This is a genomic window from Rhodopseudomonas rhenobacensis, assembly GCF_014203125.1.
Taxonomy (GTDB): domain Bacteria; phylum Pseudomonadota; class Alphaproteobacteria; order Rhizobiales; family Xanthobacteraceae; genus Rhodopseudomonas_A; species Rhodopseudomonas_A rhenobacensis.
On the sequence record NZ_JACHIH010000019.1, the window covers coordinates 1 to 57,671 of the forward strand.

Genomic DNA, 57,671 nt, shown 5'->3' on the forward strand with positions numbered 1-57,671 from the left:
GCCTCCCCCCGTGGGGCCACCCCGCGCCCCCCCGCCCCGCGCGCCCCCCCCCCCCCCCCCCCCCCCCGCCTCGGCATAACGCGGCGCCCCCTCACCCGGCGCGACAAGCTTCGCTTGTCACGCCACCCTCTCCCCGCAAGCGGGGCGAGGGAAGATGCCGCGCCGCTTCGATCAAATTCGCAGCAGCAAAGGTTTCGTCGTTGCGGGATGCCCGTCAGGCCGATGCCGAATTGGCACGACCAAACTCAAACGACCGACATCGTCGCGTGCCTGCGTCAAGCCCTTCACGCCGCCGAGCCGGCGAACGCCAGCACCGACCGCGGCGGGGCGATCATCTCGCCGCCGGCAGGCCAGGGATCGATCACCGGGCGGTCGTCGGTGGTGTTGAGCACCTGGCGCCAGACTTTCCATTCCGGGGTTTTCGGAAATTTGAAGGTGATCGCCGCGGGCGCCGAATTCAGCACGACGAACAGCGGCGCGTAGCCGCGTTCGGCCGGGCTGAGCACGTAAGCCAGAAAGCGGCCGTCGGGAAACGCCCAGTCCTGCTGCGTCATCTCGTCGGCGGTCGGCGTCAGCCACAGCACGCCGTAGGAACCGTCGGCGCGGCGGCCGTCGAGCCACTGGGTGGAGCGGATCTGCGGGAAGTTCATCCGCAGCGTGGTCAACCGGCCGACGAACTCGATCAGATCGTCGTCGGGCCGGCCGAGCCCGTCCCAACCGACCCAGCCGATCTCGTTGTCCTGGCAATAGGCGTTGTTGTTGCCGTGCTGCGAATTGCCGACCTCGTCGCCGGCCAGCAGCAGCGGCACGCCCTGCGCCAGCATCAGGCAGGCGAGCTGGTTCTTGCGCAGCTGCAGCCGCAGCGCCCGCACCGCGGGATCCGGGCTCGGACCTTCGTGGCCACAATTGTTGCTGAGGTTGTCGTTGGAGCCGTCGCGATTGTCTTCGCCGTTGGCCTTGTTGTGTTTGACGCTGTAGCTGTAGAGGTCGGCGAGGGTGAAGCCGTCATGCACCGTGACGTGGTTGATGCTGGCGCGCGGCCGGCGGCCGTCGTGGTTGAACAGGTCGGAGGAGCCGGTCATGCGGCGTGAGATTTCGCCGGTCAGGCTGCCTTCGCCGCCCCAGTAGCGCCGCATCGCGCTGCGGTAGCGGTCGTTCCACTCCGACCATTGCGACGGAAACGCGCCGACCTGGTAGCCGCCCATGCCGAGGTCCCAGGGCTCCGCGATCATCTTCACCGAGGCCAGCACCGGGTCCTGGCGAATCGCGGTGAAGAACCCGGCGTTGCGGTCGTAGCCGCGCGGGCCGCGCGCCAGCGTGGTGGCCAGATCGAAGCGGAAGCCGTCGACGTGGCAGGTCTCGACCCAGTAGCGCAAGCTATCCATCACCATCTGCAGCACGCGGGGATGGGTGAGGTTGACCGAGCTGCCGCAGCCGGTGAAGTCGTCGTAGAACCGCGGGTTGTCCGGCTTCAGCCAGTAGTACGAGGCGTTGTCGATGCCGCGGAACGACAGCGTCGGGCCGAGCTGATTGCCCTCGGCGGTGTGGTTGTAGACCACGTCGAGAATGACTTCGATACCGGCGTCGTGCAGCCGCGCCACCGTGGTGCGGAACGCCTCGAGCGGGTGGTCCTGGGTGTAGCGATGCTCCGCCGCAAAGAACGACAGCGTGTTGTAGCCCCAGTAGTTGGTCAGCTTCTTCTCGACCAGCGTGCGGTCGTCGACCAGGCCGTGGATCGGCAACAGCTCGATGGTGGTGACGCCGAGCCGCTTGAAGTGATCGATCATCGGCTGCGACGACAACGCGCTGTAGCTGCCGCGCAGATGCGGCGGCACGTCGGGATGGGTCTGCGTCAGGCCTTTGACGTGGGCCTCGTAGATGATGGTGTCTTCCCACGGAATCCGCGGCCGGGTGTCGTGGCGGCCGAGATGGAAGGTCTCGTCGACCACCACCGCCTTCGGCATGCCGCGGGCGTTGTCGCGGCGGTCGAACGACAGATCCTCGCGCGGGCTGCCGGGGCGATAGGCGAAATGCGCGTCGCTCCACACCAGCCGGCCGAACAGCCGCTTGGCGTAAGGGTCGAGCAAGAGCTTATGCGCGTTGAAACGGTGGCCGCGCTCCGGCTCATACGGCCCGTGCACACGATAGCCGTACAATTGCCCCGGCGAAATGTCGTTGAGATAGCCGTGCCAGACGTCCTCGGTCTTTTCCGGCAGCGTGATCCGCTCCAGCTCGCGCCGGCCCTGAGTATCGAACAGGCACAATTCCACCTTCTCGGCATTGGCCGAGAACAGCGCGAAATTCGTGCCCCGGCCGTCCCAGCTTGCGCCGAGACGGAAAGGTGCGCCGGCCGAAAGTCGCATCGTCAGTCTTCCGGCGTGAGAAAGATGACGCCGAGCGGCGGCAGCGACAGGCTGAGCTCGGGGATCAGCTGATCCAGCGTGTGCACTTCGCCGGTGTTGCCGACGTTGCTGCCGCCGTAATGCGAGGAGTCCGAATTCAGCACCTCGCGCCATCTGCCGGGGAACGGCACCCGGACGCGATAGTCGTGGTAGACGTTGGGCGAGAAGTTCGCCACCACCAGGCAGCGCGCGCGGGCGTCGTTGCCCTTGCGGATCCAGGCGAACACGTTGCGGTCGGCGTCGTCGGTGATGATCCATTCGAAGCCGTAGCCGTCGCAGTCGAGCTGATGCAGCGCCGGCAGCCGGCGATACAGCCCGTTGAGGTCGCGGATCAGCGTCTGGATGCCTTGGTGGCTCGGCTGTTCGAGCAGATGCCAATCCAGCGAACGGTCGTGATTCCACTCGCGCTCCTGGGCAAATTCGCAGCCCATGAACATCAGCTTCTTGCCGGGATGCGCGAACATGAAGGCGTAATACGCCCGCAGATTGGCGAAGCGCTGCCAGGCGTCGCCCGGCATCCGGCCGATCAGCGAGCGTTTGCCGTGCACGACTTCGTCGTGCGACAGCGGCAGAATGAAGTTCTCCGAGAAGGCGTATTGCAGGCCGAACAGGATCTCGCCGTGGTGATATTTGCGGTAGATCGGATCCTGGCTGATGTAGTCCAGGGTGTCGTGCATCCAGCCCATGTTCCACTTGTAGCCGAAGCCCAGCCCGTCATATTCGACCGGCCGCGACACCTGCGGCCAGGCGGTGGATTCCTCGGCCGCCGTGGTGGCGTTGGGGAATTTCGCATAGACCTCGGTGTTGAAGCGGCGCAGGAAATCGATCGCCTCGAGGTTTTCGCGACCGCCGAACTTGTTCGGGATCCAGCCGCCCGCCGGGCGCGAATAGTCGAGATACAGCATCGACGCCACCGCATCGACCCGCAGCCCGTCGATGGCGTAGCGCTCCAGCCAGAACAGCGCGTTGGAGACCAGGAGGTTGACCACTTCGGTGCGGCCGTAATTGTAGATCAGCGTGCCCCAATCCATGTGCCGGCCCTGCAAGGGGTTGGCGTGTTCATAGAGCGCGGTGCCGTCGAAATTGGCGAGGCCGTGCGGATCGTCGGGGAAATGCCCCGGCACCCAGTCCAGCAGCACGCCGATATTCTCGCGATGGCAGGCGTCGATCAGCGCGACGAAATCTTCCGGCGAGCCGAACCGGCTGGTCGGCGCGAACAGCCCGGTCGGCTGATAGCCCCAGGAGCCGTCGAACGGATGCTCGTTGACCGGCAGAAATTCGACATGGGTGAAGCCGAGATCGCGGACGTAAGCCGGCAGCACCTCGGCGAGCTCGCGATAGCTCAGCCACTGATTGTCGTCCTTGCGGCGCCAGGAGCCGAGATGCACTTCGTAGATCGACATCGGCGCGTCGAGCGCGTTGATGTTGGCGGGCGCCGGGCGGGGATGCGACATCCGCGACGGATCGAGCACGATCGAGGCGGTGGAAGGGCGCAGCTCGGCGGCGAACGCCAGCGGGTCCGACTTCAGCGGCAGCTGCTGGCCGTTTTGGCCGATAATATCGAATTTGTAGTGATCGCCGGCCAGCGCGCGGGGAATGAACAGCTCCCAATAGCCGCTGCCGCGCACCCGCATCGGGTGTCGTCGCGGATTCCAGAAGTTGAAATCGCCGACCACGCTGACGCGCTGCGCATTCGGCGCCAGCACCACGAAGCCGATGCCGTCGACGCCATCCATTGTCATCGGATGGGCGCCGAGCTTGTCGTACAGCCGCTGATGAGTGCCTTCGCCGAGCAGATAGAGATCGAAGTCGGTCAGGATCGGCGGAAACCGATACGGATCGTCGAGATCGACGGTTGTTTCGCCGAACCGGGCGCGCAGCTGATAGCGGCTCGAGCCGTTCGGCAGCAGGCCGACGAACAAGCCGGCGTCGTGCACGCGCTCCAACACTGCGGTGCCGCCATGCTCGTCGACCGCGTCGACCATCGAGGCTTCCGGCAGGAACGCCCGCACCACGGTGCGATCATTCTCCTGATGGGGGCCGAGATAGCGAAACGGGTCGGCGTGGCGGCCTTCCACAATCGCGTATGCCTCCTCGGGCAGATTCGCAATCATGTGACCTCCTGGGAACGCTGGGACAAAATCCGAATGACGCCGGCGAGCGGGACGCGGAGCCAATCGGGACGGTGGGCGAGTTCGTATTCGATTTCGTAGAAGGCTTTTTCTAGCAGGAAGAAATCGAGAATCCCACCCGCCGCCTCAGGATTACCAGGCCACAGCCGGGTATCGGTCATGGATTCGCGGTAGGCGCCGAGAAACGCCGCCGTCGAACGGTTACGCCACGCTTCGAGCGCCGAGGCAAGCTTGCCCTGGTCGTCCGGCGAGCTTTTCAGCGCGCGATCCAGCGCCGCGGTGGCCGAATAGTCGATCGAGCGGATCAACCCGGCGACGTCGCGCGCCGCCGGCGCCTTGCGGCGTCGTTCGGTCTGGGTGCGGCGCGGCTCGCCCTCGAAATCGATAATAAAAACGTCATCCTTGACGATCAGCATCTGGCCGAGATGGAAATCGCCATGGTGGCGGATGTTCAGCCCGCCGCCGTCCTCGTGCAACAGGCCGCGCAGCCGCTCGCGGATCGAATCGCGCTGCCTGGCCAGTTCGTCGACCAGCGGCCGATCGGCTTCTTTCAGCTGATCGCGCCGGCGCTTCACCTCGTCGATGACGCGTTCGGCATAGGCGGTTACGTTGTCGACCCACTCGCGCAGCTGCGCGGCGGTGATCGGATCGGGCGCGAAATCCGCCACTTCGTCGTGGGCGGCAAGTGCCACGTGCATCTCGGCGACGCGTCTGCCGGTCTGCGACATATAACGCAGATACGGCACGGTTTCGTCGCTTTCGCCGGGCTGTTCGGCGGTGGTGAGCAGCCGCTGCTCGTCGACGAAGCGATCGAGATAGGCCTGGGTCACGGTCCAGCCGTCGCCCTGGTTGCCGACGAAGGCGTGCACCACCGCCACTGCGCTGGTGTTGTCGCCCTCGATCAGTTCGACGCTGCCCATCAGCGCCGGGGTGTTGGCGAAGCCGGCGACGTCGGTGAGGAAGCGGCCCATCTCGATCTCGGGATTGATGCCGGTCTCCAGCCGCCGATACAGTTTCACCACATAATCGCCGTCGACCAGCGTGGTGCTGTTGGACTGTTCGGTCTCCACGGCGCGGATGTTCTGCAGCGGCTTGTCCGGCTTCTCGGCGAGCCGCGCGGTCGGACGGAACGCGAGCTGGGCGCCTTGCTCCTCGACCACCAGCGACGCCCGCAGATTCTGCAACAACAGCGTCACGAAGTCGGGATCGGAGGCGACGTCGAGCAGGGTGCCTTCGCGGGCGCCCTGGCGCACCGCGGCAAACGCCCGCGGATTGAAGCGCTCGCGGTCGAAGCGCACCCAGTTGATCTGCATCGGCAGCACGTAGCGCGAGGTCACGCCGCGCTGCGTCGCCTCGAAGAACGCCAGCCACGGCCGGTTGTCGCCCTCGATGCAGAACGGAATCGCGGAGGTCAGCCGCGGATGGATGGCGCGCGGCGAGCGCTCCGGATACCAGCGGGTGCGCGCCAGATGCGCCGGCAGCACGTCACGCTCGAATACGCCGCGGGTGCGGCCGAGCGTCATCCAGGTGGCGCCGAGCGGCACCACCAGGGTCTCGAATTCCGGCACCGCCGAGGTCGTCGGGTGCTGCGAAGCGTCGCGCTCGCACAGCCGGAACCAATAGAAGCCGTAGGGTGCCAGCGTGATCATGTAGGGCAGTTCGCCGATCGCCGGAAACCTCGTGCGTCCCAGCATCTCCTGCGGAATCCGGTCCTTCCACGCCGACAGATCGAGCTCGGTGGCCTGTGCCGAACGCGACAGATTGGCGACGCAGAGAATCACTTCGTCCTCATATTGCCGGACATAGGCCAGCACCGCACGATTCGACGGCCGGATGAAGCTCATGGTGCCGCGGCCGAATGCCAGCGTCGACTTGCGCACCGAGATCAGTCGCTTGGTGGCGCTGAGCAGCGACGACAGGCTGCGCGACTGCGCCTCGACGTTGACCGCCTCGTAGCCGTACACCGGGTCCATGATGGTCGGCGCGTAGAGCCGCGCCGGGTCGGCGCGCGAGAAGCCGCCGTTGCGGTCCGGGGTCCACTGCATCGGCGTGCGCACGCCGTTGCGGTCGCCGAGATAGATGTTGTCGCCCATGCCGATTTCGTCGCCATAATAGATGATCGGCGTGCCGGGAAACGACAGCAGCAGCGAATTCATCAATTCGATCTTGCGGCGGTCGTTGTCCATCAACGGCGCAAGCCGCCGCCTGATGCCGACATTGATCCGCGCCCGCGGGTCGTTGGCGTAGGTCGACCACAGATAATCGCGCTCGACGTCGGTGACCATTTCGAGCGTCAGTTCGTCATGGTTGCGCAGGAACATCGCCCATTGGCAATTCGCCGGAATATCCGGGGTCTGCCGCAGAATGTCGGTGATCGGAAAGCGGTCTTCCTGCGCCAGCGCCATGTAGATTCGCGGCATCAGCGGGAAGTGATAGGCCATGTGGCATTCGTCGCCGGCGCCGAAATATTGCTGGACGTCCTCCGGCCATTGATTGGCTTCGGCGAGCAGCACCTTGCCCTTGGCATAGGCGTCGAGTTCGGCGCGCAACGTCTTGATGACGGCGTGGGTCTCGGGGAGATTCTCATTGTTGGTGCCATCGCGCTCGCACAAATAGGGAATGGCGTCGAGCCGGAAGCCGTCGACGCCGGTGTCGAGCCAGCGCTTCATCACCTGGATCACCGCGGAGACCACCCGCGGATTGTCGAAGTTCAGGTCCGGCTGATGCGAGAAGAAGCGGTGCCAGTAATACTGCTTGGCCTCGGCGTCCCACGACCAGTTGGATTTCTCGGTGTCGGTGAAGATGATCCGGGTGCCGGAATATTTCTGGTCGCTGTCGCTCCAGACGTACCAGTCGCGCGCGCTCGATCCCTTCGGACTGCGGCGGGCGCGCTTGAACCAGTCGTGCTGGTCCGAGGTGTGGTTGATGACGAGCTCGGTGATGACGCGCAGGCCGCGGCGCTTGGCCTCGAAGATGAAGCGGCGGAAGTCCTTCATGGTGCCGTAGTCGGGGCTGACCGCGCCGTAATCGGCGATGTCGTAGCCGTCGTCGCGGCCGGGCGAGGGATAGAACGGCATCAGCCACAGCGCGGTGACGCCGAGCTCCTGCAGATAGTCCAGCTTTTCGGTGAGGCCGGCAAAGTCGCCGATACCATCATTGTTGCTGTCGGCGAACGCCTTGACGTGCAGCTGATAGATGATGGCGTCTTTGTACCACAGCTCGTCGGTCTCGACGGTGGTCTGCGAGCCGTTCGGCTCGATCGAGGGCATGATATTCATTGGCAAGCCCTTCAGGCTAAGCAGCGAAACAGCAGGGCGGGATCACGGTTGGGGTCGATGCGCAGGCGGACGCCACCCCATTCGAGCGGCACGCGCTCGCCGGTGATCAGATTTTCCAGCACGGCGACATTGCTCAGGCCATGACTGGTTTCAATCTGAACGTCCCCCAATGGAAACCAGACTTCGTGATAATCGCGCGACAGCGCGATCGCCACCGCCACCGTATTCGACCCGTCGACCGATTGCTTGACGAAGCCGATCACGTTGCTGTCGTCGATGCCGACGAAGCGCAGATTGCTGGTCTGCAGCAACGCCGCATTGGCGCGCCGCACGCGGTTGATGTCGCGGATATAGGGCTTGAGGTTGCCGGGTTGATCCCAGTCGCGCACCTTGATTTCGTATTTCTCGGAGTTGAGATATTCCTCCTTGCCGGGGATCGGCTCGTGTTCGAGCAGTTCGAAGCCGTTGTAGATGCCGTAGGTGCCGGACAGCGTCGCCGCCAGCGCGAGGCGCGACTTGAACATCCAGGGTTCGCCGCTCTGCAGGTGATAGGGCAGGATGTCCGGGGTGTTGACGAAGAAGTTCGGGCGGTAATACTCCCGCATCGGGTAGGCGGCCAATTCGTTGAGATATTGCTCGATCTCCCACTTCTGGGTGCGCCAGGTGAAATAGGTGTAGGACTGCGTGAAGCCGAGCTTGGCCAGGCCCTGCATCACCTTCGGCCGGGTGAACGCTTCGGCCAGGAAGATGACGTCGGGGTGCTGCAGCTGAACCTCGTGGATCAGCCATTCCCAGAACGGCAACGGCTTGGTGTGCGGATTGTCGACGCGGAAGATCTTGACGCCCTGTTCGGCCCAGAACAGTACCACGTCGCGCAGCGCGTTCCACAGCGAGCCGGCGTCATCGCAGGCAAAATCCGGATTGACGATGTCTTCGTACTTCTTCGGCGGATTTTCTGCGTAGCGCATGGTGCCGTCGGGCCGGCGTCTGAACCAGTCGGGATGCTCGGTCAGCCACGGATGGTCCGGCGAACATTGCACGGCGATGTCGAGCGCGACCTCGATCTCCACCAGCTTGCAGGCGGCGAGAAAGGCGCGGAAATCCGCCAGCGTGCCCAATTCCGGATGGATCGCGTCGTGGCCGCCCTCGGCGCCGCCGATCGCGTAGGGGCTGCCGGGATCGCCGGGCTCGGCGGTCAGCGCGTTGTTGCGGCCCTTGCGGTTGGTCTTGCCGATCGGGTGGATCGGCGTGAAATAGATCACGTCGAAGCCCATCGCGGCGATATCGGGAAGCCGGTTGATGCAGTCGCGGAAGGTGCCGTGCTGGCCCGGCGTGGTGCCCTGGCTGCGCGGCACCATCTCGTACCAGGCGCCGGAGCGCGCCCGCGGCCGGTCGATCATCAGCGGCAGCGGCGGCGAGCGGGTCAGGTCCGGGCGCGCCTGGCTGTCGGCCATGGCGTCGCGCAGCTCCGGGGTGAGCAGCGGCTCGGGCTCGCCGGTCTCCAGATAGGCCTGGCAATGGCGTTGAATGATCGCCGCGGTGTCGCCGCCAGCGCGGGCCTTGGTCAGCATCGCCGCGCCTTCCAGCGCGTCGAGCGTGACGTCCTGGCCGGCCTTCAGCTTCAGTTCGAAGCTGTGCCGCCAGGTGGCGAATTCGTCGGTCCAGGCCTCGATCGCATAGACGTAGCGTCCCACCTGATCCGGCACGAACGAGCCGCCCCAGCGGTCGTTGACGTCATAGCGCAGCGGCGACCGCTGCCAGTCCTGATCCTGCTCGCGGCGCCAGACCACCGCGGCGGCGATCACCTCGTGGCCGTCGCGAAAAATGTCGGCCCAGATCGCGATCGGCTCGCCGACGATGCGTTTGACCGCATAGCGGCCACCGTCAACAATCGGAAAGATCTCTTCGATATGAAAAGTCCCGCCGGCTGCGGCGCTTTGAATGCTTTGTGCTGTTTTGTTCACGGTGATGCCAATATCTAGAATAACCATCCCAATCATGAATTGGAGAACGGGCGGTCAGGTCCTATACAAAGTCTCCATACCGGGCATAGTTCCCGGAACCCACTCTACGCATCGACGTTGTGGACGACTATCCTGTTCTTCAATTTGACAGATTCGCGACGCTCCCCGCGTTGCGTGCAGACAGCGTGTTTTATGGATCTTTTCACTCAAGCGACCGAGCGCGGCATCCAGACCGAATTCTATGACGGGCAGGGCCACCGACGCGTCACCGACGCGGCGGCGCTGCAGATCATTCTCGACGCCATGCCGATGCAGCCCCACCGGCGCTGGCTGCCGGGGCCGGTGGTGATCCGCCGCGGCCAGGAGGCGCACACCGAATTGTCGGACGCTGTGGCATTGCCGGCGCGCTGGCGCATCAGCGACGACGACGCCGTCATCGCCCAGGGCGAGACCGGCGACCGCACGCTGCGCTGGCCGGGGGATCTGCCGCTCGGCAGCTACCGGCTGCAGTTGACCGATGCGACGCAAAGCCAGGACGAAGCGCCGCTGATCGTGGCGCCGCCGACCGGCTATAGCGGCAGCTTCGACCGCTGCTGGATCTTGGCGGTGCAGCTCTACAGCGTGCGATCGGCCCGCAACTGGGGCATGGGCGACTTCACCGATCTGGAGCGGCTGATCGATCTCGCCGCCTCGCTCGGCGCCGGCGGCGTCGGCCTCAACCCGCTGCACGCGCTGTTCGACGATCGCCCGTCGGATTGCAGCCCGTATTCGCCGAACAGCCGGCAGTTTCTCAACGCGCTGTATGTCGACGTCGAGCAATTGCCGGAGTTTTCACGGGGCGATTTTGCCGATTTCGAACCCGCCATGGCGGAATTGGCGCAAGCCGAAACCATCAGCTACGTGGCGGTCGCCGGGCTGAAATGGCGGGCGCTGCGCCAGGCCTTCGACCGCTTTTGCGCCGCGCCGCAGCCGGAGCGCGCCGCGGCGTTCGCCGCATTCCGCGAGGAGCGCGGCGCGTTGCTGTTGCGGTTCGCCTGTTTCGAAGTGTTGCGTCACAAATTTAAAACGCCATGGTGGGAGTGGCCGGCCGAGTGGCGGCAGCCGGACGACGAACGATGTGAAAGCTTGCGCGCGGGCGACGACGGCCGCGAGATCGAATTCATCGAATTCGTGCAATGGTGCGCCGACGAGCAGTTGCGCGGCTGTCGCGACAGCGCCAAGCGGCTCGGCATGAGCATCGGGCTGTATCTCGACGTCGCGGTGGGGGTGCAGAGCGACGGCTTCGACGCCTGGACCGAGCAGGTGGCGATTTCCCGCCAGCTCGGCGTCGGCGCGCCGCCCGACCCGCTGAACACCGCCGGGCAGGACTGGGGGCTCGCCGGATTCAATGCCGCCGGGCTCGAAGCGCGCTGCTTCGAGCCGTTCCGCGCCATGCTGCGCGCCTCGATGCGCTACGCCGGCGCGATTCGCCTCGACCACGTGCTCGGGCTGAAGCGGCTTTATCTGGTGCCGCATGGTTTCCGCGCCGACAACGGCGCCTATGTGCAGATGCCGTTCGAGGCGCTGCTCGCGGTCACCGCGCTGGAGAGCTGCGCGCATCGTTGCGTGGTGATCGGCGAGGACCTCGGCACCGTGCCGGACGGCTTCCGCGACCGGCTCGCGGCATGGGGCATCTGGTCGTACCGGGTGATGATCTTCGAGCGCGACGGCAACGGCTCGTTCCGCGGTCCCGACGCCTATCCGGCCAACGCGCTGGTGACCTTCAACACCCACGATCTGGCGACCTTCGCCGGCTGGCGCGCCTTCGCGGATCTGCAGTTCAAGCGCTCGATCGGCATCGACCCCGGCGAATCCGACGAGGCGCGCTGGCATGCGCTCGGCATGCTCGGCGACATGCTGCGGCACGAGGCGATCGAACGCGACGATTTCTACGCCGTCACCAAATTCCTCACCCGCACGCATTCGCGGCTGCTGGCGATCTCGCTGGAGGACCTGTTGAAAGTCACCGACCAGCCCAATATCCCCGGCACCGTCGATCAGCATCCGAACTGGCGCCGCCGGCTGCCGGTGGCGCTCGAGGACATCGTGGCGGCGATCGACCAGCCGGCGCTGCAAGACGCCACCGCCGGTCGCGGCCAACAACGGTAATCGCATTTGCCCGGACACATCGAAGATTACGGCCTGATCGGCGATTGCGAGACCGCCGCCCTGGTCGGCCGCGACGGCTCGATCGATTGGCTGTGCTGGCCGTCGTTCGATTCCGAGGCCTGCTTTTCCGCGCTGCTCGGCTCCAACAAGCACGGCCGCTGGCAGATCGCGCCGGCCGACCTGGTGATCGCCTGCTCGCGGCGCTACCGCGGCGATTCGCTGATCCTGGAGACCCGGCTCACCACCGCGACCGGCACCGTGACGCTGATCGACTTCATGCCGCCGCGCGGCTCGGCCTCCGACGTGGTGCGGCTGGTGCGCGGCGACCACGGCCGCGTCAAGATGCGGATGGAGCTCGTGATCCGCTTCGGTTTCGGCGCCAATATTCCCTGGGTGAAGCGCACCGACGGCGGCGCCCTGCTGGCGATCTGCGGCCCCGATATGACGGTGCTGCGCACCCCGATCGACACCCATGGCGAAGCCATGACCACGGTGTCGGAGTTCGAGGTCGAAGCCGGCGCGACGGTGCCGTTCGTGCTGACCTATGCGGCGTCGCATCTGGCGGTGCCGGCGGCGATCGACCCCGCGCAGGCGCTCGCCGAAACCGAGCAGTTCTGGGCGGAATGGTCCGGGCGCTGCAGCTATCACGGCGAGCATCGCGACCTGGTGATGCGCTCGCTGATCACGCTGAAGGCGCTGACCTTCGCGCCGAGCGGCGGCATCGTCGCCGCGCCCACCACCTCGCTGCCGGAGAAACTCGGCGGCGCCCGCAATTGGGACTATCGCTATTGCTGGCTGCGCGACGCCACCTTCACGCTGTTGGCGCTGATCAATTCCGGCTACACCGAGGAAGCCTCGGCCTGGCACAATTGGCTGCTGCGCGCGGTGGCAGGCTCCCCGGCCGACCTGCAGATCATGTACGGCATCATGGGGCAGCGCCGGCTGCTGGAATGGCAGGCTGACTGGCTGCCGGGCTATGAGGGCGCCGAGCCGGTGCGGATCGGCAATGCGGCGCACGCGCAGTTGCAGCTCGACGTCTATGGCGAATTGATCGACGCGTTCCATCAGTGGCGGGTGGCCGACATCATGCTCGACGGCGAGTCGTGGTCGCTGGAATGCGCCGTGCTCGAGCATCTTGCGAAGATCTGGAACGAGCCCGACAGCGGCATCTGGGAGCGCCGCGGCGCCGGCCGGCACTACGTGTCCTCCAAGGTGATGACCTGGGTGGCGTTCGACCGCGGCATCAAGAGCGCGGAAATGTTCGGCCTCGACGGGCCGCTGGATACTTGGCGGGCGCTGCGCGACGACATTCATCGCGACGTCTGCACCAACGGCTTCGACAAAGAGCAAAACTGCTTTGTGGAATCCTACGGCGCCAAGGTGCTGGATGCCTCGATCCTGCTGCTGCCGTCGGTCGGTTTCCTGCCGGCGTCGGACCCACGGGTGCAGGGCACGCTCGAGGCGATCGAACAACACCTGATGCGCGACGGCTTCGTGCTGCGCCACGATCCACGCGAAGCCACCGATGAACAGCAGCCGATCGAAGGCGCCTTCCTGGCCTGCAGCCTGTGGCTCGCCGACGCCTATCTGTTGGCCGGCGAGATCGACAAGGCGCGGGCGCTGTTCGACCGCGTCGCCTCGGTCGCCAACGACATCGGACTGCTCGCCGAAGAATATGACTCCGATGCCAAGCGTCAGACCGGCAATTTCCCGCAGGCCTTGACCCACATCGCGCTGATCAACACCGCGCAAAACCTCTCCGCCGCACAACAGCCGGCCGACAAGCCGGTGACGCAGCGGGCGAAGTAAGCCTCAGCTCGCCGCCTGCTGCTTCAAAATGAAATCCACCGCCGCCGCAAAGCCTTCGTCCTCGTTCGACGTGCTGACGTGGCGGGCCTGGCGCTGCACGTCGGCGGTGGCGTTGCCCATCGCTATCGGCAGCCCGCTGGTCTTGAACATCGCCAGATCGTTCTGCATGTCGCCGATGGTGGCGATGGCGTCGGTGGTGATGCCGAGCCGCCGCGCCATCGCGCGGACGAAGCTGCCCTTATCCTGGCCGGGCGGGGTGATGTCGAGGTAGTAGCTCTGCGAGCGCACCGCCAAAGCCTCATGGCCGAGCGCCTGTTGCACGGCTTGTTCGCAGCGCTCCAGCAAATCCGCGTCATCGCTGGCGCCGACGATCTTGCAGGCCTGGTCGAGATACGGCGCAAAATCCTCGATCGCCGTCGGATCGGACTGGATGGTCGACTGCTCATGCGCGACGTAAGCGCCATCGAGCTTGCGGACGAACCAGTGGTCGGTGGTGAACAGCCAGGCGTCGACCGAAAAATCCGCCAGCACCTTGAGCGCGGTCGCGGCGGCGTGTGCGGGAATCCGATGCTGCTCCAGCACGACGAATTGCGGGTCGACGATCGAGGAGCCGTTGAACGGCCCCATCGGCAGATCGAGGTCGAGCGGGTCGACCAGCATCCGCATCCCGACCGGCGGCCGGCTGCTGGTCACGGTGAAGCCGATGCCGGCGCCGCGCAGCCGCGCCACCGCTTTCTGTGCGGCCTCGGTCAATCGCTTGTCCTTGGTCACCAGCGTGCCGTCGACGTCGGAGATCACCAGAGCGATGCGGCTCATTCAACCAGTTTCCTTGTGTGTCCCGGCAGCCGCGCCAGGATGTCGTCGACCATCGCCTCGACCGGACGGTCGATCGCCACCACGATCGGCTGTTCGTCGGCGTGCGGCACTTCCAGCGTGCCGAACTGGCTGTCCAGCAATCCCGGCGGCATGAAGTGATCGTGGCGCAGCGCCAGCCGCGCGCCGATCAGCTGGCGATCGCCGTCGAGATAGACCAGCCGGACGTCGCCGCGGCCATGCAGCAGCACGTCGCGATAGGCGCGTTTCAGCGCCGAGCAGGCGATCACCGCATGGCTGCCGGCGGCGGCGACGCGGTCGATCTCCTCGGCGATGGCGCGCAGCCACGGCCAGCGGTCGTCATCGGTCAAGGGATAACCGGCGCTCATCTTCGCCACATTGGCGGCGGGGTGAAAGCCGTCGGCGTCGGCAAAACGCCAGCCCAGCCGCTGCGCCAGGGCTTCGGCGATGGTGCTCTTGCCGGCGCCGGAGACCCCCATCACAATCAGCACGCTCGGCATCGCGTGCGTCTCATCACCCATCGAACTTCTCCGGCCACGCGGCGCGGTCGATCAGCCAGACCGTTTCGCGCTGCGATTGCGCCCGCGCCGCCGGCAGATCCTCGCCGGCCAGCACGCGCGACAGTACGGCGCGCTTCTCGGCGCCGCCGACCAGAAACAGCATTTCGCGGCACGACGCCAGTGCCGGCAACGTCAGCGTGACGCGCGGCACGAACGGGGCGACATGCGCGGTCTCGACGCCGACCACCCAGCGCTGCCGTTCGCCGAGCGCCGGCGCGTCGGGAAACAGCGAGGCGGTGTGGCCGTCGGGGCCCATGCCCATCAGCACCAGGTCGAACAGCGGCCGCGCCGGCTCAAACTGATCGGCGCCGTAGAACGCCTGCAAGGTGCGTTGATAGGTGAGGGCGGCGTCGTCCGGCGTCGCGAGCTCGGTGGGAATCGCGTGGATATTTCCCGCCGGCGCGCGGCCGTCGAGCAGCATCCGCCGCGCCGTGCCGATGTTGCTCAGCTCGTCGTGCTGCGGCACGAAGCGGTCGTCGCCGATGAACCAATGCACCCGCGGCCAGGGAATCCGCGCGGAAAACTCATCCGCCAGCAATTCGAACAAGCGCTTCGGCCCGGAGCCGCCGGTCAGACAAATTGCGACGCGCTCCGGCTGCGCGTCGATCCGCGCCAGCAGCCGCGTGGCTGCGGCTCTGGCGAGCGACTCGGTATCGGCGACGATGTCGCGGCGGAGGGCCACGCTCAACCCGGCTCGCGCCAGTTGCGGCCGTCGCGGGTCAAGAGCGCCTCGGCGCTGTCCGGGCCGGGGCTTCCGGCGCGATAGACCTGCAGGCCCTTGCCGGCGGCCTTGGCCCAGGCGTCGAGGAACGGCTGCACCACAGCCCAGCCGGCCTCGATGGCGTCGGCGCGCTGGAACAGGATGTTGTCGCCGATCATGCAGTCGTGGATCAGCGTCTCGTAGCCGGTCGACGGCGCGACCTTGAAGTAGTCCTTGTATTCGAAGGTCATCTCGACGCCGTCGATGGCGATGGTCGGACCCGGGATCTTCGAGTTGAACTGCAGCGAAATGCCCTCGACCGGCTCGATGCCGATCACCAGATAGTTCTGCGACAATTCCTGCACCGGGGTGCAGCGGAACATCGCGAACGGCGCCTGCTTGAACTTGATCGCCACCTCGGTGCGCTTGGCGCCCAGCGCCTTGCCGGTGCGCAGATAGAACGGCACGCCGGCCCAGCGCCAGTTGTCGATGGTCAGCTTCAGCGCCGCGTAGGTTTCGGTGGTGCTGTCCGGGTCGACGTCCTTGACGCTGCGATAATCGATCACCTCGGTGTCGCCGACCCGGCCGGAGACGTATTGCCCGCGCACCGAATTCTTCAACGCCTCGGTCTCGCTCTGGATCTGGATCGCGGTCAGCACCTCGGCCTTGGCGGAGCGCACCGCATGGGCGTTGAAATGCGCCGGCGGCTCCATCGCCACCAGCGACAGCAGCTGGAACAGATGATTCGGCACCATGTCGCGCAGCGCGCCGGTGGCGTCGTAGAAGCTGCCGCGATGCGCCACGCCGAGCTTTTCCTCGACGGTGATCTGCACGTGTTCGATATGGTCGCGGTTCCAGATCGGCTCGAACATGCCGTTGGCGAACCGCAGCACCAGAATGTTCTGCACGGTCTCTTTGCCGAGGTAGTGATCGATCCGGTACAGCTCGTGCTCCGGCACGATCTTCAGCAGTTCGGCATTCAGCGCCTTGGCGCTCGCAAGGTCAGTGCCGAACGGCTTTTCGACCACCAGCCGGCGCCAGGCGCCGCCGGGGTCCTCGTGCAAGAGGCCGGTGCGGCCGAGTTCGCGGCTGATCGGCGCGAACGCGTCCGGCGGCGTCGCCAGATAGAACAGCCGGTTGCCGCCGGTGGCGCGGTCGGCCTCGAGCTTCTCCAGCCGCTCGCGCAGCTTGTCGAAGGAGTCCGGATTGCCGGGATCGGCGCTGACCGCGGTGACGCAGTACAACAATCGCTCGGCCACCGCGTCGTCGACCGGCCGGGTTGCAAAGTCGTGCAGGCCCTTCATCAGACTGGCGCGCAGATCGTCGCTCGACATCTCCTTGCGGGTGATGCCGACCACGCAGAATTTTTCCGGCAGCAGATTGGCTTCGGCGAGATTGTACAGCGCCGGGATCACCAGCCGATGGGTGAGGTCGCCGGTGACGCCGAAGATCACGAAGGCGCAGCCCTCGGGCAAGGTGGGATCGGTTTGTGTGGTCACGAGCGCTCGGCCTCCGGCTTCAGGATCTTGGGGCCCGACTGCCGCACCGGGTCGGGGTGCTGCTGCGGCTCCTTGTGACCCCCGAAGCCGGCGCGCATCGCGGAGAGAATCTTTTCGGAGAAAGTATGTTCCTGGCGCGAGCGGAATCGCGCGAACAACGCCGCGGTCAGCACCTCGGCGGGCACTGCCTCGTCGATCGCGGCGTTGATGGTCCAGCGGCCTTCGCCGGAATCCTCGACGAAGCCCGAGTAGTTATCCAGCGTGTGGTTGTCGGCCAGCGCCGAGGCGGTGAGGTCGAGCAGCCAGGACGGGATCACGCTGCCGCGGCGCCAGACTTCGGCGATGTCGGCGATGTCGAGATCGAAGCGATGCTCGCTCGGCAATGCAGCGCCATTGGCGTTCTTCAGAATGTCGAAGCCCTCGGCATAGGCCTGCATCAGGCCGTATTCGATGCCGTTGTGGATCATCTTGACGAAATGCCCGGCGCCGACCGGGCCAGTATGCATGTAGCCCTGTTCGACGCGGGCGTCGCGGCCGTCGCGCCCCGGGGTGCGGGGGATGTCGCCGATGCCGGGCGAAAGCGTCGCGAAGATCGGATCGAGCCGATCGACGACCTTCTTGTCGCCGCCGATCATCATGCAATAGCCGCGGTCGATGCCCCAGACGCCGCCGCTGGTGCCGACGTCGACATAATGGATCTGGCGTTCGCGCAGCGCCTTGGCGCGGCGGATGTCGTCCTGCCAGAACGTGTTGCCGCCGTCGATCACCACGTCGTCGGGATCGAGCAGCTTGTGCAGGGTTTCGATGGTGGTTTCGGTGATGGGACCGGCCGGCAGCATCACCCAGACCGCGCGCGGCTTGTCGAGCTTGGCGACCAGATCTTCCAGCGACGACGCACCCACCGCGCCGTGGCCCGCGAGGGCCGCGACGGCGGCGGGGTCTTTGTCATACACCACGGCATGATGCCCGTTGTTCATGAGGCGGCGGACGATATTTCCACCCATCCGCCCCAGGCCGATCATGCCAAGCTGCATAGAGTCCTCGTTGGTTTGTTGACGCTGTTAGTTGATGGCTTCGGCAATCGCGGCGTCGAGCATTTTCAGCCCGGCGGCGAGATCGCCCTTGAGATGCACGCGCAGCGCGCGCCGCCGACGCTCGGTCAGCACGTTGAAGTCGCCGCGCGCCTGCGCCGCCTTGATCACGCCGAAGCTCGCCTTCTGCTCCGGCACTGCGAGGTCGTGCGCATCGTCGGCGGTGATCTGCAGGAACACGCCCGAGTCCGGGCCGCCCTTGTAGGCTTGCCCGGTGGAGTGCAGGAAGCGCGGGCCGAATTCGGCGCAGGTCGCGACATGCTGGCGATCGCGCACCGCGAGCCGGATGTGCTGCAGCGTGTCGATATGATCGGGATTGCGGGCGATATAGGCCAGCAGCGCCACGTAGTCGCCGGCGCCGGCGCGGGCGAAGTGCGCCTTCAGCCAGGAGGCGAGATCGCCGTCGGCGCCAGCCTTGCGCAGCGTCGCGGCGTTCTTGTCGTCGGTGTAGAGGTCGGCCTCGGCGGTGGAGATCGCAGGCGTTTCCGCCGGCAGCGAGCCGGCCTTCTCGAAGGCTTCGATCAATTCGCGGGTCTTGATCTTGGCGGCTTCGACGTCGGGCTGGTTGAACGGGTTGATGCCGAGCACCGAGCCTGCCACCGCGGTGGCGAGTTCGAAGCGGAAGAATTCCTGGCCGATCTGATCGGCGGATTTCAACACGATCCGCACCACCGGATGGCCGGCCTGTTCGAGCGCTTGGAGTTTGGCGTCGTGCGCGGCGTCGGTTTCGGCCTCGGTGCGCAGATCGATGAAGAAGCGATCATTGCCGTAGGCGGCGGGCTCGCCCAGCGTCTCGCCATCGATCGGGATCAGGCCCTTGCCGTCCTTGCCGGTGGATTCGGCGATCAGCTGTTCGGCCCAGGCGCCGAAATCGGCCACCGCTTTCGACGACAGGATGGTGACCTTGTCGCGGCCGGCGAGCCCGGCGAGACCCAGCGCAAGGCCGAGCTGCACGCCGGGGTTCTGCTGCGGCGGCACGTCGGCTCCGCAGGAGCGCACCATCGCCAACGCGGAGTCGAGAAACTTCGCGACGTCGATGCCGGCGGCGGCGGCCGGCACCAGGCCGAACGGCGACAGCACCGAATAGCGCCCGCCGATGGTCGGATCGCCGTGGAAGATCCGGGCGAAGCCCTGCTGCTTGGCGAGTTTTTCCAGCGACGAGCCGGGATCGGTGACGGCGACGAAATGCGCGGCCGCCTTGTCGGCGCCGAGCATCGCGCTGACCTGCGCGAAGAAATACGCCTTCATCACGTTGGGCTCGGTGGTGCCGCCGGATTTGCTGGAGACGATGAACAGCGTGGAGGTCAGGTTGACGGCGTCGCGGGTGGCGCGGACCTGCGCCGGATCGGTGGAATCCAGCACATGCAGTTTCGGAAAGCCCGACACCTCGCCGAAGGTCTCGGCGAGTACTTCCGGGCCGAGGCTGGAGCCGCCCATGCCGAGCACCACCGCATCGGTGAAGCCCTCGGCCTTCACCCATTGGGCGAAGTCCTGATAGTCGGCGAGCTTGGCCTTTTCGGCGGCGGCGCTATTGAGCCAGCCGACCCATTTGGCTTCGTCGGTGTTGCTCCACACCGCGGCGTCGCCCTCCCACAGCCTGCGGATCTTGCCGGCGGCGCGCCATTCCTCGGTGCTGGCTTCGACCGATTTCGCGAGCGTCGTGCCGAGCGCCAGGGTCTGCGCGTCGATGCGCTGCGACAGCACGGTCTCGCGCTTGAAGGCCACCGCGCCGAGCAGCTTGTCGGCGGCGTCGGCGAACAGCTGCACGCCTTCCTTGACCAACTGTTTGGTGATTTCGTCGAGCGAGATGCCGGCGGCCTCGAGATCGGCCAGCACCTGTTTGGCGTCGTCGAGGTTTTCCTCGAGGCTGTTGGCGCGCGGCACGCCGTGATCGCGGAATGCGTCGAGCGTCGCCGGCGGCACGGTGTTGACGGTGTTCGGCCCGATCAGTTCTTCGACGTAAAGCACGTCGCGATAGGCTTTGTTCTTGGTGCCGGTGGAGGCCCACAACAGCCGCTGCGGCTTGGCGCCGGCGGCCTTCAGCTTGTCCCAGCGCGGGCCGGCATAGAGCTGTTTGTAATGCTGGTACGCCAGCTTGGCGTTGGCGATCGCCACCTTGCCCTTGAGGGCTGCAAGACGCTCTTTCTCGGTCGGGTCGTTGGCCTTGGCGATCTTGTCATCGAGTTGCTTGTCGACCGCGCTGTCGATCCGGCTGACGAAGAAGCTGGCGACGCTGCCGATATGCGACGGGTTGCCGCCGCCGGCGACATAGGCCTCGATGCCGGACAGATAGGCTTCGGCGACGTCGATATAGGCCTGCTGCGCGAACAGCAGCGTGACGTTGACGCTGATGCCCTTGGAGATCAGGTGCTTGATCGCGGGGATGCCCTCGGGCGTCGCCGGCACCTTGACCATCAGATTGCTGCGGTCGACCTGCTTCCACAGCCGCTCCGCTTCGGCGATGGTGGCCTTGGTGTCGAGCGCCAGATAGGGCGAGACTTCCAGGCTGACGTAGCCGTCATTGCCGTCGTATTGGTCGTACACCGGCCGCAGCACGTCGGCGGCGTGCTGGATGTCTTCGACCGCGAGCGCTTCGTAGAGGTCGATCACCGGGCGGTCGCCGCCCTTCAGGGCGCTGCCGATCGCGCCGTCATATTCGTCCGAACTGCCGATCGCCTTTTCGAAGATCGACGGGTTCGAGGTGACGCCTTTCACCCCGTCGACGTCGATCAGCTTCTTGAGGTCGCCGTTGGCGATAAAGCCGCGGGCCAGGAAATCCAGCCAGACGGCTTGGCCGTGTTGTTCGAGCGCTTTGACGGGGGTCATGATGCCTTGATTCTGTTGGATTTTTGCGGAAGCCGCTTCGGTTCCCTTGTTCTGGCGCAGAGCCGAAGTTTGTCAACACAACGTTCGGCAGCCGACCGACCGGCCGCCCCCACTTTACGTCCAAAGCGGCCATCGGTTCCAGCGGGGCAGCTATCCGTAACCTGCGTTTCCGATCACGTGAATGACACGGCGACGGCCGCATCGTGCTGCCGTCGACCCTTGCGGGGCGGCGGCGGTATTCAGCGTCCAGATTGGGTGATCCTAAGCCCGAGGTCGGCGATCGCCTTGATCACGGTGTCGCGAACGCCGGGATCGTATAGCGAGTGACCGGCGCCCTCGACGACCCGGATGTCGGCCTGCGGCCATTTCGCCGCCAGCGCATAGGACGTGGCCGGCGGGCACAGCAGATCGTAGCGGCCCTGCACGATGATGCCGGGAATCCCGGCCAGCCGGCCGGCCTCGTCCAGCAACTGGTTCGGCCGCAAAAAGCAGTCATGGCTGAAATAATGCGCTTCCATGATCGGCGTGGTCGGCAGCGGCCGCGCGCCGGTCAGCGACGGCAGATCGAGCCGCGAGCGGCCGGGCGTGTGCTCCGACAGCATCCGCTCGGTGTCGTGCCAGGCGCGGGCGGCCGGCCCATGGATCGCCGGATCGGGATCGAGGATGCGGCGCCAATAGGCTTGCAGCGGCTGCTCGCGCTCCTGCGGGCTGAGCAGGCTGAGAAAATCTTGGTGCAGGCCGGGATAGAACCGCGGCAGCACCCCGAGGAACGCGGCGTCGAGTTCGGCGCGGCTGCCGAGGAAGGTGGCGCGCAGCACCAATCCGCTGACCCGCTGCGGATAGGCCTGCGCATAGGCCAGCGCCAGCGTCGCGCCCCAGGAGCCGCCGACCACCATCCAGCGTTCGAAGCCGAAGCGCTCGCGGATCATCTCCATATCGGCGATCAAATCGGCCAGCGTGTTGGCCTCGCGGCTGGCTTTCGGCCGGCTGCGGCCGGAGCCGCGCTGATCGAACAGCACCGCGCAGAATTGCTCGGCGTCGAACAGCCGGCGATGATCGGGCTGGCAACCGCCGCCGGGGCCGCCATGCAGATAGACCGCGGGGATGCCGTCGGCGCGGCCGACCGATTCGACGTAGATCTCGTGATCACCGCCGGCTGGCCACCATTGCGACGACAGCGGCGCCGGGCGGTCGGTGGCTTTGACGGGTTGCGCTTCGGCTTCCATCCGCTTTGGTTACAGCCAATGCGACCGCTTTGCGAGACGCTTTTGCGCCGGGGCCGATTGCCCGTTCGAGGGTTGCGGAACGCCTCGGCAATTCTCACCTTTGCAGCAGAGCAACTGGAACCCACTCATGCCGCGCTATTATTTCAACACCCGCATCGGCACCGAACTGATCCTCGATCCCGAAGGCGAGACGCTGCGCAACCCGGATCAGGCCTGGGAAGTCGCCCGCACCACGATCCGCCAGATCCTGAAGGCCGAAGGCAGTCAGCCCAGCCTGCTGCAGGCGAGCCTCGAGGTCACCGACGAGGAGGGCGAGATCGTGCTGGAATTTCCGTTCAGCGAGGCGCTGCTCGACATCCACGAGGCGTCGCCGACGACGCATTGACGCCGCACCCGGTCCGGGGCGTTGCGCCCCGGCCAAATCCGTCTGGGCGGCCTGTGTCTGGCCGCCGGCGCGGCGATCGAGGCCGGCGGCACGCCTTGCGTCGCCGATCGATCCCGTTGCCTGAATCAGTTTGAACCCGGATAAGCCTGCCATGACCTCTGTGTATGATTTTTCCGCCAGGACGCTGGACGGCCAGGAGTTGCCGCTGAAGCAGTTCGAGGGCCAGGTGCTGTTGATCGTCAACACCGCCAGCGCCTGCGGTTTCACGCCGCAATACAAGGGGCTGGAGGAGCTGCAACAGGCCTATGGCGATCGCGGCTTTTCCGTGCTCGGGTTTCCCTGCAACCAGTTCGGCCATCAGGAGCCCGGCGACGCGGCCGCGATCGGGCAATTCTGCCAGAAGAATTACGGCGTCAGCTTTCCGATGTTCGACAAGGTCGAGGTCAACGGCAGCGGCGCCCATCCGCTGTTTCAGTATCTGAAGGCCGAAAAATCCGGCCTATTGGGTGCGGCGATCAAATGGAATTTCACCAAATTCCTGGTCGATCGATCCGGCAGGGTGGTGGCGCGGCACGCGCCGACCACGACGCCGCAATCGCTCACCAAGGACATCGAGGCGCTGCTGTGATGACGAAAGATCAGACCATGACCGACAATCTGCCCGACCGGCTCTCCAACGATCCGAAGAGCCCTTACTACAACGAAGAGATTCTCGCGCTCGACGTCGGCATCCGCTTCAAGGGCGCCGAGAAGACCAACGTCGCGGAGTATTGCGTCAGCGAGGGCTGGATCCGCGTCACCGCCGGCAACGCCAAGGACCGCTTCGGCAATCCGCTCACCATCAAGGTGAGTGGGCCGGTCGAGCCGTATCTGCGCAGCAAGGGCGAGCAGGGCGGCGCTTGACCTCAGCTTGGCTCGCGTATCGATGTTTCAACGCGTGATTGCGAGGAGCTCTTGCGACGAAGCAATCCAGGGCGGCGCGTGAGGCCCCTGGATTGCTTCGCACTTCGGCCGGCGCTCCGCGCCGGCCTCGGCTCGCAATGACGAATTAACCTTTGCTAACCGCGAACGCGGAACGCTGCGGCATCGAGCACGGCGCGAAGCCCGCATCTTGTGCCGCGTCGGCTCGTCCGTCGCGCGATCTAGCGGTGAACGCGAAGAACATCGCGATTCGGCTGATTCGGCCGCGTTTTGTTCCGCCCGCGTTCCAAAGCTTAACGAGGCTTGCCGAAAGCGTCGCATTTCGGGACGGCGCGAGGCTCACGCCTGATCCGACCCAACTCCGAATGATCTCAACAGACGCTCGTGCTCACGCGCGCCCGCCGCGGCGCTTCGACGGCGCTTGGTGCGGCCTGTTAACCGGCGCTTAGTTGCGCGGCGTCGCATGGCGTCGCGCGGGCGTTCGCGCTGTCCAGATGTTGTGCCCGCCGGCGGCATTGGATTTGATATCTAGCCGTGAACGCGAGGCCGCTTGCTGATTTGGCTGATTCGGCCGCGTTTCGTTCCGCTGCCGTTCCAAAGCTTAACAGGGCTTGGTGACGCGTCGCATTTCGGCACGCCGCAATGCGTCGAGAATGATCCCGAACAGCCGCGGCCGGATTCGCAGTGTTGATCCTTCTCACTCCCGCGCGCGAGGGCGCGTTAACCGGCGCTTAGTTGTTCGGCGGCGCGGGTGCGCTGCTGCTGTCCAGATCTAGTGCAAGGAAGCGGCGGCAGATTTGATATCTAGTCCCGAACGCCAAGCAACCTGGTGATTCGGCCGATTCGGGCGCGTTTCGTTCCGCTGCCGTTCCAATGCTTAACAGGGCCGGGCGAAAGCGTCGCATTGCGGGACAACGTCGAGCAAGCCTCAGCGGCGCGGCAACCGCCAGCCCACCACGGTGGCCTCGACCACGCCGTCGGATTGCGCGTTGCGCCATTCGCCGTCGATCATCCGGCAGGCAAACGGAAGCTGATAGGTGCCGCTGTGGTCTTCGCATAGCAGCTCGACCAGTTGGTCGGGCAGGGGATCGCCGTTGCCGTTGAACTCGGCGAGCCGCTTCTCGCGCGTGGCCATGTCATTCCCCCTTGCGACGCCCGGATCATCTGCGCGTCATCGCGCCCGCTGCGACCTCACAGCGAAACTGCAGCGCCGGAATGAGGTTTTTGGATGTTGCCGGTCGCCGCCTGCGCCAGCCGCTTGCGAAACGTCCGGTCGCGTTTCAGATGCCACTCGCGGCTCATCGCCTCGCGGCGCGAGCCGTAGCGCTCGCTGTGCAGCAGCACCCAGCTGCGGCCGCGGGTCGAGCGGGCGCCGCTGCCGGAATTGTGCTGCGCCAGCCTGCGGTCGAGGTCGAGCGTCCAACCGACATAGGTCAGGTAGCGGTCGCCGCTGGCGCAGCCGAGCACATAGACGAAGCAGTCTTCCATGCCCCGGAGTCTTTCACGAAACCACGGGGCGGGCAAATTCGGGCTGATAGTCGTTGACAGCCGGGGCCGGCAGCCGCTTGGCTGCGCCATACACAATTCAGCGAGGCGGCAATGATGGTCCGAATGACGATGGCGCTGCTCACGCTCTGGCTTTCCGTCGGCATGGCGCGCGCCCAGGACGTCCCCGGCATCGAGATCTGCACCGTGGAAAAAACCATGGAGCGGCGCACCAGCTGCCTGCAGAGCAACGTCGACTTCCTGATGAAGACGCTCAGTAAGCTCGGCCGCGATCAGCAGCTGAAGCTGGATGCCGCCAACCGCCAGATCGAGGCGCTGAAGGCGAGCCTGGTCGGATTGCAGAGCACGGTGGACGAATTGAAGGCGGCGCAAACCAAGTCTGCCCCCGCCGAGGCCGCGCCGCAGCCCAAAGATCAGGCCAAGGACCAACCGGCCAAGGATCTTCCGGCCAAGGATCAGCCAGCGAAAGATGCGGCCAAATAGCAGCGCGGCTGCCACGGGTTTGCCGCACCGTTCTACGGCCGGAAAACCGGCCGCAGCCGAGGCGATCGATCAGGCCGAGGCGACCCGGCGCGGGGCGTAGCGCGGCGCCTGGTCGGAGCCGGCCAGCGCGCGCAACGGCGCAACCGCCATCGCCGCATCAGCCGGTTCGATGAACAGGCAATAGTCCGGCAGCTCGACCACCGAGGTGCAAGCCAGCGCCATATGGATGGTGTGGTCGCAGCCAGAACAGCTCCAGGAGTACAGCTCGTAGACGCCGTCGACGTTCTCGACGTCCATCGTCGTGGTCGCGTCGCCGCATCGCATGCAATTCGCCATGGTACTCGTCCTTTATGTCGCGGAACCGTCTGATCAAGGAAACGATTCCCTGAAACGAGCCCTCTTGGAGGTGGTTTGGCTCCCTAAATTTCTGTGACAGCGGTTTAACAGCAGATAGGTGCGCTGCACCATTTCGCAATGCGCTAGATCAATCCCAATGCCGTGTATAGGTAATATTTGGTGGATTGCTGCCCAAAAAATGGGCTGGTGGAATTGATCTGAAAACTACGGAACCACTAAGCGTAGCCAAGCGAATGCGGCATAAATCATTGTAGAGAAACACTATTTATAGGTCTGGCAGGTTCGTTCGGGATTGGCGAGGCCGGCCGAATTGATGAGCGCGTCGCGCATGATTCGAGCGCAACAGTCTCGCCTGCAGTGCAGCAATGCAGCGATTCGGACTTACGATGGGAAGGGGCCGGGGCTGGCTGGGGAACTAGGATTCGAACCTAGACAAACAGAGTCAGAGTCTGTTGTGCTACCGTTACACCATTCCCCAATGGTTTCCGTGGCTTAGGCTGTTTTTCCAAAGCTGAGGAGAAAACCGCGAAGCGCAAGGTGCGTCCTTCTACCCGCTCACTCCCGGGCTTGGCAAGCGCAGAACCGGCGCAAAGCCACAGCGATTTGCATCGCGCGGCAAGAAGGCGCCGCCGCGCGGGCAGGGCGGCGCCGTCGCGGCCCGGCCCGGTCAATAAGTGGCGCGGCCGCCGGAGATGTCGAACACCGCGCCGGTGGAAAACGCGCAGTCCTCCGAGGCCAGCCACGCCACCATCGCCGCCAGCTCTTCCACCAGCACGAAGCGGCCCTTGGGGATCTTCGACAGCATGAAGTCGATCTGCTGCTGCGTCATCTGCTCGAAGATCGCGGTCTTGGCCGCCGCCGGCGTCACCGCGTTGACGGCGATGTCGTAGGCCGCCAATTCCTTGCCGAGCGATTTCGTCAGCGCGATCAGACCGGCTTTCGACGCGGAGTAATGCGCGGCGTTGGGGTTGCCCTCCTTGCCGGCGATCGAGGCGATGTTGATGATGCGGCCGTATTTGTGCCCGATCATCAACGGCACGATCGCCTTGCAGCAGATGAACGGGCCGTCGAGATTGATCCGCAGCACCTTGCGCCATTCGGCGAGATCGGTCTCCCACACCGGCTTGTTGATGCCGGCGATGCCGGCATTGTTGACCAGGATGTCGATCTTGCCGAAGGCTTTCATCGTGGCGTCGCGCGCGGCTTCGACCGCGGCCACATCGGAGACGTCGACTTCGACCGCGGTGACCGGGTCGCCGATTTCCTTGGCGGTCCGCTCAGCGAAGGCGATGTCATGGTCCCAGATCGCGACCCTCGCGCCCGAAGCGACGAAGCGTTCGGTGATGGCGCGGCCAAAGCCCTGCGCGCCGCCGGTGACCACGGCGCAGCGGCCGTTGAGATCGATGCTGTTCATGTCCGACTCTCTCTTTGCCTTCGGTTTCGTGTCCCGGGCGCGATGCGGCATTCTTCATGCCGCTTCGCAGAACCGGGACCGTTACGGATGCCGACTTTGTGACGGCCCCGGCTCTGCGAAGCGATACTGCGTATCGCATCGCGTCCGGGGCACGGTGCGGAGAGCGCGGGCAAATTCACAGCGTCCAGCCGCCGTCGATGATATGCGCGACGCCGGTGGTGAACGAACTCTCGTCGCTGGCGAGATAGACCGCGAGTGCGGCGATCTCCTCGGCCGTGCCGAGCCGGCCCATCGGCTGCCGCGACACGAACAGCTCGCGGCCCTGCGGTCCGGCGGCGGCGGCGCGCTGCAGCATCGACGGCGTCTCGATGGTGCCGGGGCAGATCGCGTTGCAGCGGATTCCTTTAGTGACGAAATCCACCGCCACCGCGCGGGTCAGTGCCGCCACCGCGGCCTTGCTGGCGCCGTAGACGTAGCGGTTCGGCGCCGCCTTGAACACGCCGGCGGCCGACGCGATGTTGACGATGCTGCCGTGGCCGGCCTGCAGCATGCGCGGCAGAAACGCCCGGATGGTGCGGTGCATCGATTTGACGTTGAGGTCGAAAGAAAACTCCCAGTCGTCGTCGGAGCAATCCAGCACGCTGCCGTGATGCACGAAGCCGGCGGCGTTGAGCAGGATGTCGACGGTGCCGATGTGCGACGCGAGAGCGGCGACCGCGGCGCTGTCGCGCACGTCGAGCCGGTGCACTTCGCTGACGCCCTCGACGGCGAGCGTTGCCAGCGCCGCCTCGTCGATGTCGGTGGCGATCACGCTGGCGCCTTCGCGTGCAAAGGCGATCGCGCAGGCCCGGCCAATACCGGCCGCGGCGGCGGTCACCAGCGCGCGCTTGCCCTGCAGGCGGTTGGACATCGCGTTTCTCCCCTCATTGTTGTCCTTCGGTTTAAGCCGCCAGACGCGTGTCAACTTGATCGTTGCTTGACTCGGCGGCGTTCTTCCCTCTCCCCGCGCGCGGGGAGAGGGTGGCTCGAATGCGCGTAGCGCGTTCGAGTCGGGTGAGGGGGCGTCACAGCGAAACGCTGGCGCCCCCTCACCCGGCCGGCTTCGCTGCGCTCGCCGGCCGACCTCTCCCCGCAAGCGGGGAGAGGTGAGCAGTGCGTGGATCGCTTCTCCTAGTGATTATGCCTCGCCACCCCGACCAGGCCGGCGATGTCGTGATAGCGCGTCGCGAGTTCCAGGCAGGCGCCGGTGGCCTGCTGGCCCACGGTCGCGCGATACAGCTCCTGCCACGGCGTCTGGTGCGCCGGATATTTGAAGCCGCCATGCGCCTTCAGCTCGGCGCGGCGTTGCGCCAACTCGTCGTCGGAGATCAGAATATTGGCGCTACCCACATTGAGGTCGATCCGCACCTTGTCGCCGGTCTTCAGGATTGCGAGGCCGCCATCGGCGGCGGCTTCCGGCGTGGCGTTGAGGATCGACGGCGAGCCCGAGGTGCCGGACTGCCTTCCATCGCCGATGCAGGGCAGCGAGTGGATGCCGCGTTTGATCAAGGCGGCCGGCGGCTGCATGTTGACCACCTCGGCGCCGCCCGGATAGCCGATCGGGCCGGTGCCGCGCACGAACAGGATGCAGTGCTCGTCGATGTCGAGCGCTTCGTCGTCGATCCGGGCGTGATAGTCCTCCGGGCCTTCGAACACGATGGCGCGGCCCTCGAAGGCGTTGAGATCGCCCGGCGTCGACAGATAGCGCTCGCGGAATTCCAGCGATATTACGCTGGTCTTCATGATCGCGGACTCGAACAGGTTGCCGCGCAGCACCAGGAAGCCGGCGTCCTGCACCAGCGGGCCGTCGTAAGTCTTGATCACCTCGCCGTCGGGCAAAGCCGCGTTGGCGCAGTTCGCGCCGATGCCGCGGCCATTCACCGTCAGCGCGTCGTTGTGGATCTTGCCGTGCTTGGTCAGTTCGCGCACCACCGAAGGCACGCCGCCGGCGCGATGAAATTCCTCGCCGAGATAGAAGCCCGCCGGCTGCATGTTGACCAGCAGCGGAATCTTATGGCCGACGCTCTGCCAGTCGTCGATCGAAAGCTCCACGCCGATATGGCGCGCCAGCGCATTGAGGTGGATCGGCGCATTGGTGGAGCCGCCGATCGCCGAATTCACCACGATGGCGTTCTCGAAGGCTTGTCGCGTCAGAATGTCCGATGGCTTCAGATCTTCCCAGACCATTTGCACCGCGCGCAGCCCGGTCTGGTAGGCGATCTGGCCGCGCTCGCGATACGGCGCCGGGATCGCGGCGCAGCCGGGCAGCGACATCCCGAGCGCTTCGGCCAGCGCGTTCATCGTCGACGCCGTGCCCATGGTGTTGCAATGTCCGACCGACGGCGCCGAGGAGGCGACGATGTCCATGAACTCCTCGTAGTCGATCTCGCCCGCGGCCATCCGCTCGCGCGACTTCCAGATCACGGTTCCGGAGCCGGTGCGCTCGCCCTCATGCCAGCCGTTCAGCATCGGCCCGCCGGACAACACGATCGCCGGCAGGTTCACCGTCGCCGCCGCCATCAGGCAGGCCGGCGTGGTCTTGTCGCAGCCGGTGGTTAGCACCACGCCGTCGAGCGGGTAGCTGAACAGGATCTCGACCAGCCCGAGATAGGCCAGGTTGCGGTCGAGCGCCGCGGTCGGCCGCTTGCCGGTCTCTTGGATCGGATGCATCGGAAATTCCATCGCGATGCCGCCGGCCTCGCGGATGCCCTCGCGCACCCGCTGCGCCAGTTCCAAATGATGCCTGTTGCACGGCGAAAGATCGTTGCCGGTCTGCGCGATGCCGATGATCGGCTTGCCGGCCTGTAGTTCTTTTCTGGTCAGTCCGTAGTTCAAATAGCGCTCCAGATAGAGCGCGGTCATCGCGGGATTGTGAGGGTCATTGAACCATTCGCTGGAGCGCAGCTTGCGCCTGGTCACCGGCTTGTCCATCGTTTCTCCCGCAGCGCACACATTGATCTTTTGGCGCGCATTTGTTGTTTGCTGGCGAATGTTGGCACGCCGATCTGGACTGCGCAACGCCGGCCGCGCGATGTCCGTCACGTTTTCATGCGGCGACACCGCCGAAAATTTCTGCTAAGACCTCGGTCAACAAACGCGGCGGCGGCAATGACCGCACACAAGCCGACGGTGTCTGGGAGGAATTTGATGGCGTCGGTGCAGATCCACGACGTGCGGAAATCTTTCGGCGGCTTCGAAGTGTTGCACGGCGTCAGCGTCCCGATCGAGGACGGCGCCTTCGTGGTGCTGGTCGGCCCCTCCGGCTGCGGCAAGTCCACCTTACTACGGATGCTGGCCGGGCTGGAGAAGATCACCTCCGGCACTATTTCGATCGGCGACCGCGTGGTCAACGACGTGCAGCCCAAAGAGCGCGACATCGCCATGGTGTTCCAGAACTACGCGCTGTATCCGCATATGACCGTGGCGCAGAATATGGGCTTCTCGCTGAAGCTGCGCGGCGCCGAGCAGGCGATCATCGACGAAAAGGTCAACCGCGCCGCCGACATCTTGGATTTGCGCAAGCTGCTCGATCGCTATCCGCGGCAACTCTCCGGCGGCCAGCGCCAGCGGGTGGCGATGGGCCGGGCGATCGTGCGCGATCCGCAGGTGTTTCTGTTCGACGAGCCGTTGTCCAACCTCGACGCCAAGCTGCGGGTGGCGATGCGCACCGAGATCAAGGAACTGCACCAGCGGCTGAAAACCACCACGGTCTATGTCACCCACGACCAGATCGAGGCGATGACCATGGCCGACAAGATCGTGGTGATGCAGGACGGCATCGTCGAGCAGATGGGCTCGCCGCTCGATCTCTACGACCGCCCCGACAACAAATTCGTCGCCGGGTTCATCGGCTCGCCGGCGATGAATTTCCTCAACGGCGAGCTCAAGGTCAACGGCGGCCAGCCCTGGGTGGAGACCGCGAGCGGCGCCAGGCTGCCGATCGAGGCGGCGCCGGCGTCGGCCAACGGCAAGGCGGTGACCTATGGTATCAGGCCCGAGCACCTGGAATTCGCCGACGACGGCATCGAGGCCGAAGTGGTGGTGGTCGAGCCGACCGGCTCGGAAACCCAGATCGTGGCGCGGGTCGGCACCCAGGAACTGATCGCGGTCTTCCGCGATCGCCGCAGCGTGCAGCCCGGCGATCGCATCTATCTCAAGCCGCGCGCCAGCGCCGCGCATCTGTTCGACGACGCCACCGGCAAGCGACTCTGAACTTGGAGAGAGTGAAATTGCGCTTCAGCACAGCCTTGGTCATTCCGGGATGCAGGCCAGGCGGCGTTAGCCGGCTGGCGTACAGGCCTGGAATCCATACTCCCGGCGGTGGTTATGGATTCCGGGCTCGCTCGCTTTGCTCGCGCCCCGGAATGACGCTTCGTTAAAATCAATTGGTCGATCAACGAACCAATGCCACAGGGAGACGACGCAAGATGACTGGATTTACACCGGATCGCCGAACCTTGCTGAAGGGCAGCGCGTTGACGCTGGCCGCCGCGGCGACCATGTCGGCCGAACAATTGCTGGGCTATGCCAAGGCCTGGGCGCAGGCCGCGCCGTTCAAGCCGGAAGCCGGCGCCAAGATCAACCTGCTGCGCTGGAAGCGCTTCGTCGAAGCCGAAGACGTCGCCTTCATGAAGATCGTCGAGGCGTTCCAGCAGGCCACCGGCTGCACCGTCAGCGTCTCCAACGAATCCTACGACGACATCCAGCCCAAGGCCTCGGTGGCGGCGAACACCGGGCAGGGGCTCGATATGGTGTGGGGGCTGTATTCGCTGCCGCATCTCTTAGGCAACAAGGTCACCGACGTCGCCGACGTCGCGAATTATCTCGGCGGCAAGTACGGCGGCTGGACCGAATCCGCGGAGGCGTATTGCAAAGTCGGCAACAAATGGGTCGGCGTGCCGATCGCCACCACCGGGGCGCTGATCAATTATCGCATCGCCGCCTGCGAGAAGGCCGGCTTCAAGGAATTTCCGAAAGACACTGCGGGCTTCCTGGAGTTGTGCAAGGGCCTGCAGAAGAACGGCACTCCGGCCGGCATGGCGCTCGGCCACGCCTCGGGCGACGCCAACACCTGGCTGTACTGGGCGCTGTGGACGTTCGGCGGCAATCTGGTCGACGCCAACAACAAGGTGGTGATCAACTCGCCGGAAACCGCCGCCTCGCTGGAATACATCAAGCAGCTGTACGGCACCTTCATCCCCGGCACGGTGTCGTGGAACGACAGCTCCAACAACAAGGCGTTCCTCGGCGGGCAGTTGCACCTCACCGTGAACGGCATCTCGATCTACGTCACCGCCAAGCGCGAGGCGCCGGCGATCGCCGAGGACATGAACCACGCCTATATGCCGATCGGCCCCTACGGCAAGCCGAGCGAGATGCATCTGGCGTTCCCGATGCTGATCTTCAACTTCACGAAGTATCCGCAGGCCTGCAAGGCGTTCACCGCCTTCATGCTGGAGGCGCCGCAGTTCAATCCGTGGATCGAGGCGGCGCAGGGCTATCTGTCGCACTTCCTCAACGCCTACGACAATAACCCGATCTGGACCGCGGACCCCAAGACCACGCCGTATCGCGACGTCGCCAAGCGCGCGCGGACTCCGGCCGGGCTCGGCACGCTCGGCGAGAATGCGGCGTCGGCGATCGCCGACTTCATCCTGGTCGACATGTTCGCGAACTACTGCACCGGCCGCGAGGACGTCAAAGGCTCGATCGCCTCGGCGGAACGGCAATTGAAGCGGATCTATCGGAGTTGATGGAGGTCACCTCTCCCCGCAAGCGGGGAGAGGTCGCCGCGCTCTTGCGCGGCGGGTGAGGGGGCGTCTCTCCGAGTCAGACCTCGCGGAGGCGGGGGGGGGGGGGGGCCCCCCGCCCCCCCCCCCCCCCCGCCCGCGCGGGGGGGGGGGGGGGGGGCCGCCCGCCCCCCCCCCCCCCCCCCGGGGGGGGGGGGGGGCGGGGGGGGGGGGGGGGGGGGCGCCCCCCCGTCTCTCCGAGTCAGACCTCGCGGAGGCGCCCCCTCACCCCGACCCTCTCCCCGCAGGCGGGGAGAGGGAGAAAGCCGCGCGGTTTGGAATGACGGTTCAACACGTCATTGCGAGCGCAGCGAAGCAATCCAGGGGCAGCACATGCGGTTCTGGATTGCTTCGTCGCTTCGCTCCTCGCAATGACGGGCAACCGGCACGGCGCAACACAGGCGAGGGCATTGTCTTGATCCACTTCGGAGACATGACGCGATGAGCATCCTGCAATCCTCGCTCCCTGGGCGGCGGCCGATGCCGGTGGCGACCGCCTGGCAGCGGCTCAATAGCAACCGCGGCTGGCTGGCGCTGTGGTTCATGCTGCCGGCGGCGGCGTTCCTGGTCCTGTTTCTGGCCTATCCGTTGTTTCTCGGCGTCTGGATGAGCTTCACCGACGCCCGGATCGGCCGCGACGGGGTGTTTATCGGGCTGGAGAACTATCAGTGGCTGTGGGACGACTCGGTGTTCTGGCTAAGTGTGTTCAACACGCTGCTCTACACGGTCGTGGCCTCGGCCATTAAATTCGCGGTCGGGCTCTATCTCGCGCTGCTACTCAACCGCCATATGCCGTTCAAGGCGATGATCCGCGCCGCGGTGCTGATCCCGTTCATCGTGCCGACCGTACTGTCGGCGATCGCGTTCTGGTGGATCTACGATTCGCAGTTCTCGATCATCTCCTGGTCGCTGACCAAGATGGGGCTGATCCACGAGAACATCAATTTCCTCGGCGATTCCAACTGGGCGCGCGCCAGCGTGATCTTCGCCAATATCTGGCGCGGCGTGCCGTTCGTGGCGATCACGCTGCTCGCCGGGCTGCAGACGGTGTCGCCGTCGCTCTATGAAGCTGCGACGCTCGACGGCGCCACTTCCTGGCAGCGCTTCCGCTACATCACCTATCCGTTGCTGACGCCGATCATCGCCGTGGTGATGACGTTCTCGGTGCTGTTCACCTTCACCGACTTTCAACTGATCTGGGCGCTCACCCGCGGCGGCCCGGTCAACGCCACGCATCTGATGGCGACGCTGAGCTATCAGCGCGGCATTCTGTCGGGCCGGCTCGGCGAGGGTGCGGCGATCGCCACCGCGATGATCCCGTTCCTGATGGCGGCGATCGCGATTTCCTGGTTCGGCATGCAGCGCCGCAAGTGGCAGCAAGGCACAGACAATGACTGAAACCACCGCCAACGATCCGCGCCTCGCCACCGCCGCGACCGCGGCCAAGGACGACGACAGCGACGGCATGAGCTATCTGGAGTCGCTGCCACGGCGGCTGGTCACGCTGTATCTGCCGCTGTTTATCATTCTCGTGGTGCTGCTGTTTCCGTTCTATTGGATGGCGCTGACCTCGATCAAGCCGGACGAGCAGTTGATCGACATGGAGACCTACAACCCGTTCTGGGTGGTCAAGCCGACGCTGAAGCACATTTCGAAGCTGTTGTTCGAAACGCAATATCCGCGCTGGCTGTGGAATACGATGTATGTCGCGGCAGCCGCGACCACGTTGTCGATCATCGCTTCGGTGCTCGCGGCCTACGCTATCGTGCGCTTGCGGTTTCGCGGCGCGCAGACCGTCGGCGCGCTGATCTTCATGGCCTATCTGGTGCCGCCCTCGGTGCTGTTCATTCCGCTGGCCTCGGTGATCCAGGCCTACGGCCTGTTCGACTCGCCGCTGTCGCTGATCCTGGTCTATCCGACGCTGCTGATCCCGTTCTCGACCTGGCTGTTGATGGGATATTTCAAGACCATTCCGTTTGAACTGGAGGAATGCGCGCTGATCGACGGCGCCTCGCGCTGGCAGATCCTGACCCGCATCGTGGTGCCGCTGGCGGTGCCGGGGCTGATCTCGGCCTTCATCTTCTCGTTCACGCTGTGCTGGAACGAGTTCATCTACGCGCTGACCTTCCTGCAATCGACCCAGAACAAGACCGTGCCGGTGGCGATCGTCAACGAATTCGTCGACGGCGATATCTACAAATGGGGCTCGCTGATGGCCGGCGCGCTGGTCGGGTCATTGCCGCTGGTGATCCTTTACGCGTTCTTCGTCGAGCACTACGTGTCGGCGATGACCGGCGCGGTGAAGGAGTAGCTTGCTGCAACCCCTCATTCGTCGCAATGCGATCCGACATCGGCAGCTGTCATTCCGGGGCGCGAGCAGCGATAGCTGTGAGCGAGCCCGGAATCCATAACCACCACAGGGAATATGGATTCCGGGCCTGCACTCCAGCCGGCTGTCGCCGACTGAAGCGCATCCCGGAATGACGAACTCAGAGTCTGAGCCAAAAGAAATCGAAGGTCACGACAGGAGCGACGTCTTGCACATCCTCATTCTCGGCGCCGCCGGCATGGTCGGGCGCAAACTGACCGAGCGGCTACTGCGCGACGGTCATCTCGGCGACCGCGCGATCAGCGGGTTGACGTTGCAGGACGTGGTGGCGGCGCCGAAGCCGCTCGATGCGACGATCCCGGTCACCATCGTCACCTCGGATTTCGCCGATCCGCTGGGGGCCGCGCCGCTGGTGGCGTCGTGCCCCGAGGTGATCTTCCATCTTGCGGCGATCGTGTCCGGCGAGGCCGAGGTCGAATTCGACAAGGGCTACCGCATCAATCTCGACGGCACCCGCTATCTGATCGAGGCGATCCGCGCCATCGGCGACGGCTACCGGCCGCGGCTGGTCTTCACCTCGTCGATCGCGGTGTTCGGCGCGCCGTTCCCCGACAAGATCGGCGACGAGTTCTTTCACACCCCGCTGACCAGCTACGGCACCCAGAAATCGATCTGCGAATTGCTGCTGGCCGACTACAGCCGCAAGGGATTTCTGGACGGCATCGGCATCCGGCTGCCGACGATCTGCGTCCGCCCGGGCACGCCGAACAAGGCGGCGTCCGGGTTCTTCTCCAACATCATCCGCGAGCCGCTGGCCGGGCATGAGGCGGTGCTGCCGGTGTCCGATGACGTGCGGCATTGGCACGCCTCGCCGCGCTCCGCGGTAGGCTTCCTGCTGCACGCCGCCACCATGGATCTGGCGACGATCGGGCCGCGGCGCAATCTGTCGATGCCGGGGCTGTCGGTGACGGTCGGCGAGCAGATCGCCGCGCTGCAAAGGGTGGCGGGGCCGGGCGTCGTGGCGCGGATCAGGCGCGAGCCGGATCCGGCGATCATCGGCATCGTCGCCGGCTGGCCGCGCGACTTTTCCACCGACCGCGCAAAAGCGCTCGGCTTCACCACCGCGGAAAAAACCTTCGACGACATCATCCGGAGTCACATCGAGGACGAACTCGGCGGCGAGTTCGTAAGGTAGAGATTTTTGAGTTGGATTGATGCGCTTCAAGATTCCCAGGCTGTCATTCCGGGGCGGGCGCAGCGTAAGCTGCGCACGAACCCGGAATCCCGCAGCGAGCACAAGCCTTCCCCGAGGCAAGATTCCGGGTTCGCTCGCAAGTGCTCGCGCCCCGGAATGACTCGCCTAAGAGGAAGCGGCTGAACGCTAACCGGCCTTCATCAACCCGAGCCGGCTCGCCCCGATATAGAGCGCCAATGCTGCGGCGTTGGAGACGTTGAGGCTCTTGATCTCGCCCGGCATGTCGAGCCGCGCCAGCGCGCTGCAGGTCTGCCGCGTCAGCTGCCGCAGCCCCTTGCCCTCGGCGCCGAGCACCAGCGCCAGCGGCGCGGTGAGCGGAATCGTCGCGAGGTCGTCGCCGCCCTCGCTGTCGAGGCCCACGGTCTGAAAGCCGCGGTCGTTCAAGTCGGTCAGCGCACGCGCCAGATTCTGCACCGTGACCATCGGCACGAGCTCCAGCGCGCCGGAGGCGGATTTCGCCAGCACGCCGGTGGCTTCCGGGCTGTGCCGGGCGGTGGTGACGATCGCCTTGACGGCAAACGCCGCCGCCGAGCGCAGAATCGCCCCGACATTGTGCGGGTCGGTGATCTGGTCGAGCACCAGCACGATGCCCTGCTGCGGCAGGGTGTCGAGCTCCGGCGGCTCCAGCGGGTCGGCTTCGGCGAGCAGGCCCTGATGCACCGCGTCGGGGCCGAGCCGCTGGTCGATCAGGCTCGGGCGGACGATCTCCGGCGTCACCCGGGTGTCGATGTTCTCGTCCGCGAGCCTGCGGGCGGCGTTCTCGCTGAGCAGCAATTTGCGAATCGTGCGCTGCGGATTGCCCAGCGCCGCCACCACGGTATGCCAGCCATAGAGGATGGCGGGGCCGTCGGGGCGGGAGTCGCGGTCGCGCCAGGGTTGCCCGCCGGCTTCCTTGGGGTTGCGGGCTTTGTTGGGACCACGTCCAAAACGCGGCTTTCGCTCGAAATCAGTCATCCCGGCTTGTCTCACGGGCTCCTCGGCTTGGCAATTCGACCGATGCCGCTCTGGCTCCCCGAAATTCGCCGTCGCATCGGTTGACTTTGGGGGCGGGGTTCGCCCATAACCGCGCCAAGATTGGATGCCCGCTAGCGGGCTTCGCTTTCGTCGCCGATCCGGGCATTGCGATGGCCGGCCGGCACGTCAAGCGGGGGAGTGTCCCGAGTGGCAAAGGGAGCTGACTGTAAATCAGCCGTCTTATGACTTCGAAGGTTCGAGTCCTTCTTCCCCCACCAATCACCTGAAAATCATCGAAGAAATTGCCAAAACAGGGTCCGAAATGGCCCGTTTTCCTGCGTCCGGAAATGACAAACCGAGGTCCGCCTGATCCTTCGTCGGCTTGACCTCGATCATGGTAACGGGTTCCCCGCTTTGTAGGATCAGCCGTCCTCGGAAAAGAGCTTGCCGCCGTCGCAGCCGCCGTTACCGATGGGGGCTCGCCGTATGTTCCGCAGTTTCGTCTTCCGCAATTCCGTCGCGCGCTCGGTTTTGATGCTTTACTGGATCGCCGTCCTGGTGATCCTCGGCACCGCCGCCCAATTCGCGGTCTCGGCTTGGCGGAATGATTTTCGCGCGCGCGAGGTCGTCGATCTCGTGACTCTCGATCGCACGGTTTTCCAATCGACCGCCGAGGTTCGCCTGGAGATCGGCTCGGTGGGCGTCGCGCTGTTGCGTGATGATGATCCCAGCGCCGGCGTCGAACTCGGTCTCGGCGAAATGGTCGACGCCTGGCAGCGGGCGCAGGCCGCGCTCGCCGCCTCCGCGCTGCCCGATCGGGACCGGCTGATCGCCCGGCTGTCCCGCGCGGGAGCGGCGTTCCAGGCGGCGCGGCGCTATGTCGACGCCGAGGCCGCGCTGCCACGCGCGGCCCGCGACGCCACCCGCATCGAGCCATGGCGCATGGCGGTGTATGATCTCGCCGCCGCGATCGACGCCTTGGGCACTTCGGTCGGCCGGCAATTGCGCGCCCACGATCTGGAGCTCGGCGAGCTCGTCGCCATCCGGCAGATGTCTTTCACCATCCGGGACCGCTATTCGCGGCAATGCTCGGCGTTCCGCCCGGCGGTGCAACTCGACACGCCGCTGACGCCGGCCGAGCGCGACCGCTGGCGTGAAGACATCGGCGCCTATGCCGCGCTGTGGACGCAGATGCAGCGCATCGCCCTGCAATTGCCTGAAGCCACCGGATTTGCCCCGCTCGTCGCCGAAGGCCTGAGACGCACCGAGGCGGCGCAGGCCGTCATGACGAGGACACTCGACGGCCTGTCGGGCTCCGGAAGGCCGGCCTTCGACGCCGCGGCCTGGTCGGAGAACTGTGTCTCCGCCTATTCGTCGATTCTCGGGGTCGGCAGCCATGCGCTCGACCTCGAAACCCGGCAGGCCGACAACAGCCGTGCGGAAGCCTTTCGCACCGGCGCTATATCAACCGCCGTCCTGGTGCTGGTCGGCGTGCTCGGCTTCATTTCTCTGACCTTCGTCCGGACCCGGCTGTCGGCCCCGATGCGCAACATCGAGGCCGCGCTCGCCACCCTGCGGGCGGGCGACCTCGACACGCCGATCCAGGTGCCACGATGGAATGACGAACCGAGCGCCATCATCCGGGCGCTCGAGGGATTCCGCCTGGAGGCGCTCGAGGCGCGTCGCATGCGAGTGCGGATCGACCAGACCCGCGACGAAATGGTCCGACACTCGGAAAAGCTCGGCCGGACCAAGTCGCAATTCCTCGCCAACATGAGCCATGAAATCCGCACCCCGCTGCATGGGATTCTCGGAACCGTCCAGCTGCTTGCGCAAAGTCGGGTGAGCAACGAGCAGCGCGCCTGGGTGCAGGCGCTCGATCAGTCCGGTCGGCTGTTGCGCGATATCCTCGACGACATTCTCGACTTCACCCGTTTGGAGAGCGGTCGCATTCGGGTCGACACCGCGCTGTTCTCGCTCAGGGAACGCATCGCCATGGTCGACGCGACGATCCGCTCGTCGATGCAGCGCAAGGGGCTGGATTTCACGGTCGACATCGATCCGGAGCTTCCCGAGATGCTCTGCGGTGACGCGGGCAAGCTCGGCCAGATCCTGCTCAATCTGCTCGGCAACGCGGCGAAATTCACCAAGCAGGGCGGGGTTCGTCTTACTGTCGCCGGCGAGCCCGGGCGACCCGACCTGCTGCACATCACCGTCGCCGATACCGGCATCGGGATTGCGCGCGACGCGCTCGCACACATCTTCGAGCCGTTCTCCCAGGCCGACGGATCGGTCGCCCGGCGGTTCGGCGGCTCGGGGCTCGGCCTTGCGGTCTGCCGGGGACTTCTCGATGCGCTCGGCGGTGAGATCGATCTGCAGACCGAGGTCGGTCACGGCACCAGCTTCACGGTGCTGTTTCCGGTGGCCCTGGGGGAGAACGACGCGGCGCCCGTCGCCGACGGCGTGGATGAACTCGCGGACGAACTGCCCAAGCTTCATGTGCTGGTCGCCGAGGACAATCCGGTCAATGCCCTGATCGTCCGTACCATGCTCGAGCGCGACGGGCATCGGGTCCGCCACGTCGAGACCGGCGGCGACGCGGTCGCGGCGGCCGGCGCGGAGGATTTCGACGTCGTCCTGATGGATCTCGCCATGCCGGGTCTCGACGGCACCAGTGCCTGCCGGCAGATCCGCGCCTGTGGCCATCCCACGCGGGCGGTGGTGCCTGTTCTGGCGGTTTCCGCCGGCGGCGCGTCGCCGGACGACATCGACGCCGGTTTCGACGGCCGGCTCGAAAAGCCGTTTCATCGCGAAGACCTGTTCTGCGCGCTTGCCGGGGCCATCGGCCTGCGATCGTCGCGGCGCGCAACACGGCGAGAGAGCCTGGGTGCGATCGGCGAGCAGGCGCGCGATCTCGGCGTCGACGGCGCCCGCAAGCTGGTCTCGCTTTATCTGTCGTCGCAGCCGCCGCTGCTGGCCGAGACCGTCGCGTCGGTGCGCCATGGCGATCACGACCAGGCGCGCTTACTCGCGCATCGCCTCAGGGGGGCCGCGGCGCATATCGGCGCCGACGATCTGGCCGCGGCCGCCGCGACGCTCGAACGCGCGGTGGCGGAAGACGGCGCCATCGTCACGGCCGCGGAGCGCCTTGCAACCCTCGGTCGAACGCATTTCGCGGCTTTCGCGGTCTATGCGGAGCACGAGCTTGCGTGCGTCGGGAGCAACGCGGTCGCCAAGGATCGCGCCGCAATCGATCGCGCCTATCAGGCGACCTTTTCGGCGAAGACGTAGCCGAGACCGTATTCTGTCACGATGATCTGCGGCTTGCCCGGGTCGGCCTCGATCTTGCGGCGCAGCCGGCCGACCAGCACATCGACCGTGCGATCGTTGGAATCCCACTCGCGGCTGCTCATCACATCGAGCAGATCGTTGCGGCTCATGATGCGCCCCGGGTGGCGGACCAGGGCCGCCAGCAGTTCGAACTCTGCCGAGGTCAGCCGCATCGACTCGCCGGCAGGCGAGGTCAGCCGGTGATTCTCGAGATCGAGACACCAGCCGGCGAACCGTCGCAATCGCTTGCCGCGCCCCGGATCGGTGACCGCGCGGGTCCGGCGCAGCACCGTCTTCACGCGGGCCAGCACTTCGCGCGGAGAAAACGGCTTGGTGACATAGTCGTCGGCACCGAGTTCGAGGCCGATGATGCGGTCGGCCTCTTCGGCGCGGCTGGTGATCAGGATGACCGGCACGTCGCTGTCGGCGCGGATCTCGCGCATCAGGGTGAGGCCGTCGCCATCGGGCAGCCGGATATCGAGCAGGATGAAGTCGATCTTTTCCCGCGCCATCAGCCGCCGCAGCTGGTCGGCCGTTTCGGCGCTGCGGACGGCGAAGCCGGCGTTCTGGAAATAGCTGACGAGGGTCGACTGGATCAGCGGTTCGTCATCGACGATTGCGATCACCACGTCGCTTGATTGCAGGGCGCCCTCGTTTCGCATTTCGCTGTTTTCAATTCGTTCACAATTGAGTTCGGGCCGTTCACGTTTCGCCCGGAGCTGGTTTACACCGCGCCGCTAGTTTTTCCGCACTAGGCAGATCCACAGATATCGACCGGTACGGAAATGGCAAACCCTTTCATCGCAGTCGTCCGATTCATGAAGAAGCCCGTCGCCCTCGGAGCCGCCGGCTTGATCGGCGTGATCGTCGGCGTGGTCGGATGGGGGGCCTTCAACACCGCCATGGAAGCGACCTCTAGTTTAGAGTTCTGTACGTCTTGTCACGAGATGAGAGACAATGTCTTTCAGGAGTACAAGAAGACGATCCATTACTCGAACCCCGCCGGCGTCCGCGCGGTCTGTTCGGACTGCCACGTGCCGAAAGATTGGACCCACAAGATCATTCGCAAGGTCCAGGCTTCCAAGGAGGTCTGGGGCAAGATCACCGGCGTGATTGATACGCCGGAAAAATTCGAGAGCAAGCGCCTCGAACTCGCCAAACACGAGTGGGCGCGCATGAAGGCGTCCGACAGCCGGGAGTGCCGCAACTGCCACTCCTTCGAGGCGATGGATTTCACCCATCAGCGGCCGAAAGCCTCCAAGCAAATGCAGAAGGCCTTCAAGGAAGGCGGCACTTGCATCGACTGTCACAAGGGCATCGCGCATAAGTTGCCGGATATGTCGGGCGGCTTCCGCTCCAAGATGAAGGACCTCAAAGCCGCGGGCCTGAAGGACGGCGGCAAAGCAGAGAAGAGCTTTGCGCTCACCACCTCGCCGGCCTGGGGCGATCTCGACAAGGCCGCCGCCGGCGGTTCGGGTGAAGGACGCATCCTGCCGGCCGCGCCCGTCACCGTGCTGAAGCTCTCGGGCGATCTGGCTCAAGTCCGCATCGATGGTTGGCAGCAGGCCGGCGCCGAGCGGCTGATCGTCGCGCTGCCCGGCAAGCGGATCATGCTCGCGGCGGTCTCTGCGGCGCTTGCTGAGACCGCGCAAGTGAAGTCGACCCGCCACGACGACGAGACCGACCTCGATTGGAAAGAGGCCTCGATCGTGCTGTGGATGCCGAAGGCCAATCTCACCGCCGACCAAAAAGCGCTGTGGGCCTACGGCGCGGAAATGTTCGACGCGTCCTGCGGCGCCTGTCATTCGCCGGCTCCTCCCGGCCATTTCCCGGCAAACCAGTGGGTCGGCATCGTCAACGATATGAAGGCCAACACCTCGCTCGAGGAAGACGAAGTGCGCTTCCTGCAGGCCTACCTTCAGAACCATGCCCAGGACGTGGCGGGCGGTCACTGACCGAAGTGTTGCCGCGTGGCGTGTTCGCCACGCGGCCAGGGGGCTCTCTCCCGGAGATCATTCGATGAAGTTCAAATCCGCCGATCCGTTTCAGTCCGCCGATTGCTTTGCCGAACTCGCCCGCCTGTTCGGCGCGCCGCTCGATGAGGTCGAGATCGCCGCGCTGTTCGAACGCGGACGCTTCGACGCGCTGCAGGCGCTGGACTGCGACCCGCGGCACGCGGTCGATCTGCGCGCCGCCATCGCTGCGGTGAAGTCGGCCGGCGATGCGGCGGCTGCGACGTCGCGGCTCAACAGCGTGTTCTGCCGGCTTTTCCTCGGCCTCGGCCCGACCCCGGAGACGCTGCCGATCGAATCGGCGCATCGCGGCGAGGGCCGACTGTTCCAGGAGCCGGCCGCGGTGATGAGCGAAATGCTGACCGCCCACGGGCTCTGCCTGACCGAAAACTGCGCCGAGCCGCCGGATCACCTCGCCGTCGAACTGTCGCTGCTCGAGCAGTTCATCCGGCTGGAGGCAAGCCTCGTCGATCTCGACGAGCGGCCCGCGATCGCGTCGCTGCGCCGACGCCTCGCCGAATGGACGCCGGGCTTCGCCGAGGCCGTAACCTTGCACGATCCGACCGGCTTCTACGCCGCGCTCGCCCGCATCCTGGTTCGTCTGCTCGATGACGTCGCCCTCGATACTGTTTCCGCCTGAGCCGGAGCTCATCATGACCGCGCTTTCCCGTTTCGCGCGCGACGCGCGGCGCCCCCCGAATTTGTTCGGCCGCACCTGACGGCCCGTTTCACTCCAAGGAGTTGCAAGATGTCCCAGCCTGCCACCCACGCTCTCTCCCGCCGTCGCTTCCTCACCGCGGCAAGTACGCTTGCCGCCTCGTCGGCGTTGTCGCCGCTGTTCGGCATCAACCTCGCGAGCGCTGCGACGCCCGATGGCGAGATTTTGAGTTGTTCGAATTTCGGTGCGTTCTGGGCCAAGGTGCAGGCCGGCCGGGTGGTCGGAGTGAGGCCGTGGGAGGGCGATCCCCACCCGATCGCGACCATCGAGGGCGCCGTCGACCTCGCTTATTCGCCCTCGCGCATCCGCTATCCGATGGTGCGGCGGTCGTGGCTCGAAAAAGGCCCCGGCGCCGAACCCGAGACCCGCGGCCGCGATGACTTCGTCCGGGTGTCCTGGGACAAGGCGCTCGACCTCGTCGCCGCCGAGATCAAGCGCTGCGCCGCGATGGGACCGTGGTCGATCTACACCGGCTCCTATGGCTGGGGCCATTTCGGCCGGCTGTTCAACTCGCAGACCGGCCTGCGCCGGCTCTTCAACCTGATGGGCGGTTCGGTCGGCTCGTCGTCGAACTACTCCAAGGCCGGCCTCGAGGCGATCATGCCCTACGTGCTCGGCCAGATCGACGCCGAGGGCCCGCAGACCTCGCACCAGACCATCCTCGAGAACACCGACCTCATCGTGTTCTGGGCCTGCGATCCGCTCAAGGACAATCACATCTCCACCAACGTGCCGGATCACGGCGAATACGGCTGGTTCGAGGCGATGAAGAAGGCCGGCAAGAAGGCGATCTTCATTGATCCGATTAAGACCGAGGGATGCAAACTCCTCAACGGCGAATGGCTGCCGGTGCGGCCGCATTCCGACGTGGCGCTCGCGCTCGGCATCGCCCATGTGCTGATCACCGAGAACCTCGCCGACAAGAAATTCCTCGCCGACTACACCACCGGCTGGGAGGTCTTTTTCGACTACGTGACCGGCAAGCCTGACGGCACGCCGAAGACGCCGGAATGGGCGGCGGAAAAGACCGAGATCCCGGCCGAGACCATCCGCGAGCTCGCCCGTCGCTTCGCCAAGGGCCGCACCATGCTGGTCTCCGGCTGGACGCCGCAGCGCCAGCAGCACGGCGAGCAGTTCCCGTGGGTCTTCGTCACGCTTGCGGCGATGATCGGCCAGATCGGCTTGCCCGGCGGCGGCTTCAGCCAGCGCTACCATCTCGACAATGCCGGCGCGCCGCAGGCCGATAGCCCGGCGCTGTCGACCACCATGCAGGCCGGCAAACGCAAGGAGACGATGCCCTGGCCGAAGGAGAAGGGCGCCGAGACGATTCCCGTCGCCCGCATCGTCGACATGCTGATGAACCCCGGCAAACCCTACGAGCACAACGGCAAGACCTTCATCTATCCCGACGTCAAGATGACCTATTGGGTGGGCGGCAATCCGCTGCATCACCATCAGGACCGCAACCGTCAGGTCGCGGCCTGGAAGAAGTTCGACACCGTCATCGTGCAGGACTTCCAGTGGACCGCCTCGGCGCGCTTCGCCGATATCGTGCTGCCGGCGGCGACCGGGCTCGAGCGCGAAGACATCGAGGGGCTCGGCGTCGTCACCCGCAAGGCGTACTTCGCCGTGCGCAAGGTGATCGAGCCGCTGTACGAGGCGAAGTCGGACTACGTCATCTTCCAGATGCTCGCCGAGAAGCTCGGCATTGAGCCGGAGTTTTCCGACGGCAAGACCGAACTGGACCGGGTCAAGCAGGTCTATGCCGCGGCCTTGGAGCAGGCCACGGCCAAGAAGATTCCGATGCCGGATTTCGATGCGTTCTGGAAAGCCGGCATCGTCGAATTCGCCACCCCGGAGAAGAACGTGCGGCGGACCAAGTACGCGCAATTCCGCGAGGATCCGCTGCTCAATCCATTGCCGACGCCGTCCGGCAAGATCGAGATCTTCTCCAAGACCATCGCGAAGTTCGGCTATGACGACTGCCCGCCGCACGCCACCTGGCTCGAGCCGGTCGAATGGCTCGGAGCCAAGGAGAAGAAGTACCCGCTGCACGTCAATTCGAACCATCCGGACTACCGGCTGCATTCGCAGTTGAACGGCACCAAGGTGCGGGCGATCTATGCCGCCGCGGGGCGCGAGCCTTGCACGATCAACACCCGCGACGCCGCCGCGCGCGGCATCAAGGCCGGCGATGTGGTGCGCGTGTTCAACGATCGCGGCCAGTGTCTCGCCGGGGCCGTCGTCTCCGACGATATCCGCCCCGGCGTGATCCAGCTGCAGGAAGGCGGCTGGTACGATCCGGTGAAGGCCAACGAGCCGAACGCGCTGTGCAAATACGGCGACGTCAACGTGCTGACGCTCGACATCCCGACCTCACGGCTCGCGATGGCCACCTCGGCGCATACCTGCATGGCCGACGTCGAGCTGTTCAAGGGCGAGCTGCCCAAGGTGTCGGTGTTCGACCAGCCGAAAAACGGTTGATCCCAATCTGTTTCCGGGAGCGGTTTGCCGCTCCCGGCCGCCCGATTGTGGAGGTGAGACCATGTCCATTGCCGGTCATCCCGGTTCGGTCCGGCTGAAGCGCTTGTTGGCTGTCGTGGTGCTCGGCTCGGCCCTTGGCCTCGCGGCCGTGCCTCCGGCCGAGGCGGCGCGGCTGCGGCTCCGGGCGACGATGGAGCGTTACTCCGGCAATCCGGCCTATCTCGCCGTCTATGTGACCGACGCCAAGGGGCACTTCATGGCGACGGTGCAGATCTTCGGCGACAAGGTTCAATACTATCCGCATCTGTCGCATTGGATGCGCGCGGTCGGTCCGCAGAGCGTGGCGCTCGACGGCATCACCGGGGCGTCCGTCGGCTCCGGACGCGGGCTCGACGTCAGCGTTGAAGTCGCCGACGCCCTGATCGGTGCCGGCCTTCAGCTCCGCGTCGATGCGGCGGCGGAGAACATCGCCGACGATCCCGCCGAAATCATCATCCCGCTCGAACCAGCCGCCGCCGGTCGCGATGCGACCGGACGCGGCCTCATCGCGCGGTTTCGCTTCGACATGTAACCCGGGGGATCGCAGATGCCGGCGCGTCGATATCACCTCTGGCTCGGCTGCCTCGCCGGTCCCTTTTTGGTGGTGCTCGCCGTCACCGGCGTCCTGCTTGCGGTCGATGCTCTGCGGGCGCACGCGACCCAACCAGCCGCGGCGCCCGCCGGGCTCAGCGTCGCCGACCTCGCTGCGGGCCTTGCACGCCACGGCACACTCGAACGGCTGGCGGTGACGCCCATGGGCACGATCGTCGCACAATTCGCGACGCCGCGCCGTCGCGCCACGATCGACCCGGCCGATCTCTCGCTTCGCCCGGTCGCCGAGGCGGGCGACACCATCCGGACCGTGACCGAGATCCACCGCACGCTGATGACCGGCGACCCCGGTCGCCTCATCCTGGCGCTCGCCACCTTCGCCGGCCTGCTGCTCGCCGCAACCGGCCTCGCACGGATCTGGCGTGGCGAACGCGGCGGCGGGGCGCTGCGGCGGCTGCATCGCAGCCTCGGCCTGACCTTCGCGCTGCCGTTTGTCGTGTCCGCGGCGACCGGGCTCGGGCTTGCCGCCGCCGCCATGTTTCCCGTCGACGGCGTGCGCCCGGCGTTTCCGTCCGCCTTCGCCGAGGGCGACCGGCTGCCGGTCGGCGCGGTCGCGGCGCTCGCGGCAGTGGCGGTCGGCGATCTCGAAGAACTGGTGCTGCCGCGCGCCGACGATGCCGATGACGGTTATTTTCTGGCGACCGCCGATCGCTTCGCCTGGATCGATCCGGTGAGCGGTCGTGTTGCGGCGGCGAGCGAGCGCCCGGTGATGCATCGGCTGACGGCCGCAATCCTGCGCTTGCACGCCGGGCGCAGCATGACGGCGCTGGCTATCATCTTCGGTCTCGCCGCCGCCGCAGTGGCGTTGCTCGGACTGACCGGCCTCGCTGCCGGCGGGATCGCGATCCGGCGACGACGGCCCGTCGTCAGCGGCGCCGCGGCCAAGGCTGATACTATCATTCTCGTCGGCAGCCAGGGCGGCACCACCTGGGGCTTCGCCGAGCGGCTGGCGGCGCGGCTGACCGAGGCCGGCCACCGCGTCGATCTCGCGGCGATGAACAGCCTTGCCTCGGACTATCCGACAGCCGAGCGGCTCATCGTGCTCACCGCGACCCACGGCGTCGGCGAGCCGCCGGGCTCCGCCGATCGGTTTCTCGCGCGGCTGCCGCAGGCGATCCTGCCACCGGCCTTCGCCGTGCTCGGATTTGGCGACCGCGAGGCCAAAGCCTTCTGCGGCTTTGCCGAAGCGGTCGACGCTGCATTGCTGGCCACGGGCGCCAAGCCGATGCTGCCGCTGGCGCGGATCCATCGCCGCTCCGAACCGGACTATGCCGCCTGGGTCGAGCGGCTGCTTGCCGCGCTCGGTCACGCGCGCGAGGCCGTTGCTCCGACCGATCGTCCGGTGCCGGCGCCGCTGGTCAGAGGATCGCTGACGCGCCGCGTCGTCTCCGGAAAGGCGATGGGCTCGCGGTGGTCGGTGACGCTTTGGGCGCCGGAGCATCGCGACTTGTCCGATCTTGTGGCGGGGCTTGCAGCCCGGATCGCCGCGATCGAAACATCGATGTCCCGCTTCCGCGACGACTCCGAGGTTTCTGCCTTCGACCGGGCGCCGTGCGATGCGTGGCAATCGGTGTCGCGCGATCTGGCTGAAGTCCTTGCCGTCGGTCTCGACATCGGGCGTCGCTCGGGCGGGGCGTTCGACGTCGGGCTCGCCGCCGAGGTAGCAGCCCGTGGTTTCGGCGCGGGATGGAGCGGCAGCGGCGTCGCGCGGGATCGGATCGTTCCAGCGCATGAGACGATCGAGCTCGATCTCGGCGCTCGGCGGATCCGCAAGCGCGCCGCCGTCTCGCTCGATCTCGCCGGCATCGCCAAGGGCTGGGCGGTCGACGAACTGTCCCGTCTCGTCGCCGAGGCCGGCTTTCCGTCGCATCTGGTGGCGCTCGACGGCGAACTTCGCGCCGGCGCCGTGCAGCCCGACGGCCGGCCGTGGGCGATCGGCCTCGAGGCGCCCGCGATCGGCCGCCGTGCCGTGATCGGCCACATCGACCTGATCGAGCGATCGGTCGCGACCTCCGGCAACAATCGCCGCTGCGATGCGAACGGCGGCCACACCATCGATCCGGCGACCGGGCGCTCCGTCGCCGCTGCGCCGGCCTCGGTGAGCGTGCTCGGCTCGACCTGCATCGTGGCCGACGCCTGGGCGACGGCGCTCATGGTGCGCGGCCGTGATGGCCTCGCCGCAGCGCGGGCCGCCGGCGTCGAAGCCCTGTTCGTGGCGCGTGAGCCGCTGGCGATGCCGCCGACGGCGCGTGCTGCGCGGTGGCTCGGCGCGCAGCTCTCAAATCACAGGAGGTGCCGCGACGCACAGCCATGATCGTCGGACCACGACGATCTTCGCGACAATCAGCCGGACGCGCCCGCGGGCATCATCCGGACCAGAGATGAACCACAGGCCTGGCCGGTCGAGCGACCGGCGGGCGACGAAAGGACCAGCAATGTCGATCACACGTAGTACGTTTATCCGCAGTATCATTCCCGGCGCGGTCGGACTGGCGATGTTTCCCCACCTCGCGCGCGGCGCCTCCGGCTCCGGCGGCGTCGTCGACGGCCGCGTGCTTGTGAACACCTCGATCGGCCCGATGTTCTTGGTGAAGAAGGGCGGCAAGGTCGTCGGCGTCGAGCAACTGAAGCAGGACGGCGAACCCTGGAAGCTGCTCGGCGACATGCCGGACCGGCTCTACAACAAGGCGCGCGTCAAGGCGCCGATGATCCGCCGCGAATTCCTGAAAAATCGCGAGAAGAGCGATCGGACCGACCGCGGCAGCCGCGACTTCGTCGAGGTGAGCTGGGACGACGCGTTGAAGATCGTCAGCGAGGAAATGCAGCGGATCAAGACCAAATTCGGCAACGCCTCGCTGCACCGCGGCAAGAGCTCCTGGGCCTCGAACCACGCGCATTTCTATCGCACCGAGGCGCTGCTGCAGCGCTTCCTCAACGGCTTCGGCGGGTCGTCGACCTTCTTCGGCAACTACTCGAACCAAGCCATCTCGGAGATCCTGCCGGCGGTTGCCTGGTCGAGTCCGGCCGCAGCGAGCGACTGGCCGGTGATCCATCAGAACGCCAAACTGATGGTGCTGTGGGGCTGCAATCCGGTGGCCACCACCCGCATCCTGTCCGGCCGCTACGCCACGCACGCCTGGTACGAGGCGAAGAAGCGCGGCATCGAGATCATCGCGATCGACCCGATGAAGTCGGAGACCGTGAAGGAGCTCGGCTGCGAATGGCTGCCGATCCGGCCCAACACCGACGTCGCGCTGGCGCTCGGCCTGATGCACACGCTGCTCACCGAGAACCTCCAAGACAAGGCGTTCATCGAGGGCTACACCAAGGGTTTCAAGGATTTCGAGCCCTATCTCACCGGCGCCAAGGACGGCACGCCGAAGACCGCCGAGTGGGCTTCGGGCATCACCGGCATTCCGGCCGACACGATCCGCGGTCTCGCCCGCAAGATGGCGGGCACCCGCACCACCATTGCCGGAGGCTGGTCGACCCAACGCCAGCATCACGGCGAGCAGGCCCCTTGGGCCTTGGTCGCGCTTGGCGCCATGCTCGGCCAGATGGGACTTCCCGGCGGCGGTGTGAGCTTCGGCCTGCACTATGCCGACGGCGGATATCCGCGGCCCACCATGCCGGTGGTCGGCGGCATCTCGCCCGGTACCAATGCGGTGCCGAATCCGTTCCCGATCGCCTGCCTGTCGGACGCTTACTTGAACCCGGGCAAGACCATCGAGTGCAAAGGGCGCAAGATCACCTATCCGGACATTCGTCTCGTCTATACTTCGGGCGGCAACCAGCTCACCCATCATCAAGACACCAATCGGGTGATCGAAGCCTTCCGCAAGCCGGAGGTGGTGATCGTCCAGGATCCCTGGTGGAGCCCGAGCGCCCGCTTCGCCGATATCGTGCTGCCGGCTTCGAGCGATCTGGAGCGCAACGACCTCGGCCAAACGCTCAACCTGATCACTGCCGCGCATGCGGCCGTCGATCCGCTGTTCAAGTCGCGTACCGACTACGACATCTTGACCGAACTCGCCGACCGGCTCGGCCACCGCCAGGCCTTCACCGAGGGACGCAGCGAGATGGAGTGGGTGCAGTTCTTCTATGACGCGGCCAAGGCGCAGTCGAAGGCGGTGAAGATGCCTGACTTCGACGAGTTCTGGGCCGGCGAGGGGATCGTCGAATTCCCTGCAGGCAAAGGCGAATTCGTGCATCTGGCCGACTTCCGCAACGATCCGCTGCTGCAGCCGCTGTCGACCGCCTCCGGCCTCATCGAGTTCGTCTCTCCTTACGTCGGCAAGCTCGGCTACGATGACTGCCCGGCGCATCCGACCTGGATCGAGCCGGTGGAATGGAAAGGCAGCAAAGGGGCGGACAAGTTCCCGCTGCAGCTGATCTCTCCCCACCCGCCGCTGCGTCTGCATTCGCAGATGTGCAACACCGAGACGCGCAAGAGCTACACCGTCGCCGACCGCGAACCCGTCGTCATCAACGCCGAGGACGCGGCGAAAAGGGGCATCAAGAGCGGCGATATCGTCCGGCTGTTCAACGACCGCGGCCAAACGCTTGCCGGTGCGATCGTTACGCCCGACATCCTCCAAGGCACGATCTGCCTGCACGAGGGCGGTTGGTACGACCCGGCCAAGCCAGGGGAAAAGGGAGCTCTCGACAAATACGGCTCGCCGAACCTGCTGACCCTCGACGTGCCGCTCTCCTCGCGCTTTGCCCAGGCAACGATTTCCGGCACGGCGATTTGCGACGTGGAGAAGTGGAAGGGCGAGGCCCTGCCGGTGACCGCGTTCGACGCCGTCGGCTGATCGGACCATCGCTACCGCGCCCTGGGGAGAACATCCCCAGGGCGTCGCGGCGGCGCTTGGTTAGCCCCGAGCGTAGCGGCATCGACCACGAATTGAGCTTGCGCCTGAGGCTCAGGCGCACGGGCGGCTTCACGATAGTGTCATAGCGCTCAATTACCGATCTCGCGAACTGGAGCGGCGCCGTCGTTTCAGGATGGATCGGGTCGCGCGGCGTCGTCGGCGGTCTTGTCCACGGAATCCGCGGGTTGTGGGATCCAGTCGCCTGTTCAGTTTCGTAGCGGGGAAGCGTGCGTGCAATCGGATCGGCTTGGCCGCAGGCGGTTCGCCTCCGGGGTTTCGCTGGCGATGGGGCTGACGGCGGCGCATTTTTCTCCTGCCTACGTCCAACAGGCTTCGGCGCAGCAACCGCGTCACGAGATCAGGTTCGATATCCCCTCGCAATCCCTCGCCGATGCGCTGGTGGTCTATGCCAGGAGCACCGGCCTGGAAATTCTGGCTGACGACGGCGTCGTCTCGGGCCGTCGGTCCACCGCGGTCAGCGGCGAGTTGAACCCGACGATCGCCTTGCGTCGGATGCTGGCCGAGACCGGGCTCGAGATTCACTATCTCGATCGCGGCGCCGTCACCCTGCTGCCGTCCCGCGGCCCCGGCGGCGAGCCGGGGGAGCGCGCAACAGATCGCTATGCGTCGTTTTCGGCGGCGCTGCAGGTCGCGCTGGTGCGGGCGATGTGCGGATATGACGGCGGCCGCGCCGCGGCCTCCCGCGTCGCCGCGCAGCTCTGGATCGCGCTTGACGGCAGCATCGAGCGGTCCTTGTTGCTCGACAGCACCGGCGATCGTCGGCGCGACGCGGCGATCTTGGCGCAACTCGAAACGCTCACGGTTGGTCAGGCGCGGCCCGCGGATTTGCCGCAGCCTGCGACCGTGATCCTGGCGTCGCGGTCGTCGCAGGACAATGCCGGCTGCAGGCCGGTCAGGCGCGCGGGCGTCGCGCCATGACCGAAACCAGTTGGGGAGCGCTGCGCGATCTGCTGGTCGATCGCTATGATGAGCTGAGGGCGCGGCTGGCGCGGCGGTTGCGTTCGGCGGATCTTGCCAACGACATCTTGCAGGAGACCTGGCTGCGGCTGGCGCGCGGCGGCAGCGCCGGCGTGCTGCGCAGTCCGGAGGCCTATCTGTTTCGAATGGCGCTCAACGTCGCCGCCAACGAGCGGGAGTCGCAGAAACGACGCCTGGCCTATTCGGAGGTCGATCCTCTGATGAAATTCGAAGACGACGAACTCGACCCGGAACGCTTCGCCGCGGCCCGCTCGGAGATTGGCGCATTGGCCCAGGCGCTCGACGAACTGCCGCCACGCCGGCGGGCGATTTTTATGATGGCCCGTATCGACGGGCTGCCGCATCGCGAAATCGGCGAGCGGACCGGCCTTTCGGTGCGCATGGTCGATCGGGAATTGCGCAAGGCACTGGCGCATTGCGGACAGCGGCTCGACCGGAAAGTCGTCAGAATTTTCGGTCCCAGAGAATTAGAAGAGTAGTCATGATCGCTCCTGTGCTGATTCGTAATCCGGGACGTCTCCGCTGATGAATGGAGATCTTGCCGAGACCGCCACCGCTGCGGACGCCGTTTCGCGTGAGGCGCAGGCGTGGGTCTCGCGGCTGACTTCGGGAGAGGCCACCACTGCAGACCTCGCGCAGTTCGAGCGCTGGCGCTCGTCAAGTGCTACGCATCGCCGGGCCTTTCGCGAAGCCAAGCTGTTGTGGAACGTGATGGGTCCGGCGGCCGAACTGTCGCGGGCCCGCTCCGCCGCCGCGGGCATCGCCAGCCATCGATCGCAAACCCTGCTCGGGCGCCGAGCCTTGCTCGGCGGTGCGATGGCGGCTTCGCTGGCCGGCGTCGCGATCGTGGTGGCGCAGCCGCCGCTCGGATTGTGGCCGTCTTTGACCGAAGCGATGTCCGACTATCGCACCGCCAAGGGTGAGATCCGCGAGATCCGCGTTGCCGACGTCGCGCTGGAATTGAACACCCAGACCAGCATCGCGCTGCGTCCGCCATCCGCGGACACCGACCTGATCGAACTGATTGCCGGCGAAGCGGCGGTGGCGACCGAGCGGAATTCGAGGCGCTACGTCTCGGTGCTCGCCGGTGGCGCGCGCGCGACCGCAAGGAATGCCGCGTTCAACGTCCGTCGCACCGCGGCGTCCGGATGCATCAGCTGCAAGACCGGAGAGGTCGTCGTCGCGCATGGCGGAGCCGAGGTGACGCTGCAGTCGCAACAGCAGGTCAGTTATGACGGACAGGGGCTGCAGCCGGTGGTCGCTACCGACCTCGCCGTCGTCACCGCATGGCAGCAGGGCATGCTGGTGTTTCGCAGCGATCCGTTGTCCCGGGTGATCGATGAAGTCAATCGCTACCGGCCGGGACGCATCGTGGTGATGAATGAAGAATTGGGGCGCCGCCAGGTGTTCGCCAATTTCCGCATCGACCGGCTCGACGAGGTGGTGCCGCGGCTGCAGGCGGCGTTCGGGATCCGGGTGCGGTCGCTGCCGGGCGGGATCGTTTTGCTGAGCTGAGTCCATGCGACAGCCGTGTGACATCGGACTACGCTAACGCTGAAATAAATCAACTTCCGACGTGTCAGTCTCGGGCCATCCCGTTGGTCAACTCAGTGAGACGGTGCCGTCGATCGTGGGCACGCGGCCCATGATCACCGCCGACAACTGATGCGTAGAGGTTCCTGATGTCCTTGCCCCTGACCGCTGTTCGCTCTGCAACGCGGTATTCCGCGCGCGGCCTTCGTCGCGCATCGCTGTTGGTGGGCGTCAGTGCCGCGGCGTTGCTGCTCGGCTTCATCGCCGGCGCGGAAGCGCGTAGTCTCGGGGGTGGCGGTTCGGCGACGACAACGGCCGCCACGGCCGCTGCCGCGGCGGCGCAGGCCAGTGCGCAGCAATCGGCGGCGACCGCGTCGCAGGCCATGATGCGTGCGTCGGCGGCGGTGCAGAGCCTGCGTGCGGCGCAGACCGCCGCGCGTGCGGCCGCGATGGCGGCGAGCAGCGCCGTGCCGAATGGTTTGACGCCGGGCGGCCTGGTGATGGCGCCGGGCGCGACGCCGAGCGTGACCGATGGCGGCGCGGGTCTGTGGCAAGGCGCCAACCTGCCGACGCAGGCGGTGTCCGGCGGCCGCACCCAGGTCGAGATCAAGCAGACCGAGGCCAAGGCGATCCTGACCTGGCAGAGCTTCAATGTCGGCCGCGACACCGATCTGTACTTCAACCAGAGCGCCGGCGGCGACAAGGTCGCGAACTGGATCGCGCTCAATCGCGTGCTCGATCCGAGCCTTGCGCCCAGCCGGATTCTCGGTCGCATCGGCGCGGAGGGACAGGTTTATGTCATCAACCGCAACGGCATCATTTTCGACGGCTCGAGTCAGGTCGACGTGCATACGCTGGTGGCGTCGTCGCTGAGTCTCAGCAATGCGCAGTTCATGGCGGGGATCAATAAGCCGCTCAGCATTCCGGATATCTATTCGTCCGGCGCCGACAATTCGATTCCGACATTCGGCGACGCTCCCACCAGCACGACCTTGACCGACGCGCCGGTGGCCTACGCGACGCCGCCGGGCGACGTGGTGGTTCGTGCCGGTGCGCTGATCGAAAGCCAGGTCGGCGGCAAGGCGATGCTGTTCGCGCCGCACGTGGTCAATGCCGGAACCATCTGGACCCCAGGCGGACAGGCGATTCTCGCCGCCGGCGAGAACGTCTGGCTGGCCGATCCGCTGATCACCGACCAGTCCAGCACGTTGCGCGGTCTCGACGTCGCGGCGTCGTCGCCGACCGGATTCCTGCTGCAATACTACGCCCTCTCAGGAGAGGTGATGGGGTGGAACAAGAATCCCGTCATGGCCAATGTGCTCGCGGCGATGGACGCCCGCGCCGCCAGCGTCGGCTACAGCGTCACCAACACCGGCGTGGTCGAAGCCGCCCGCGGCAACATCTCGGTGGTGGCGCGCGAGATCAACCAGAACGGCGCGCTGATCGCCTCGACCGCGCTCAACAACCAGGATGGCTCGATCATCCTGCACGCCTATTCTCAGGGCTTCTTCGGCTATGGCGACGGCCAGCGAATGTTCTCGTGGTCGAGCGGCACCGTGAACCTCGGTTCCGCCAGCGCGACCGTCGTGGGGCCGGATTTGACCGACACCAGCAGCATCGAGCAGACCAACATCGCCACCCGCTATCGCGCCGGCAGCGTCGATCTGCGCGGCGAGCTGATCGACATCGAGGCCGGCGCCACCGTCGTGGTGCCGTCCGGGACGATCACGGCGGTCGCCAGCAGCCTGCCGAAGTTCGGCGCCGTCCCGGCCTCCAGCGAAAAGGTGGTCGACGGCAGCCGGATCTATATCGGCGAAGGCGCGTTGCTCAGCGTCGCCGGCCTGCAGAACGTGTTGCTCAGCATGGAAAGCAATACCGTCACCGCCGAACTACGCATCAACGAATTGCGCGACAGCGTGCTTTATATCGACTCCTGGCTGCGCGGTGCGACGATCTATATCGACAAGCGCGTCAAGGGCACCTTCACCGATGGCCCGATGGCCGGGGTGCAGTGGATCCAGAACAAGGACGGCAGCTATCAGGTCGGCAATTGGGTCGGCACGCCGATCGGCGACGTCTCGGCCTGGATCGGCACCGGCACCACCACGCTGGCGGAGTTGTCCACCACGGGCGGTTCGATCACGCTGAAATCGGGCGGCGATATCATCACCCGCGCCGGTTCGGTGCTGGACGTCGCCGGCGGCTCGGTCCGCTATGCCTCGGGCTACGTCACCACCACGCAATTGCTGGGCGCCGACGGCAGGATCTACAACATCGGCAGCGCGATGCCCGATCAGGTCTATGTCGGCCTCGCCGGCGGGTTCACGCGCGATCATGCGCATTGGGGGATCAAGGAGACCTGGACCAGCATTCTGGGCCGCGGCAGCAAGAGCGTCCGGTTCGAGGAAGGCTACACCGACGGCCGCAACGCCGGCGGCATCGTCATCTACAATGGCGCGGGCCTGGTGATGGAAGGCGAGATCGACGGCCACGTCATCACCGGCGCGCGGCAGGCCACCGGCAGCAGCGTTGCGACCGCGGGTTCGCTGCAGCTCGGCGGCGGCAGCGATCCGGAGCGCAGCTGGCTGAGTTCCAACATCATTGTCAGTAACGATCCCGCCCGGCTGGCCGCCGGCTTCACCGTCGCCTCGGCGTTGTCGACCGCCTTCTTCGACACCTCCGTCGAACAGCCCTACCGCGCCAAGACGACCTATCTGGACGCCGACATGCTCAGCGAGTCGGGCATCGGCACGTTCAACCTGTTCTATAACAAGACCTTCGAGGTCGCGACGGGCACCGCGCTGGAATTGGCGCCGGGCGCCACGCTGAACATCTTTCAGAATTTGAGCCCGTCGGCCACCACGCAGACCAACGTGTCGATCGACGGCAGCATCCGCGTTGCCGGCGGCACCATCAAGGTCACATCCAATAACGGCATCTCGATTGGCGCCCATGCCACGCTGGATGTCAGCGGCCTGTGGTTCAACGAATTCACCAGCGGCACGGCGGCGGAGGCGCCGAAGGTCAACGGCGGCAGCATCACGCTCGATGTCAACGAAAACGCCACCAAGGTGGGAATCGTCGGGGGTGTCGAGATCGCCGCGACAGCGGTGCTGGATGTCTCCGGCGGCGGCTGGCTGCGCCAGGTCGGCGGCAAGCCGAAGCTGAA

General features: G+C 65.9%; 41 protein-coding genes and 2 tRNA genes (1 of these 43 running past the window's edge). 23 read left to right on the forward strand and 20 right to left on the reverse strand.

Annotated features, from left to right (window positions below):
• Positions 1-284: 284 nt before the first annotated feature.
• From glgX to HNR60_RS14860, 4 genes are read right to left on the reverse strand one after another with little or no spacing between them, the layout of a single operon-like run.
• Complete coding sequence (glgX, locus tag HNR60_RS14845; RefSeq protein ID WP_184258795.1) at positions 285-2,363, reverse strand: glycogen debranching protein GlgX; 2,079 nt, start codon at positions 2,361-2,363, stop codon at positions 285-287.
• A gap of 2 nt (positions 2,364-2,365) precedes the next feature.
• Positions 2,366-4,516, reverse strand: a complete 2,151-nt coding sequence (gene glgB, locus HNR60_RS14850) for a 1,4-alpha-glucan branching protein GlgB (RefSeq protein WP_184258797.1) — start codon at positions 4,514-4,516, stop codon at positions 2,366-2,368.
• Positions 4,513-7,812, reverse strand: coding sequence for a maltose alpha-D-glucosyltransferase (gene treS / locus HNR60_RS14855; protein WP_184258799.1), 3,300 nt, complete (start codon positions 7,810-7,812; stop codon positions 4,513-4,515). Before treS ends, glgB begins: the two co-directional genes overlap by 4 nt.
• Positions 7,813-7,823: 11 nt before the next feature.
• Positions 7,824-9,803, reverse strand: a complete 1,980-nt coding sequence (locus HNR60_RS14860) for an alpha-1,4-glucan--maltose-1-phosphate maltosyltransferase (protein WP_210313568.1) — start codon at positions 9,801-9,803, stop codon at positions 7,824-7,826.
• Positions 9,804-9,968: 165 nt separating this feature from the next.
• On the opposite strand from HNR60_RS14860, the gene malQ reads away from it, so the two are divergent.
• Both malQ and HNR60_RS14870 read left to right on the forward strand, forming a co-directional pair.
• Positions 9,969-11,924 (forward strand): 4-alpha-glucanotransferase, encoded by a 1,956-nt coding sequence (gene malQ, locus HNR60_RS14865; protein WP_184258803.1) that lies wholly within the window; start codon positions 9,969-9,971, stop codon positions 11,922-11,924.
• A gap of 6 nt (positions 11,925-11,930) precedes the next feature.
• Entirely contained in the window at positions 11,931-13,733 is a 1,803-nt protein-coding gene (locus HNR60_RS14870; protein ID WP_184258805.1) for a glycoside hydrolase family 15 protein, read from the forward strand.
• Positions 13,734-13,736: 3 nt separating this feature from the next.
• Here the strand turns inward: HNR60_RS14870 and HNR60_RS14875 are convergent, their stop codons facing one another.
• From HNR60_RS14875 to pip, 7 genes are all read right to left on the reverse strand, one after another.
• Positions 13,737-14,549 (reverse strand): Cof-type HAD-IIB family hydrolase, encoded by an 813-nt coding sequence (locus tag HNR60_RS14875; RefSeq protein ID WP_184258806.1) that lies wholly within the window; start codon positions 14,547-14,549, stop codon positions 13,737-13,739.
• Complete coding sequence (locus HNR60_RS14880; RefSeq protein ID WP_184258808.1) at positions 14,546-15,088, reverse strand: gluconokinase; 543 nt, start codon at positions 15,086-15,088, stop codon at positions 14,546-14,548. The genes HNR60_RS14875 and HNR60_RS14880 overlap by 4 nt, the downstream gene beginning before the upstream one ends.
• Positions 15,081-15,809 carry a 6-phosphogluconolactonase gene (pgl, locus tag HNR60_RS14885; protein WP_184258952.1) on the reverse strand — a complete coding sequence of 243 codons (729 nt, stop codon included), beginning with the start codon at positions 15,807-15,809 and terminating at the stop codon, positions 15,081-15,083. The genes HNR60_RS14880 and pgl overlap by 8 nt, the downstream gene beginning before the upstream one ends.
• 2 nt (positions 15,810-15,811) lie before the next feature.
• Positions 15,812-17,326, reverse strand: coding sequence for a glucose-6-phosphate dehydrogenase (gene zwf / locus HNR60_RS14890; RefSeq protein ID WP_184258810.1), 1,515 nt, complete (start codon positions 17,324-17,326; stop codon positions 15,812-15,814).
• Positions 17,323-18,360: a phosphogluconate dehydrogenase (NAD(+)-dependent, decarboxylating) gene (gene gnd / locus HNR60_RS14895; protein WP_184258812.1), complete on the reverse strand. Its 1,038-nt coding sequence runs from the start codon at positions 18,358-18,360 to the stop codon at positions 17,323-17,325. The genes zwf and gnd overlap by 4 nt, the downstream gene beginning before the upstream one ends.
• 27 nt (positions 18,361-18,387) lie before the next feature.
• Positions 18,388-21,243: a bifunctional transaldolase/phosoglucose isomerase gene (locus HNR60_RS14900; protein WP_184258814.1), complete on the reverse strand. Its 2,856-nt coding sequence runs from the start codon at positions 21,241-21,243 to the stop codon at positions 18,388-18,390.
• 239 nt (positions 21,244-21,482) lie between these two features.
• The gene (pip, locus tag HNR60_RS14905) at positions 21,483-22,469 is read right to left on the reverse strand and encodes a prolyl aminopeptidase (RefSeq protein WP_184258816.1); all 987 of its coding nucleotides are present in this window, start codon (positions 22,467-22,469) and stop codon (positions 21,483-21,485) included.
• A gap of 127 nt (positions 22,470-22,596) precedes the next feature.
• On the opposite strand from pip, the gene HNR60_RS14910 reads away from it, so the two are divergent.
• The 3 genes from HNR60_RS14910 (at position 22,597) to HNR60_RS14920 (ending at position 23,757) form a co-directional block, all read left to right on the forward strand.
• Positions 22,597-22,854, forward strand: coding sequence for a DUF6894 family protein (locus HNR60_RS14910; protein ID WP_184258818.1), 258 nt, complete (start codon positions 22,597-22,599; stop codon positions 22,852-22,854).
• A 151-nt stretch (positions 22,855-23,005) separates the two neighbouring features.
• Positions 23,006-23,482 carry a glutathione peroxidase gene (locus HNR60_RS14915; protein ID WP_184258820.1) on the forward strand — a complete coding sequence of 159 codons (477 nt, stop codon included), beginning with the start codon at positions 23,006-23,008 and terminating at the stop codon, positions 23,480-23,482.
• Positions 23,482-23,757, forward strand: coding sequence for a DUF3297 family protein (locus tag HNR60_RS14920; RefSeq protein WP_184258822.1), 276 nt, complete (start codon positions 23,482-23,484; stop codon positions 23,755-23,757). Before HNR60_RS14915 ends, HNR60_RS14920 begins: the two co-directional genes overlap by 1 nt.
• A gap of 946 nt (positions 23,758-24,703) precedes the next feature.
• Here HNR60_RS14920 and HNR60_RS14925 read toward each other — a convergent pair.
• Both HNR60_RS14925 and HNR60_RS14930 read right to left on the reverse strand, forming a co-directional pair.
• Complete coding sequence (locus HNR60_RS14925; RefSeq protein WP_184258824.1) at positions 24,704-24,910, reverse strand: hypothetical protein; 207 nt, start codon at positions 24,908-24,910, stop codon at positions 24,704-24,706.
• A gap of 56 nt (positions 24,911-24,966) precedes the next feature.
• Complete coding sequence (locus tag HNR60_RS14930) at positions 24,967-25,263, reverse strand: GIY-YIG nuclease family protein (protein WP_184258826.1); 297 nt, start codon at positions 25,261-25,263, stop codon at positions 24,967-24,969.
• A 111-nt stretch (positions 25,264-25,374) separates the two neighbouring features.
• Between HNR60_RS14930 and HNR60_RS14935 the strand changes: the two genes are divergently transcribed.
• Entirely contained in the window at positions 25,375-25,764 is a 390-nt protein-coding gene (locus tag HNR60_RS14935; RefSeq protein ID WP_184258828.1) for a hypothetical protein, read from the forward strand.
• A 69-nt stretch (positions 25,765-25,833) separates the two neighbouring features.
• On the opposite strand, the gene HNR60_RS14940 is transcribed toward HNR60_RS14935, so the two are convergent.
• The 5 genes from HNR60_RS14940 to HNR60_RS14960 form a co-directional block, all read right to left on the reverse strand.
• Positions 25,834-26,100: a hypothetical protein gene (locus HNR60_RS14940; RefSeq protein WP_184258830.1), complete on the reverse strand. Its 267-nt coding sequence runs from the start codon at positions 26,098-26,100 to the stop codon at positions 25,834-25,836.
• A 425-nt stretch (positions 26,101-26,525) separates the two neighbouring features.
• Positions 26,526-26,599, reverse strand: a tRNA-Gln gene (locus tag HNR60_RS14945).
• Positions 26,600-26,788: 189 nt separating this feature from the next.
• Positions 26,789-27,535, reverse strand: a complete 747-nt coding sequence (locus HNR60_RS14950; protein WP_184258832.1) for an SDR family NAD(P)-dependent oxidoreductase — start codon at positions 27,533-27,535, stop codon at positions 26,789-26,791.
• Positions 27,536-27,710: 175 nt separating this feature from the next.
• Positions 27,711-28,445 (reverse strand): SDR family oxidoreductase, encoded by a 735-nt coding sequence (locus HNR60_RS14955; RefSeq protein WP_184258834.1) that lies wholly within the window; start codon positions 28,443-28,445, stop codon positions 27,711-27,713.
• Between the two features lie 260 nt (positions 28,446-28,705).
• Positions 28,706-30,505: an IlvD/Edd family dehydratase gene (locus tag HNR60_RS14960; RefSeq protein ID WP_184258836.1), complete on the reverse strand. Its 1,800-nt coding sequence runs from the start codon at positions 30,503-30,505 to the stop codon at positions 28,706-28,708.
• A gap of 216 nt (positions 30,506-30,721) precedes the next feature.
• Here HNR60_RS14960 and HNR60_RS14965 point away from each other — a divergent pair, with 216 nt between their 5' ends.
• The 5 genes from HNR60_RS14965 (at position 30,722) to denD (ending at position 36,887) form a co-directional block, all read left to right on the forward strand.
• Positions 30,722-31,786, forward strand: a complete 1,065-nt coding sequence (locus HNR60_RS14965; protein ID WP_184258838.1) for an ABC transporter ATP-binding protein — start codon at positions 30,722-30,724, stop codon at positions 31,784-31,786.
• A 215-nt stretch (positions 31,787-32,001) separates the two neighbouring features.
• Entirely contained in the window at positions 32,002-33,327 is a 1,326-nt protein-coding gene (locus tag HNR60_RS14970) for an ABC transporter substrate-binding protein (protein ID WP_184258840.1), read from the forward strand.
• 477 nt (positions 33,328-33,804) lie between these two features.
• A complete protein-coding gene (locus HNR60_RS14975) occupies positions 33,805-34,761 on the forward strand; it encodes a carbohydrate ABC transporter permease (protein ID WP_184258842.1) in 957 nt (318 codons plus the stop codon).
• Positions 34,754-35,674, forward strand: coding sequence for a carbohydrate ABC transporter permease (locus HNR60_RS14980; protein WP_184258844.1), 921 nt, complete (start codon positions 34,754-34,756; stop codon positions 35,672-35,674). Before HNR60_RS14975 ends, HNR60_RS14980 begins: the two co-directional genes overlap by 8 nt.
• A gap of 226 nt (positions 35,675-35,900) precedes the next feature.
• The gene (gene denD / locus HNR60_RS14985; RefSeq protein ID WP_184258846.1) at positions 35,901-36,887 is read left to right on the forward strand and encodes a D-erythronate dehydrogenase; all 987 of its coding nucleotides are present in this window, start codon (positions 35,901-35,903) and stop codon (positions 36,885-36,887) included.
• A gap of 186 nt (positions 36,888-37,073) precedes the next feature.
• Here the strand turns inward: denD and rlmB are convergent, their stop codons facing one another.
• A complete protein-coding gene (gene rlmB / locus HNR60_RS14990) occupies positions 37,074-37,901 on the reverse strand; it encodes a 23S rRNA (guanosine(2251)-2'-O)-methyltransferase RlmB (RefSeq protein ID WP_184258848.1) in 828 nt (275 codons plus the stop codon).
• A gap of 192 nt (positions 37,902-38,093) precedes the next feature.
• On the opposite strand from rlmB, the gene HNR60_RS14995 reads away from it, so the two are divergent.
• A tRNA-Tyr gene (locus tag HNR60_RS14995) sits at positions 38,094-38,179 on the forward strand.
• A gap of 166 nt (positions 38,180-38,345) precedes the next feature.
• A complete protein-coding gene (locus HNR60_RS15000) occupies positions 38,346-41,192 on the forward strand; it encodes an ATP-binding protein (protein WP_184258850.1) in 2,847 nt (948 codons plus the stop codon).
• On the opposite strand, the gene HNR60_RS15005 is transcribed toward HNR60_RS15000, so the two are convergent.
• A complete protein-coding gene (locus HNR60_RS15005; RefSeq protein WP_347339348.1) occupies positions 41,165-41,860 on the reverse strand; it encodes a response regulator in 696 nt (231 codons plus the stop codon). The two genes, HNR60_RS15000 and HNR60_RS15005, sit on opposite strands and share 28 nt — an antisense overlap.
• A gap of 189 nt (positions 41,861-42,049) precedes the next feature.
• Between HNR60_RS15005 and HNR60_RS24345 the strand changes: the two genes are divergently transcribed.
• The 10 genes from HNR60_RS24345 to HNR60_RS15055 all read left to right on the forward strand — a co-directional run.
• The gene (locus HNR60_RS24345) at positions 42,050-43,186 is read left to right on the forward strand and encodes a NapC/NirT family cytochrome c (protein WP_283810648.1); all 1,137 of its coding nucleotides are present in this window, start codon (positions 42,050-42,052) and stop codon (positions 43,184-43,186) included.
• Between the two features lie 64 nt (positions 43,187-43,250).
• Positions 43,251-43,883: a TorD/DmsD family molecular chaperone gene (locus HNR60_RS15015; protein WP_184258856.1), complete on the forward strand. Its 633-nt coding sequence runs from the start codon at positions 43,251-43,253 to the stop codon at positions 43,881-43,883.
• Positions 43,884-43,991: 108 nt separating this feature from the next.
• Positions 43,992-46,445, forward strand: coding sequence for a molybdopterin guanine dinucleotide-containing S/N-oxide reductase (locus HNR60_RS15020; RefSeq protein WP_184258858.1), 2,454 nt, complete (start codon positions 43,992-43,994; stop codon positions 46,443-46,445).
• A 61-nt stretch (positions 46,446-46,506) separates the two neighbouring features.
• Positions 46,507-47,016 carry a DUF2271 domain-containing protein gene (locus HNR60_RS15025; RefSeq protein ID WP_184258860.1) on the forward strand — a complete coding sequence of 170 codons (510 nt, stop codon included), beginning with the start codon at positions 46,507-46,509 and terminating at the stop codon, positions 47,014-47,016.
• A gap of 15 nt (positions 47,017-47,031) precedes the next feature.
• A complete protein-coding gene (locus HNR60_RS15030) occupies positions 47,032-49,410 on the forward strand; it encodes an FAD:protein FMN transferase (protein ID WP_184258863.1) in 2,379 nt (792 codons plus the stop codon).
• Between the two features lie 121 nt (positions 49,411-49,531).
• Entirely contained in the window at positions 49,532-51,910 is a 2,379-nt protein-coding gene (locus tag HNR60_RS15035; protein WP_184258865.1) for a molybdopterin-dependent oxidoreductase, read from the forward strand.
• Between the two features lie 291 nt (positions 51,911-52,201).
• Positions 52,202-52,909, forward strand: coding sequence for an STN domain-containing protein (locus tag HNR60_RS15040; protein ID WP_184258867.1), 708 nt, complete (start codon positions 52,202-52,204; stop codon positions 52,907-52,909).
• Positions 52,906-53,448: an RNA polymerase sigma factor gene (locus tag HNR60_RS15045; RefSeq protein WP_184258869.1), complete on the forward strand. Its 543-nt coding sequence runs from the start codon at positions 52,906-52,908 to the stop codon at positions 53,446-53,448. The genes HNR60_RS15040 and HNR60_RS15045 overlap by 4 nt, the downstream gene beginning before the upstream one ends.
• Before the next feature lie 46 nt (positions 53,449-53,494).
• A complete protein-coding gene (locus HNR60_RS15050; protein ID WP_184258871.1) occupies positions 53,495-54,484 on the forward strand; it encodes a FecR family protein in 990 nt (329 codons plus the stop codon).
• 242 nt (positions 54,485-54,726) lie between these two features.
• A protein-coding gene (locus HNR60_RS15055; protein WP_184258873.1) for a filamentous hemagglutinin family protein crosses the window boundary here: on the forward strand, positions 54,727-57,671 show its beginning. 8,095 nt of this gene lie beyond the right edge of the window; only the first 2,945 of its 11,040 coding nucleotides appear in the window; it begins with the start codon at positions 54,727-54,729; the stop codon falls past the right edge of the window.

Coding starts and splice junctions, on each gene's coding strand:
- HNR60_RS14940 (WP_184258830.1), bottom strand. CDS start 26,100: ATGGCGAATTGCATGCGATGCGGCGACGCGACCACGACGATGGACGTC.
- rlmB (WP_184258848.1), bottom strand. CDS start 37,901: ATGACTGATTTCGAGCGAAAGCCGCGTTTTGGACGTGGTCCCAACAAA.
- HNR60_RS15050 (WP_184258871.1), top strand. CDS start 53,495: ATGAATGGAGATCTTGCCGAGACCGCCACCGCTGCGGACGCCGTTTCG.
- HNR60_RS14915 (WP_184258820.1), top strand. CDS start 23,006: ATGACCTCTGTGTATGATTTTTCCGCCAGGACGCTGGACGGCCAGGAG.
- HNR60_RS14955 (WP_184258834.1), bottom strand. CDS start 28,445: ATGTCCAACCGCCTGCAGGGCAAGCGCGCGCTGGTGACCGCCGCCGCG.
- HNR60_RS14980 (WP_184258844.1), top strand. CDS start 34,754: ATGACTGAAACCACCGCCAACGATCCGCGCCTCGCCACCGCCGCGACC.
- HNR60_RS15045 (WP_184258869.1), top strand. CDS start 52,906: ATGACCGAAACCAGTTGGGGAGCGCTGCGCGATCTGCTGGTCGATCGC.
- HNR60_RS15015 (WP_184258856.1), top strand. CDS start 43,251: ATGAAGTTCAAATCCGCCGATCCGTTTCAGTCCGCCGATTGCTTTGCC.
- HNR60_RS15020 (WP_184258858.1), top strand. CDS start 43,992: ATGTCCCAGCCTGCCACCCACGCTCTCTCCCGCCGTCGCTTCCTCACC.
- HNR60_RS14950 (WP_184258832.1), bottom strand. CDS start 27,535: ATGAACAGCATCGATCTCAACGGCCGCTGCGCCGTGGTCACCGGCGGC.
- HNR60_RS14860 (WP_210313568.1), bottom strand. CDS start 9,803: ATGGTTATTCTAGATATTGGCATCACCGTGAACAAAACAGCACAAAGC.
- HNR60_RS15035 (WP_184258865.1), top strand. CDS start 49,532: ATGTCGATCACACGTAGTACGTTTATCCGCAGTATCATTCCCGGCGCG.
- HNR60_RS14925 (WP_184258824.1), bottom strand. CDS start 24,910: ATGGCCACGCGCGAGAAGCGGCTCGCCGAGTTCAACGGCAACGGCGAT.
- pip (WP_184258816.1), bottom strand. CDS start 22,469: ATGGAAGCCGAAGCGCAACCCGTCAAAGCCACCGACCGCCCGGCGCCG.
- HNR60_RS14935 (WP_184258828.1), top strand. CDS start 25,375: ATGATGGTCCGAATGACGATGGCGCTGCTCACGCTCTGGCTTTCCGTC.
- HNR60_RS14960 (WP_184258836.1), bottom strand. CDS start 30,505: ATGGACAAGCCGGTGACCAGGCGCAAGCTGCGCTCCAGCGAATGGTTC.
- HNR60_RS14900 (WP_184258814.1), bottom strand. CDS start 21,243: ATGACCCCCGTCAAAGCGCTCGAACAACACGGCCAAGCCGTCTGGCTG.
- gnd (WP_184258812.1), bottom strand. CDS start 18,360: ATGCAGCTTGGCATGATCGGCCTGGGGCGGATGGGTGGAAATATCGTC.
- HNR60_RS14875 (WP_184258806.1), bottom strand. CDS start 14,549: ATGAGCCGCATCGCTCTGGTGATCTCCGACGTCGACGGCACGCTGGTG.
- HNR60_RS14970 (WP_184258840.1), top strand. CDS start 32,002: ATGACTGGATTTACACCGGATCGCCGAACCTTGCTGAAGGGCAGCGCG.
- glgB (WP_184258797.1), bottom strand. CDS start 4,516: ATGATTGCGAATCTGCCCGAGGAGGCATACGCGATTGTGGAAGGCCGC.
- HNR60_RS15030 (WP_184258863.1), top strand. CDS start 47,032: ATGCCGGCGCGTCGATATCACCTCTGGCTCGGCTGCCTCGCCGGTCCC.
- HNR60_RS15025 (WP_184258860.1), top strand. CDS start 46,507: ATGTCCATTGCCGGTCATCCCGGTTCGGTCCGGCTGAAGCGCTTGTTG.
- HNR60_RS14910 (WP_184258818.1), top strand. CDS start 22,597: ATGCCGCGCTATTATTTCAACACCCGCATCGGCACCGAACTGATCCTC.
- treS (WP_184258799.1), bottom strand. CDS start 7,812: ATGAATATCATGCCCTCGATCGAGCCGAACGGCTCGCAGACCACCGTC.
- HNR60_RS14880 (WP_184258808.1), bottom strand. CDS start 15,088: ATGGGTGATGAGACGCACGCGATGCCGAGCGTGCTGATTGTGATGGGG.
- HNR60_RS14975 (WP_184258842.1), top strand. CDS start 33,805: ATGAGCATCCTGCAATCCTCGCTCCCTGGGCGGCGGCCGATGCCGGTG.
- glgX (WP_184258795.1), bottom strand. CDS start 2,363: ATGCGACTTTCGGCCGGCGCACCTTTCCGTCTCGGCGCAAGCTGGGAC.
- malQ (WP_184258803.1), top strand. CDS start 9,969: ATGGATCTTTTCACTCAAGCGACCGAGCGCGGCATCCAGACCGAATTC.
- HNR60_RS14965 (WP_184258838.1), top strand. CDS start 30,722: ATGGCGTCGGTGCAGATCCACGACGTGCGGAAATCTTTCGGCGGCTTC.
- HNR60_RS24345 (WP_283810648.1), top strand. CDS start 42,050: ATGAAGAAGCCCGTCGCCCTCGGAGCCGCCGGCTTGATCGGCGTGATC.
- HNR60_RS14920 (WP_184258822.1), top strand. CDS start 23,482: ATGACGAAAGATCAGACCATGACCGACAATCTGCCCGACCGGCTCTCC.
- HNR60_RS14930 (WP_184258826.1), bottom strand. CDS start 25,263: ATGGAAGACTGCTTCGTCTATGTGCTCGGCTGCGCCAGCGGCGACCGC.